General features: G+C 65.3%; 53 protein-coding genes (2 of these 53 running past the window's edge). 19 read left to right on the forward strand and 34 right to left on the reverse strand.

The window, feature by feature from the left end:
• Positions 1–744 carry the 3' portion of a S8 family serine peptidase gene (locus HOP03_04190; protein NOT87363.1) on the forward strand. 924 nt of this gene lie to the left of the window's left edge, so only the last 744 of its 1668 coding nucleotides appear in the window; its start codon lies beyond the left edge, outside the window; its stop codon occupies positions 742–744.
• 117 nt (positions 745–861) lie between these two features.
• On the opposite strand, the gene dinB is transcribed toward HOP03_04190, so the two are convergent.
• The 4 genes from dinB to glmS all read right to left on the reverse strand — a co-directional run bounded on the left by dinB (position 862) and on the right by glmS (position 6241).
• Positions 862–1953 (reverse strand): DNA polymerase IV, encoded by a 1092-nt coding sequence (dinB, locus tag HOP03_04195; protein ID NOT87364.1) that lies wholly within the window; start codon positions 1951–1953, stop codon positions 862–864.
• A 64-nt stretch (positions 1954–2017) separates the two neighbouring features.
• Entirely contained in the window at positions 2018–3124 is a 1107-nt protein-coding gene (locus tag HOP03_04200; GenBank protein ID NOT87365.1) for a PLP-dependent cysteine synthase family protein, read from the reverse strand.
• 129 nt (positions 3125–3253) lie between these two features.
• Positions 3254–4291 (reverse strand): DUF3365 domain-containing protein, encoded by a 1038-nt coding sequence (locus HOP03_04205; GenBank protein ID NOT87366.1) that lies wholly within the window; start codon positions 4289–4291, stop codon positions 3254–3256.
• A gap of 105 nt (positions 4292–4396) precedes the next feature.
• The gene (gene glmS, locus HOP03_04210; GenBank protein NOT87367.1) at positions 4397–6241 is read right to left on the reverse strand and encodes a glutamine--fructose-6-phosphate transaminase (isomerizing); all 1845 of its coding nucleotides are present in this window, start codon (positions 6239–6241) and stop codon (positions 4397–4399) included.
• 239 nt (positions 6242–6480) lie between these two features.
• Here glmS and HOP03_04215 point away from each other — a divergent pair, with 239 nt between their 5' ends.
• From HOP03_04215 to HOP03_04245, 7 genes are all read left to right on the forward strand, one after another.
• Complete coding sequence (locus HOP03_04215) at positions 6481–7758, forward strand: HlyD family efflux transporter periplasmic adaptor subunit (protein ID NOT87368.1); 1278 nt, start codon at positions 6481–6483, stop codon at positions 7756–7758.
• Between the two features lie 2 nt (positions 7759–7760).
• Positions 7761–8003 carry a hypothetical protein gene (locus HOP03_04220; protein NOT87369.1) on the forward strand — a complete coding sequence of 81 codons (243 nt, stop codon included), beginning with the start codon at positions 7761–7763 and terminating at the stop codon, positions 8001–8003.
• An 85-nt stretch (positions 8004–8088) separates the two neighbouring features.
• Entirely contained in the window at positions 8089–8811 is a 723-nt protein-coding gene (locus HOP03_04225; GenBank protein ID NOT87370.1) for an ABC transporter ATP-binding protein, read from the forward strand.
• A gap of 70 nt (positions 8812–8881) precedes the next feature.
• A complete protein-coding gene (locus HOP03_04230) occupies positions 8882–10201 on the forward strand; it encodes an FtsX-like permease family protein (protein NOT87371.1) in 1320 nt (439 codons plus the stop codon).
• Positions 10202–10286: 85 nt separating this feature from the next.
• The gene (locus HOP03_04235) at positions 10287–11498 is read left to right on the forward strand and encodes an FtsX-like permease family protein (protein ID NOT87372.1); all 1212 of its coding nucleotides are present in this window, start codon (positions 10287–10289) and stop codon (positions 11496–11498) included.
• Between the two features lie 265 nt (positions 11499–11763).
• Positions 11764–13107 (forward strand): sigma-54-dependent Fis family transcriptional regulator, encoded by a 1344-nt coding sequence (locus HOP03_04240; GenBank protein ID NOT87373.1) that lies wholly within the window; start codon positions 11764–11766, stop codon positions 13105–13107.
• A 4-nt stretch (positions 13108–13111) separates the two neighbouring features.
• Positions 13112–14425, forward strand: coding sequence for an ATP-binding protein (locus HOP03_04245; protein NOT87374.1), 1314 nt, complete (start codon positions 13112–13114; stop codon positions 14423–14425).
• A 299-nt stretch (positions 14426–14724) separates the two neighbouring features.
• Here the strand turns inward: HOP03_04245 and glmU are convergent, their stop codons facing one another.
• Positions 14725–16095 (reverse strand): bifunctional UDP-N-acetylglucosamine diphosphorylase/glucosamine-1-phosphate N-acetyltransferase GlmU, encoded by a 1371-nt coding sequence (glmU, locus tag HOP03_04250; protein ID NOT87375.1) that lies wholly within the window; start codon positions 16093–16095, stop codon positions 14725–14727.
• 92 nt (positions 16096–16187) lie between these two features.
• Here glmU and HOP03_04255 point away from each other — a divergent pair, with 92 nt between their 5' ends.
• Both HOP03_04255 and HOP03_04260 read left to right on the forward strand, forming a co-directional pair.
• Complete coding sequence (locus HOP03_04255; protein ID NOT87376.1) at positions 16188–18206, forward strand: hypothetical protein; 2019 nt, start codon at positions 16188–16190, stop codon at positions 18204–18206.
• Positions 18203–18586, forward strand: a complete 384-nt coding sequence (locus HOP03_04260; protein ID NOT87377.1) for a GtrA family protein — start codon at positions 18203–18205, stop codon at positions 18584–18586. Before HOP03_04255 ends, HOP03_04260 begins: the two co-directional genes overlap by 4 nt.
• A 139-nt stretch (positions 18587–18725) precedes the next feature.
• Here HOP03_04260 and HOP03_04265 read toward each other — a convergent pair whose 3' ends face one another.
• The 15 genes from HOP03_04265 to HOP03_04335 all read right to left on the reverse strand — a co-directional run bounded on the left by HOP03_04265 (position 18726) and on the right by HOP03_04335 (position 33605).
• Entirely contained in the window at positions 18726–19148 is a 423-nt protein-coding gene (locus HOP03_04265) for a F0F1 ATP synthase subunit epsilon (GenBank protein NOT87378.1), read from the reverse strand.
• A gap of 117 nt (positions 19149–19265) precedes the next feature.
• Positions 19266–20672, reverse strand: a complete 1407-nt coding sequence (atpD, locus tag HOP03_04270) for a F0F1 ATP synthase subunit beta (GenBank protein ID NOT87379.1) — start codon at positions 20670–20672, stop codon at positions 19266–19268.
• Positions 20673–20778: 106 nt separating this feature from the next.
• Complete coding sequence (atpG, locus tag HOP03_04275) at positions 20779–21642, reverse strand: F0F1 ATP synthase subunit gamma (protein ID NOT87380.1); 864 nt, start codon at positions 21640–21642, stop codon at positions 20779–20781.
• A gap of 103 nt (positions 21643–21745) precedes the next feature.
• A complete protein-coding gene (gene atpA, locus HOP03_04280; GenBank protein ID NOT87381.1) occupies positions 21746–23296 on the reverse strand; it encodes a F0F1 ATP synthase subunit alpha in 1551 nt (516 codons plus the stop codon).
• A gap of 64 nt (positions 23297–23360) precedes the next feature.
• Positions 23361–23918, reverse strand: a complete 558-nt coding sequence (locus HOP03_04285; GenBank protein NOT87382.1) for a F0F1 ATP synthase subunit delta — start codon at positions 23916–23918, stop codon at positions 23361–23363.
• A 16-nt stretch (positions 23919–23934) separates the two neighbouring features.
• On the reverse strand, positions 23935–24405 hold the full coding sequence (locus tag HOP03_04290; protein ID NOT87383.1) for a F0F1 ATP synthase subunit B: 471 nt from the start codon (positions 24403–24405) through the stop codon (positions 23935–23937).
• Between the two features lie 109 nt (positions 24406–24514).
• Positions 24515–24790, reverse strand: a complete 276-nt coding sequence (atpE, locus tag HOP03_04295) for a F0F1 ATP synthase subunit C (GenBank protein NOT87384.1) — start codon at positions 24788–24790, stop codon at positions 24515–24517.
• 55 nt (positions 24791–24845) lie between these two features.
• Positions 24846–25670, reverse strand: a complete 825-nt coding sequence (atpB, locus tag HOP03_04300) for a F0F1 ATP synthase subunit A (protein NOT87385.1) — start codon at positions 25668–25670, stop codon at positions 24846–24848.
• 80 nt (positions 25671–25750) lie between these two features.
• Positions 25751–26128, reverse strand: coding sequence for a hypothetical protein (locus tag HOP03_04305; protein ID NOT87386.1), 378 nt, complete (start codon positions 26126–26128; stop codon positions 25751–25753).
• Between the two features lie 394 nt (positions 26129–26522).
• Positions 26523–27215 carry an aspartate/glutamate racemase family protein gene (locus tag HOP03_04310; GenBank protein NOT87387.1) on the reverse strand — a complete coding sequence of 231 codons (693 nt, stop codon included), beginning with the start codon at positions 27213–27215 and terminating at the stop codon, positions 26523–26525.
• A gap of 29 nt (positions 27216–27244) precedes the next feature.
• Positions 27245–29020, reverse strand: coding sequence for a dihydrolipoyl dehydrogenase (lpdA, locus tag HOP03_04315; protein NOT87388.1), 1776 nt, complete (start codon positions 29018–29020; stop codon positions 27245–27247).
• A gap of 124 nt (positions 29021–29144) precedes the next feature.
• Positions 29145–30488 (reverse strand): dihydrolipoyllysine-residue acetyltransferase, encoded by a 1344-nt coding sequence (gene aceF / locus HOP03_04320; GenBank protein ID NOT87389.1) that lies wholly within the window; start codon positions 30486–30488, stop codon positions 29145–29147.
• A gap of 336 nt (positions 30489–30824) precedes the next feature.
• Positions 30825–31688 (reverse strand): hypothetical protein, encoded by an 864-nt coding sequence (locus HOP03_04325; GenBank protein ID NOT87390.1) that lies wholly within the window; start codon positions 31686–31688, stop codon positions 30825–30827.
• A gap of 109 nt (positions 31689–31797) precedes the next feature.
• On the reverse strand, positions 31798–32679 hold the full coding sequence (locus tag HOP03_04330) for a hypothetical protein (GenBank protein ID NOT87391.1): 882 nt from the start codon (positions 32677–32679) through the stop codon (positions 31798–31800).
• Between the two features lie 83 nt (positions 32680–32762).
• Positions 32763–33605, reverse strand: coding sequence for a DMT family transporter (locus HOP03_04335; protein ID NOT87392.1), 843 nt, complete (start codon positions 33603–33605; stop codon positions 32763–32765).
• 196 nt (positions 33606–33801) lie between these two features.
• Here HOP03_04335 and HOP03_04340 point away from each other — a divergent pair, with 196 nt between their 5' ends.
• The 4 genes from HOP03_04340 to HOP03_04355 all read left to right on the forward strand — a co-directional run bounded on the left by HOP03_04340 (position 33802) and on the right by HOP03_04355 (position 37234).
• Positions 33802–34881, forward strand: coding sequence for an OmpA family protein (locus HOP03_04340; protein NOT87393.1), 1080 nt, complete (start codon positions 33802–33804; stop codon positions 34879–34881).
• Positions 34882–35018: 137 nt separating this feature from the next.
• Positions 35019–36068: an OmpA family protein gene (locus HOP03_04345; GenBank protein NOT87394.1), complete on the forward strand. Its 1050-nt coding sequence runs from the start codon at positions 35019–35021 to the stop codon at positions 36066–36068.
• A gap of 76 nt (positions 36069–36144) precedes the next feature.
• Positions 36145–36627 (forward strand): YajQ family cyclic di-GMP-binding protein, encoded by a 483-nt coding sequence (locus HOP03_04350; GenBank protein ID NOT87395.1) that lies wholly within the window; start codon positions 36145–36147, stop codon positions 36625–36627.
• Between the two features lie 4 nt (positions 36628–36631).
• The gene (locus tag HOP03_04355; protein NOT87396.1) at positions 36632–37234 is read left to right on the forward strand and encodes a DUF1415 domain-containing protein; all 603 of its coding nucleotides are present in this window, start codon (positions 36632–36634) and stop codon (positions 37232–37234) included.
• 269 nt (positions 37235–37503) lie between these two features.
• Here the strand turns inward: HOP03_04355 and HOP03_04360 are convergent, their stop codons facing one another.
• From HOP03_04360 to HOP03_04380, 5 genes are all read right to left on the reverse strand, one after another.
• Positions 37504–37944 carry a DUF4189 domain-containing protein gene (locus HOP03_04360; protein NOT87397.1) on the reverse strand — a complete coding sequence of 147 codons (441 nt, stop codon included), beginning with the start codon at positions 37942–37944 and terminating at the stop codon, positions 37504–37506.
• A 49-nt stretch (positions 37945–37993) separates the two neighbouring features.
• A complete protein-coding gene (locus tag HOP03_04365; protein NOT87398.1) occupies positions 37994–38962 on the reverse strand; it encodes a type IV secretion system protein in 969 nt (322 codons plus the stop codon).
• Positions 38963–39259: 297 nt separating this feature from the next.
• Positions 39260–40177, reverse strand: a complete 918-nt coding sequence (locus HOP03_04370) for a hypothetical protein (protein ID NOT87399.1) — start codon at positions 40175–40177, stop codon at positions 39260–39262.
• A 121-nt stretch (positions 40178–40298) separates the two neighbouring features.
• Entirely contained in the window at positions 40299–41039 is a 741-nt protein-coding gene (locus tag HOP03_04375) for a pseudouridine synthase (protein ID NOT87400.1), read from the reverse strand.
• A complete protein-coding gene (locus tag HOP03_04380) occupies positions 41036–42199 on the reverse strand; it encodes a class I SAM-dependent methyltransferase (GenBank protein NOT87401.1) in 1164 nt (387 codons plus the stop codon). The genes HOP03_04375 and HOP03_04380 overlap by 4 nt, the downstream gene beginning before the upstream one ends.
• A gap of 136 nt (positions 42200–42335) precedes the next feature.
• Here HOP03_04380 and HOP03_04385 point away from each other — a divergent pair, with 136 nt between their 5' ends.
• Together HOP03_04385 and HOP03_04390 are read left to right on the forward strand one after the other, a co-directional pair.
• Positions 42336–42854 carry an RNA polymerase sigma factor gene (locus tag HOP03_04385; GenBank protein NOT87402.1) on the forward strand — a complete coding sequence of 173 codons (519 nt, stop codon included), beginning with the start codon at positions 42336–42338 and terminating at the stop codon, positions 42852–42854.
• Positions 42855–42879: 25 nt separating this feature from the next.
• A complete protein-coding gene (locus HOP03_04390) occupies positions 42880–43569 on the forward strand; it encodes a hypothetical protein (protein ID NOT87403.1) in 690 nt (229 codons plus the stop codon).
• A 134-nt stretch (positions 43570–43703) separates the two neighbouring features.
• On the opposite strand, the gene HOP03_04395 is transcribed toward HOP03_04390, so the two are convergent.
• Entirely contained in the window at positions 43704–46211 is a 2508-nt protein-coding gene (locus HOP03_04395) for an FtsX-like permease family protein (protein NOT87404.1), read from the reverse strand.
• Positions 46212–46371: 160 nt separating this feature from the next.
• Positions 46372–47088, reverse strand: a complete 717-nt coding sequence (locus tag HOP03_04400) for an ABC transporter ATP-binding protein (GenBank protein ID NOT87405.1) — start codon at positions 47086–47088, stop codon at positions 46372–46374.
• Positions 47089–47391: 303 nt separating this feature from the next.
• Here HOP03_04400 and HOP03_04405 point away from each other — a divergent pair, with 303 nt between their 5' ends.
• A complete protein-coding gene (locus HOP03_04405) occupies positions 47392–48321 on the forward strand; it encodes a clan AA aspartic protease (protein NOT87406.1) in 930 nt (309 codons plus the stop codon).
• A gap of 112 nt (positions 48322–48433) precedes the next feature.
• Here HOP03_04405 and HOP03_04410 read toward each other — a convergent pair whose 3' ends face one another.
• The 7 genes from HOP03_04410 to HOP03_04440 all read right to left on the reverse strand — a co-directional run bounded on the left by HOP03_04410 (position 48434) and on the right by HOP03_04440 (position 54676).
• A complete protein-coding gene (locus HOP03_04410) occupies positions 48434–48661 on the reverse strand; it encodes a hypothetical protein (protein NOT87407.1) in 228 nt (75 codons plus the stop codon).
• A 12-nt stretch (positions 48662–48673) separates the two neighbouring features.
• Positions 48674–48895, reverse strand: a complete 222-nt coding sequence (locus HOP03_04415; protein NOT87408.1) for a hypothetical protein — start codon at positions 48893–48895, stop codon at positions 48674–48676.
• Between the two features lie 213 nt (positions 48896–49108).
• Positions 49109–50947, reverse strand: coding sequence for an amidohydrolase family protein (locus HOP03_04420; protein ID NOT87409.1), 1839 nt, complete (start codon positions 50945–50947; stop codon positions 49109–49111).
• Positions 50948–51084: 137 nt separating this feature from the next.
• Positions 51085–51687: a response regulator transcription factor gene (locus HOP03_04425; GenBank protein NOT87410.1), complete on the reverse strand. Its 603-nt coding sequence runs from the start codon at positions 51685–51687 to the stop codon at positions 51085–51087.
• The gene (locus HOP03_04430) at positions 51684–52838 is read right to left on the reverse strand and encodes a sensor histidine kinase (GenBank protein NOT87411.1); all 1155 of its coding nucleotides are present in this window, start codon (positions 52836–52838) and stop codon (positions 51684–51686) included. Before HOP03_04430 ends, HOP03_04425 begins: the two co-directional genes overlap by 4 nt.
• 132 nt (positions 52839–52970) lie before the next feature.
• The gene (locus HOP03_04435; protein ID NOT87412.1) at positions 52971–53732 is read right to left on the reverse strand and encodes an ABC transporter permease; all 762 of its coding nucleotides are present in this window, start codon (positions 53730–53732) and stop codon (positions 52971–52973) included.
• Positions 53732–54676 carry an ABC transporter ATP-binding protein gene (locus HOP03_04440; protein ID NOT87413.1) on the reverse strand — a complete coding sequence of 315 codons (945 nt, stop codon included), beginning with the start codon at positions 54674–54676 and terminating at the stop codon, positions 53732–53734. Before HOP03_04440 ends, HOP03_04435 begins: the two co-directional genes overlap by 1 nt.
• Before the next feature lie 392 nt (positions 54677–55068).
• Here HOP03_04440 and HOP03_04445 point away from each other — a divergent pair, with 392 nt between their 5' ends.
• Together HOP03_04445 and HOP03_04450 are read left to right on the forward strand one after the other, a co-directional pair.
• On the forward strand, positions 55069–56337 hold the full coding sequence (locus tag HOP03_04445) for an efflux RND transporter periplasmic adaptor subunit (GenBank protein ID NOT87414.1): 1269 nt from the start codon (positions 55069–55071) through the stop codon (positions 56335–56337).
• 77 nt (positions 56338–56414) lie between these two features.
• Positions 56415–57013, forward strand: the 5' portion of a protein-coding gene (locus HOP03_04450; GenBank protein NOT87415.1) for an ABC transporter ATP-binding protein. The gene runs 103 nt beyond the window's last position; only the first 599 of its 702 coding nucleotides appear in the window; it begins with the start codon at positions 56415–56417; its stop codon lies off the right edge, out of view.

Genomic DNA, 57013 nt, shown 5'->3' on the forward strand with positions numbered 1-57013 from the left:
GTGGGCCGCGGTCCGCGCGCTTATGGCATCGCGCCGAATTGCCGGTTGCTGCCGGTGAAGATCTTCCACGCCGACGATCTGGCCAGCGAAAGCCAGGTCGCCGATGCGATCCGCTACGCCGCTGCGTTCGCCGATGTGATCTCGTGCTCGTGGGGCGGCGCGAAGAGTCCCGATATCGAATTCGCGCTGCAGGACGCGCGTCGCTTCGGCCGCAAAGGGCGCGGCGCGGTGGTCGTGTGCGCGACCGGCAACGAAGCGCGCAGCCGCATCGACTATCCCGCATCCGATCCGAATGCCATCGCAGTCGGCGCGTCGACCGATGCCGACGAACTGGCCGACTATTCCAACCGCGGCCCGCAGGTCTGCGTGGTCGCGCCGTCGAACGGCGGCACGCGCGCGATCTTCACCACAGATGTGTCCACGCCCGGACGCGGCTTCAACATCGGCGACACCGCTGCAGGCGGCGCCGACGGCCTGTTCACCAACGACTTCGGTGGCACCTCGGCAGCGACGCCATTGGTCGCCGGCCTCTGCGGACTGATGCTGTCGCTGAAACCGGAGATGACCGCCGAGGACGTGCGCGCGGCGCTGATCGCAGGCACCAAGAAGATCGGTCCGGCGTCCGCGTACAAAGCCAACGGCCATTCCAACAAATTCGGCTACGGCCGGATCGATGCCGCGAAAGCGGTGGCGCAACTCAAAGCATCGAAGGCGAAACCGAAGAAACCTGAGCCGAACAAATAGCGGGCCTGGTCTTTTATCCTGTCATCCCGAGCGCCAGCGAGGGACCTGCTTCGGTTCTATCGCCCACATCATCAACAACAGGTCCCTCGCGCTCGGGAGGACAGCGCTTGACGATCATCACGCTCCGAACAGCTCCGGCTGCGGTGGCAGTCCATCGGGATCGCGAAACCCGCCGAGCCCCACGCCGACCAGACGATAGCGCGTGTGCGAAGGCAGATCGACACGTGCGCGCAGCATCACCGCGATGTCGACGAATTCCTCCAGCGATGCCGGCGGCGCCTCCGGCGTATGGCTGCGGGTAAGGATGCGGAACTGCGCGGTCTTCAGCTTCAGCACCACGGTGCGGCCGACGCGCTCGACCTTGCGCGATGCTTCCCAGGTTTTCTCCGCAAGCCGTCGGATCGCGGGTTCCAATTCGTCGATCAATACATCGCGCTCGAACGTATCCTCCGAGGAAATCGACTGCACCGGCTGATCGGATTCGACCGGCCGTTCGTCGATGCCCTGCGCGCGCTCGTGCAGACGTACGCCGAAGCTGCCGAACGCATGCTGCAATCGTCCGATCTCGATCGCGCGCAGATCGTCGACCGTGGCGACGCCCAGGGCCTCAAGCTTCTGCAGCGCGACCTTGCCCACGCCCGGAATGCAGCCCACCGGCAGCGGGGTGAGGAAGTCGTAGACCTGATGCGGACGGATCACGAACTGTCCGTCGGGCTTGCGCCAATCGGACGCGATCTTGGCGAGGAACTTGTTCGGTGCGATGCCGGCAGATGCGGTGAGCCGGGTTTCCTCGCGAATCTGCGCGCGGATGGTTTCGGCGATCGCGGTCGCGCTCAGCGGCTCTCCGCTGTCGAGGCGGGTTTTCGGATCGGTGACATCCAGATACGCCTCGTCCAGCGACAGCGGTTCGATCATGTCCGTATGCCGCGCGAAGATCTCGCGCACCTGCCGCGACACCGCCTTGTAACGCACGAAATCCGGCGGCACGAATACCGCCTGCGGGCACAAGCGTTCGGCGCGCACCGCCGGCATCGCCGACCTCACCCCGAACGTGCGCGCCTCGTACGACGCCGCGCACACCACCGACCGCGCCCCGCGCCACGCCACCACCACCGGCTGGCCGCGCAACGAGGGATCGTCGCGCTGCTCCACCGACGCATAGAACGCGTCCATGTCGATGTGGATGATCTTGCGCGGAGGGGACGGCATGCGCCGATTGTCGTCGTTCGGCGCATCGGCGCAAGCCGTACCCCGCCGGAACGTGTCGGCAGCTTCAGCCTTCGCGTTCGAGCAAGGCGATCTGCGGCACACCCCGCCCCGACACAGCGCGCGCAATGACCGCATCCGACTCGACCGTGTCGATGCCCTGCTCGATGTACCAGGCAGGATTGTAGTAGCTGTGCGAGTAGCGCTCGCCACCGTCGCAGAGGATGGTGACGATGGATCCGCTGCGGCCTTCGCGGCGCATGCGTTCGGCGACGGTCAGCACGCCGACGAAATTGGTGCCGGTGGAACCGCCGACGCGCCGACCCAGGGCTTCGCTGACGTGACGCATCGCGGCGAGACTCAGTGCGTCCGGTACTTTCATCATCGCGTCGATGCAGGCGGCGATGAAGCTGCGTTCGACCTTCGGCCGACCGATGCCCTCGATGCCGGAACCGCAGGAGTGGGTGAGATCGTCGCGCGCAGCGCCTTTCAACGCCCCGGCGAAATGATCGAAGAACACCGAATGCTCGGGATCGACGCAGAGCACGCGGGTGTCGTGGCGGCGATAGCGCACGTAACGCCCCAGCGTGGCGGCGGTGCCGCCGGTCCCGGGGCAGCAGACGATCCACTCCGGCACCGGATGCGGCTCCTGCGCCATCTGCGCGAAGATCGATTCGGCGATGTTGTTGTTCGCACGCCAGTCGGTGGCGCGTTCGGCATAGGTGAACTGGTCGAGGAAGTGACCGCCGGTTTCGCGCGCGAGACGCGCGGACTCGTCATTGATCGCCGCCGGATCGTCGACCAGATGGCAGCGCCCGCCGTGGAATTCGATCGCGCGGATCTTGTCCGGCGAGGTGCAGCCCGGCATCACCGCGATGAACGGCAAACCGAGCAGGCGCGCGAAATAAGCTTCCGACACCGCCGTGGACCCGCTCGACGCCTCGATCACCGGCCCGTCCTCGCACAGCCAGCCGTTCGCCAGCGAATACAGGAACAGCGAGCGCGCAAGCCGGTGCTTCAGACTGCCGGTCGGGTGACTGGATTCATCCTTGAAATACAGATCGATGCCGGGATAGCCCGGCAGCGCCATCGGAATCAGATGGGTGTCGGCCGACCGGTTGAAATCGGCTTCGATCTTGCGGATGGCGGAGGCCGTCCAGATGCGCTGCGGCATGGGCATTCAACGAAGTGACGGCGACGCGAAGGGGATGCTGCCAGCAGCGGTCGCCGCGCTGATGGCATCCGACATCAATGCCGGATGGAGCCGGCATTATAGTTCCGGGCTTCGGTTCGACAGCGCGCGTTACTGCTTGATCGCGGGCACGTCCACGCCGCGCTCGTCGATGCGATACAGCGCATGGCAGCCGGTGCACTGCGCGGTGGCGGCTTCGAGCTTCTGCAGCGCCACCTCGACGCGCTTGCCGTTGCGTGCCTCGTCGGCGACTGCAGCGTATTCGAAATGCATCGGGCGGGCGAGATCGAACCATGCGGAAGGCAACTGCGCCCGAAATCCCTTGCCGGCACCGCCGCCCTGACCGGGGCCGCGCGCTGCGGCCAGCGATTCGACCGCTTTCCAATCCCCGGCCGCGAGCGCGCCGATGATGCCCTGAACGGTCATGAGCTGCCCACGCATCTCTTCGCGGAGTTCGGCGGCGTGCTTGGGGGAAAGCGCGATGCCAATGCGCTGATCGGCCGGCGCGGGTGTTTGCGCCGATGCAGACGCCATCATCGGCACCTCCACCCAGAACGCGCCGCGCAGTGCGCCTTCCTCGAAGCCCGTGGCCGCATCCTGCGGGTAACGCGCGAGAATCGCCGCGCGCACAGGCTCCGCGACAGCCGGCCCATGACACAGCAGACAGGCCGGTTCAGTGCGAATGCCGCGAGCATAGTGCAGCGTGTCCTGTCCGGCCTCGTACTGCGTCGCCTGCAACGTCTGCGGTGCTTCGCCTTTCGCTGCGCGGCGCGCAAAATCGTCCAGCGCCGCGCGCTGCCAACCATCGGCGGCATTGCCGGGATTGCGAACGCGCACGCCTACGCGACCGATCTTCACGCCATGACGTGTCGCCACCGCTTCGGCGATGCCCGGGGCCTTGTCGTGGCAGAAATCGACCGCACCGACAGGGCCGCTGGCCGCCATCTGCACCATCAGCGCTTCGCGCAGCGTGCGTCCGAGATCCGCCGTCGCCGCTTCGGCACGCTTGACGGCCTGTGCGGCGGCGTCACTGGTCGGCTCCGACGCTTGAACCGGCACAGGCAGATCGCTTGCAGGCACCGTTGCAGCGGCGAAGGCGGCCGTTGCGAGACAGGCGAGGAGAGCGGAAGAAAGAACCGAGGTACGCATCGAAGAGCTCCGTTTAGACACTGGATCGAGAACGGTGGCGATTGAATGCAAGAACGTCGACTCGGAGTGCCATGTACTCCTTGACGTCCGTTCTTCGGGGCAGGCTTACTCCACCGTCACCGACTTCGCCAAGTTGCGCGGCTTGTCGACATCGGTGCCGCGCGCCAGCGCCGCGTGGTACGCGAGCAGTTGCACCGGGATCGCATGCACGATCGGCGAGAGCAGGCCGACGTGGCGCGGGGTGCGGATGACGTGGACGCCTTCGGATTCGGTGAAGTGGCTGTCGGCGTCGGCGAAAACGTACATCTCGCCGCCGCGCGCACGCACTTCCTGGATGTTGGATTTCACCTTTTCCAGCAGCGTGTCGTTCGGTGCGATCACCACCACCGGCATGTCCGCATCCACCAGCGCGAGCGGGCCGTGTTTCAGTTCGCCGGCCGGATAGGCTTCGGCGTGGATGTAGGAGATTTCCTTGAGCTTCAACGCACCTTCCAGCGCGATCGGGTAATGGATGCCGCGACCGAGGAACAGCGCGTGCTGCTTGGGCGCGAAGCGGTCCGACCACACCGCGATCTGCGGTTCGAGATTCAAGGCGTGCTGCACGCTGCCCGGCAGGTGGCGCAGCGCTTCGATCAGCTCGGCTTCCTGTTCCGCCGACAGCTTGCCCTGCGCTTTCGCCACCGTGGCGGTGAGCACGAACAGCGCGACCAGTTGGGTGGTGAACGCTTTGGTCGACGCCACGCCGATCTCCGCGCCGGCACGGGTGTAGAACACCAGTTTGCTGGCGCGCGGGATCGCGCTTTCGGGGACGTTGCAGATCGACAGGGTCTTGTCGTGACCGAGCGATTTCGCGTATTTCAACGCTTCCATAGTGTCGAGGGTTTCGCCCGACTGCGAGATGGTGACGATCAGCTGGCGTGGATTGGCGACGACCTTGCGGTAGCGGTATTCGCTGGCGATCTCGACATTGCACGGCAGGCCGGTGATGGCTTCGAACCAGTAGCGCGCGGTCAGGCCGGCGTAGTAGCTGGTGCCGCAGGCGAGGATCTGCAGGCCGTCGATGCCGCGCAGGATCGCGTCGGCGTCTTTGCCGAACAGCTCGGGCGTGAAGCTGCCGTGGTCGATGATCGCCTCGATGGTGTCGGCGATCGCGCGCGGCTGCTCGTGGATTTCCTTCTGCATGAAGTGGCGATACGGGCCCAGCTCCAGCGATGCCAGCGACACGTCCGAGACATGCACGTCGCGCTGTACTTCGGCATCGGTCGCATCGAAGACCCGCACGCCGGTGCGCGCGACTTCGGCGGTATCGCCTTCTTCGAGGAAGATCACCCGGCGCGTGGCCTGGATGATCGCCGAGACATCGGAGGCGATGAAATTCTCGCCCTCGCCTAGACCGATCAGCAGCGGGCAACCCATGCGCGCGCAGACCATGCGCTCGGGTTCCTTGCGGCTGATCACCGCCAGCGCATAGGCGCCTTCGAGTTCCTTGACCACGCGCTGCAGCGCGTGCAGCAGGTCGTCGCCCTGGGTCAGATAGTGATGGATGAGATGGGCGATGACTTCGGTATCGGTCTGCGATTCGAAGGCGTAACCGAGCGCGCGCAGGCGTTCTCGCTGCTGTTCGTGGTTTTCGATGATGCCGTTGTGCACCAGCGCCACGCCATGGCTGATATGCGGATGGGCGTTGGATTCGGTGACGCCGCCGTGGGTGGCCCAGCGGGTATGGCCGATGCCAAGACCGGCGCTGAACGCATCGGACCCCGCCGCGGATTCCATCTCGGCGACGCGGCCGGTACGGCGCACGCGGCGCACGTCGCTGCCGTTGGCCCCGTTGCGATCGACGATGGCGATGCCCGCCGAGTCGTAGCCGCGATATTCGAGCCGCTTCAGCCCTTCGATCAACACCGGTACCACATCGCGATCCGCAATCGCGCCGACAATGCCGCACATATCGTTTGGAGTCCCCTGGAAGCTGGTGCTGTGGTTCGGAGCGACGCCTTCCGGGTGGCGGTGTCGCGAGGTCGCTAGTGTAACGGCGAAAGCGGACGACACCGTCCGCGCGGACGCGTCCGGACAGCCTGCGGACACCTTCCGCCATCGATAAAACACTTGCAAAACAATCGCTTGGCGTTGGCACGCCGTTTGCGTTGATCGGCGTGTCCAACCCACGCATCGGCATCGGCCCACCCATGACCATCCGCGACACCTCCGGCCAGGATCACACCCTCGACGTCTCGCCATCGGCCGCGAAACGACGCCGCTGGCTGGTGGTCGGCGGCATCGCGGTCGCGCTGGCGGTCGCCATCGGCGGCGTGGCCTCTTCGTGGCGCGGCGGTGGGCGCTCGGTCGATACCGCCCGGGTACGCATCGCGACGGTGCAACGCGGCGATCTGGTCCGCGATCTCTCCGCCGAGGGCCGCGTGATCTCCGCGAACAGCCCGACGCTCTACACCATCGCCGCCGGCACCGTGACCCTGCGCGTGGTCGCGGGCGACGTGGTGAAACAGGGGCAGACGCTCGCCGAGATCGACAGCCCCGAGCTGCGCAGCCGACTGGCGCAGGAAGCCGCCACCCTCGCGAGTCTGGAAGCGGAAGCCAGTCGCGCGGGCCTGGATGGCGAACTGATCCGCGCCAATGCCCGCAAGCTGCTGGATCAGGCGACGATCGACCAGGTCGCCGCGCAGCGCGACCTGGAGCGCAACCGCCGCGCGTTCGAGGGCGGCGCGGTCGCGCAGATCGATGTCGCCCGGGCCCAGGACTCGCTGAAGAAGGCCGACCTGAGTCTTGCCGCTGCGCGCCAGGAATCCACGCTGCAGGGGCGGGGCGCCGGGCTCGACACCCGCAACAAGCATCTGCAGGCCGACCGCCAGCGCTCGGCGGTGACCGAACTGCAGCGCCAGGTCGATGCCTTGACCCTGCGTGCGCCGTTCGACGGCCAGGTCGGCCAGCTGATGATCGCCCAGCGCGCCAACGTCGCCGCGAATGCCGCTGTGCTGAGTCTGGTCGACCTGTCGGTGTTCGAAGTCGAGATCAAGGTGCCGGAAAGTTTCGCGCGCGACCTGGGGATCGGCATTCCGGCTGAAGTGACCAGCACCAGCAGCACCTTCGCAGCGGCGATCTCGGCGGTGTCGCCGGAAGTGGTGAACGGCGAAGTGGCCGCGCGCCTGCGCTTCACCGACAAGCAGCCACCGGGCCTGCGCCAGAACCAGCGGCTCAGCGCACGGATCGTATTGGACACGCGCCGCAACGTGCTGAATGTGGAGCGCGGCGCGTTCCTGGAGCAGGGCGGCGGACGATTCGCCTACGTCATGGACGGCAACATCGCCGTGAAGCGCGCCTTGCGCACCGGCGTCAGCAGCCTCGGCGCCGTGGAAATCCTCGACGGCGCGAACGTCGGCGACCGCATCGTGGTCTCCGGCAGCGACCAGTTCGGCGATGCCGAACGCATCCGGATCTCAGGAGAATGAGCATGAAACCGTCTCTCGAAAAAAACCCCGTCGACACTGCGCTGGATGTCGTACCCGACCCCTTCCTGTTCGACCTGAACTGGTCCGCGCAGGAATTGACCGACGCCATGTGCCGTTCACTCGCCTCCCTGCATCACTTCACCTTCGCGCCGTCCGCCAACGATGCAGCGATGCACCGGCCGCGTCGTCGCGCGAGCTACGTCGCGATTCCGCCGCTGCCCGCGCGATTCCGTATCGGCGGCTGAAATCACCAGGGCGACGTTTTCGCGGCTTCCGCCGCTCCTACATTCCCGGCTTCCGCCGCTCCCACAAACGTTCCTGGAGTTTCCCATGCTGCACATGCAAGGCGTCACCAAGGTCTATCGCACCGAACTGGTCGAAACCCATGCGCTGCGTGCGCTCGACCTGCATGTGCGCGATGGCGAGTTCGTCGCGGTCACCGGACCGTCGGGTTCGGGCAAGACCACGTTCCTCAATATCGCCGGCCTGCTCGAAGAATTCACCAGCGGCACGTATCTGCTCGATGGCGAAGACGTGAGCAAGCTCGGCGACGACGCCCGCTCGAAGCTGCGCAACCGCAAGATCGGTTTCATCTTCCAGAGTTTCAATCTGATTCCCGATCTGAATCTGTTCGACAACGTCGACGCGCCGCTGCGCTATCGCGGGATGTCGGCGGCCGATCGCCGCAAGCGCATCGAGGAATCGCTGGCGCGGGTCGGGCTGGGTTCGCGCATGAAGCATTATCCGTCCGAACTCTCCGGCGGCCAGCAACAGCGCGCGGCGATCGCGCGCGCGCTGGCCGGCAGCCCGCGCCTGCTGCTCGCCGACGAACCCACCGGCAATCTCGATTCGCAGATGGCGCGCAGCGTGATGGAACTGCTGGAAGAGATCAACGGCCAGGGCACCACCATCATCATGGTCACCCACGACCCGGAACTCGCCGCGCGCGCGCAGCGCAACGTGCATATCGTCGACGGCATGGTCACCGACCTGCGCAGCGATGGCAGCCTGCTCCGCGCGCCGGGCACGCAGACTTCCACCACTGCCGACTGAGGGCATCGTCATGGCATCCAATACGACGCCCACGAACGGCATGATTTCCAACGGCGTGCTTTCGAACGGCATGCTCGCCTACTACGTTTCGCTGGCGATCCGCAGCTTCAAGCGCAACAAGGTCCTGACCGCGCTGATGGTGCTGGCGATCGCGCTGGGCATCGGCGCCAGCATGACCACGCTGACGGTGTTCCACGTGCTGTCCGGCAATCCGATTCCGCAGAAGAGCGAACGACTCTTCTATCCGCGCATCGATCCGGAAAGCAAACGCGGTTACCAGCCGGGCAACGATCCGCAATCGCAGATGACGCGTTTCGACGCCGAAGCGTTGCTGCGGGAAAAGCGCGGCGACCGTCAGGCGATCATGACCGCTGGCGCGGTGGCGATCGAGCCCGACCGCAACGACCTGGCTCCGTTCATCGCGAATGCGCGATTCACCGGCGCGGACTTCTTTCCGATGTTCGATGTGCCCCTGGCCTACGGACAAGCCTGGACGCGTGGAGACGATGAGGCGCGGGCGCGGGTCGCGGTGATTTCCTCGGAGCTCAACGAAAAGCTGTTCGGCGGCGGCAACAGCGTCGGCAAGACGATCCGCCTGGAACAGAACGCGTTCAAGATCATCGGCGTGTTGAAGCCATGGCGCCTGAAGCCGAAGTTCTACGATCTGACCCAGAGCCGGTTCGGCAGCGAAGAACAGGTCTTCATTCCGTTCTGGACCTCGCGCGCGTTGGACATGTCGCCGAACGGCAATATGAACTGCTGGGGCGGCTCCGACGACCAGGACCAAGACAAGGAAGGCCAATACGGCCTCAATGCGAAGTGCGCCTGGCTGCAGTATTGGGTCGAACTGGATTCGCCCGCCAAGGCCACGGCCTATCTTCAGTACCTGAAGAATTATTCCGACCAGCAGCGCGCGGCCGGCCGATTCGAGCGCCCGACCAATGTGCGTCTCGACGACGTGATGGGATGGATGGACGAGAACGGCGTGGTGCCGCAGGACGTGCGCCTGCAGGGCTGGCTGGCTTTCGGATTCCTGTTCGTCTGCCTGGTCAATACGATCGGTCTGTTGCTGGCGAAATTCCTGCGGCGTTCGTCCGAGATCGGCGTGCGGCGCGCGCTCGGCGCGACCAAGCGCGCGATCTTCGTGCAGTACCTGATCGAAGCGGGCGTGATCGGTCTGGCCGGCGGCGCGCTCGGCCTGTGCTTCGCGCTGCTCGGTCTGTGGGCGGTACGCCAGCAGCCGACCGACTACGCCGAACTCGCGCATCTCAACAGCACGATGCTGCTGACTGCCGTGGGGCTGAGCCTGGTGGCAAGCCTGGTCGCAGGGTTGTTGCCGGCCTGGCGCGCGTGCCAGATCGCGCCGGCGATCCAGCTCAAATCGCAGTAACCGCCGCCCTTTCACGAAAGGGGCGATACCCCGCTCTCTCTCCGTATCGTCCCTTTCCTTTTTCTTGCAGTTCCGGAGCCCGCCCATGGACATCCGCCCCATCCTTTCCACGCTGCGCCGGCACAAGACCGCATCGGCATTGATCGTGATCGAAATCGCGCTCAGCTGCGCCATCGTCTGCAACGCACTGTTCCTGATCGGCACCCGCCTCGACCGCATGGCCCGCGACACCGGCATGGCCAACGACGAAATCGTGAGGATCAACACCGCCGGCATCGGCACCGACGACAATGCCGATGCGGCGGTGAAGACCGATCTGGCCGCGCTGCGCGCAGTGCCCGGGGTCAAATACGCGACCAGTACCAATCATGTCCCGTTCGACTCGTCGTCGTGGAACTCGTCGGTCAGCATCAAACCCGACCAGCAGATTCCCAGCATGAATGCCGGCGTCTACCTCGGCGACGAACAAATGCTGGAAACCTTCGGCCTGAAGATCATCGCCGGTCGCGACTTCCTGCCGGAAGAGTACGTCGACATGGGCAAGATCAAAATCGGCACGTCGATCCCGTCCGCCATCCTCACCCGCGCGATGGCGGAGAAACTCTTTCCCGGCGAAAGCGCGCTCGGAAAGCTGCTGCACGACAGCTGGGGCGAAAAGCCGATCAAGATCGTCGGCGTGGTCGAGTCGCTCATCCGTCCGAACGACAATGGCGGTCCCGCCGAAGCGCAATACTCCATGTTGCTGCCGATCCGCCCCACCGCAGGTCGCTTCGCGATCCGCACCAGCCCGGAACGCCGCGAGGAAGTGCTGAAGGCCGCAGTTGCCGCGCTGGAGAAGGTCAACCGCAGCCGCATCATCATGGACCAGGGGACGTTCACGGATGTGATCGGGGAATATTATCGACAGGACAAGGCGATGGCCTGGCTGCTGAGCGCGGTGTGCATCGCGCTGATGGTGGTCACCGCACTGGGCATCGTCGGTCTCGCCAGCTTCTGGGTGCAGCAGCGCACCAAGCAGATCGGCGTGCGGCGCGCGCTGGGCGCCACCCGCAGCCAGATCCTGCGCTATTTCCAGACCGAGAATTTCCTGCTGGCATCCATCGGCATCGTGCTGGGCATGCTCGGCGCCTTCGGCCTGAACCAGTTGCTGATGACGTATTACGAATTGCCGCGACTGCCGGCGATGTATCTGCCGGTGGGCGCGGTCGCACTGTGGATGCTGGGTCAGATCGCGGTCTACGGCCCGGCCAAGCGCGCGGCAGCGGTACCGCCGGCTGTCGCAACGCGCAGCGTGTGAGAGCGAACGATCAACTAAACGGGCTGTCCGTGTCTCCTCCCCTTGCGCGTAGCGCAGGGGGAGGCTGGGAGGGGGTGTTCTTTGCATGAAGCGCACCCCTCCCCGACCCTCCCCTCAACCTGCGGTTGAAGGGAGGGAGGCAATCACGCTTGCGTTGGGATTCGTGACAGCAAGCGTTCCGCTCATTGCTCGGCGCATCGCAGCTTCCATCGCCACAGACAATCCATCGCTACGTACTCCATCCACTCTGGGTTACGCTTCTCCCATGCCCACCATTCTCGTCATCGACGACAACCCCGCAGTCGCCACCGCGCTCGAGACCCTGTTCTCGCTGCACGATATCGACACCCGCATCGCCAGCGGTCCGGAAGAAGGACTGACGGCGCTCGCGCAGTCGCCGGTGGATCTGGTGGTGCAGGACATGAACTTCGATACCGACACCACCTCGGGTGAAGAAGGCGAAGCGCTGTTCCGCGAGATCCGCGCGCGGCACCCGGATCTGCCGGTGATTCTGCTGACCGCGTGGACGCATCTGGAATCGGCGGTGGAACTGGTCAAGGCCGGGGCCGCCGATTATCTCGCCAAGCCGTGGGACGATCGCAAGCTGATGGTGACGGTCAACAATCTGCTGGAGCTGTCGCAGACGCGACAGCAGCTGGCGCGACGCGATGCGGGCGAGCGCCGACGCCGCGCGGCGCTCGACGGATACGAGCTTCGCGGGTTCGTGCACGCCGATGCGCTGACCGAATCCGCGCTCGGCCTCGCCTGCCAGGTCGCGCGTTCGGATCTGCCGGTGCTGATCACCGGGCCGAACGGCGCAGGCAAGGAAAAACTCGCCGAGATCGTGCATGCGAATTCGAATGTGCGCAGCGGACCTTTCGTGGCGTTGAACTGCGGCGCGCTGCCGGCGGATCTGATCGAGGCCGAACTGTTCGGCGCCGATGCCGGCGCCTACACCGGCGCGAATCGCGCGCGCGAGGGGAAATTCGAGGCCGCCGATGGCGGGACATTGTTCCTCGACGAAATCGGCACGCTGCCACTGGCTGGCCAGATCAAGCTGCTGCGCGTGCTCGAAACCGGCCAGTTCCAGAGACTCGGCAGCAATCGCGAGCGCACGGTGAAAGTGCGCGTGCTCAGCGCGACCAATGCCGACCTGCCGACGCTGATCGCCGCCGGCCAGTTCCGCGAGGATCTGTTCTATCGCTTGAACGCGATCGAAGTGCGGCTGCCGGCGCTCGCACAGCGGCCGGACGATATCCTGCCGCTGGCGCGGCATTTCATGCCAGCGGACAAATCGCTGGACCCGGCCGCCGAACAGGCGCTGCTCGCGCACCGCTGGCCCGGCAACGTGCGCGAATTGCGCAACACCATCCAGCGTGCCGCCCTGCTCGCGCGCGGCGCACGCATCGGCGTGCATGACCTGGGCTTGCCCGCAGCGGTCGCGCAGACAACGGCGCAGACCGGCGACACCATCGAACCGGATCGCGCTGCGATCGAAACCGCGCTCGTGCGCGCGGGCGGCGTACTGGCGCAGGCTGCGCAGGAACTGGGCATGTCGCGACAGGCGCTGTACCGCCGGCTCGAACGCCTCGGCATCAAGCGCGACTGAGCGTATGCAACTGCTCCGCATCCTGCCGCTGGCGATACGCTTGATCGTGCTGGCGACGCTGTGCGTCGTGCTGGCGGCGGCATCGACCGCGCTGTTGACGCAATGGCTGCCCGCATGGGCCGCGGGCGCGATCGCTGCGGTGGTCGTCGGCACGCTGGTGGCCACGCTGATCTGGCGCACCGTCACGCCGATGCGCGCGCTGTTCCGCGCACTGGCCGGCACGGTGGCGAGTTATCGCGACGGCGATTTCAGTTTCGGCATCACCTGGGACAAATACAGCGATCTGATCGAGCTGGTGAATGCCCACAATGCGCTCGGCGACGCATTGCGCGAACAGCGGCTGTCGCTGGTGCAGCGCGAGCTGCTGCTCGACACCATGGTGCAGAACACGCCCGTGGCGATGGTGCTGGTGGACGAATCGCAGCACATCGTGCTGGGCAACCTCGCGGCGCGCAAACTGCTCGGCGAAGGCCGGCGGCTGGAAGGCCGCAGCTTCGATTCGATTCTCGAAGCCACGCCGCAGGCGCTGCGCGACGCGTTCGAGCGCGGCGGCGACGGCATCTTCGCGGTCGGCGACGAAGACAACGAGGACATCTTCCATCTCTCGCGCCGCGGCTTCCGGCTCAACGGCCGCCGCCACGAACTGGTGCTGCTGCGCCTGCTCACCGCCGAACTGCGGCGGCAGGAAGTGCAGACCTGGAAGAAAGTGATCCGCGTGATCAGCCACGAATTGAACAATTCGCTGGCGCCGATCGCCTCGCTGGCGCATTCCAGCGCGGAGCTGCTGAAACGCGGGCAATTGGAAAGACTGCCGATCGCACTGGCGACCATCGAGGAGCGCGCGCGCCACCTGGAAGGATTCATCCGCGACTATGCGCGCTTCGCGAAACTGCCGGCGCCGCGTCTTGAACCTCATGCATGGGGACGTTTCCTGGAACAGTTGCGCAGCCAGGTCGAATTCGCCTGGAACGGGCAACACGACGACGGCGTGGTGTCGATCGATGCGGCGCAGATGGAGCAGTCGCTGCTGAATCTGATCAAGAACGCGCACGAATCCGGCTCGCCGGCCAATGAAGTGCAGCTGATCCTGCGCAAACTTCCGGAGGCATGGCGGATCGACATCCTCGATCGCGGCAGCGGCATGAGCGAAGCGGTGCTGGCGCAGGCGCTGCTGCCGTTCTATTCGACCAAACGCCACGGTACCGGGCTGGGATTGGCGCTGACCCGCGACATCATCGAAGCCCACGGCGGTCGTATCGCGCTGCAGAACCGCGATGGTGGCGGGCTTTGGGTGAGTCTCACATTGCCCGCGCGCTGATGTTTCGCGGTTTTTTGTGTGGGAGGGGCTTCAACCTGAAGTATCCCCACCTTTTCGAGTGTTTCAAGAAAGCATCGTCATCCCCGCGAAAGCGGGGATCCAGTGACTTTCAAGCTTCTGCGCAACGCAAAAACACTGGATTCCCGCTTTCGCGGGAATGACGGGGAAATGACGGTCTCCGCCAATCCATCGATCCGTTTGATTTTCTCGAGGGAAAAGTGGGGATGCCTCGGGCTTCAGCCCCGGATGTTCTGACGAAGCTCCAGGTGTCCGGGTGAAGCCCCTCCCACATCATCCGATCACTTCGATTTCTTCACCGGCCGCTTCCAGCCGTCGAGCGTCACCTGTTTCGCGCGCGCAACGGTCAGTTTGTCGTCGGGCGCCTCTTGGTTGATCACTGATCCGGCGCCGATCGTGGCGCCCTTGCCGATGCGCACCGGCGCGACCAGTGCGGCGTTCGAGCCGATGAAGGCGCCGTCCTCGATCGTGGTGGTGAACTTGTTGGCGCCGTCGTAGTTGCAGGTGATGGTGCCGGCGCCGATGTTGACGCCCGCGCCGATCACCGCATCGCCAAGATACGTCAGATGGTTCGCCTTGCTGCCGAGGCCGATCTTCGCGTTCTTGGTTTCGACGAAATTGCCGATGTGCACGCCGTCGGCCAGCACCGTGCCCGGACGCAGGCGTGCGAACGGGCCGATCGTCACCGCGCCTTCGGTGTTCGCGCCTTCGAGGTCGCAGTGCGCGCGCACTTCGGTGCCGGCGGCGAGTTCGACATTCTTCAATCGGCAGAACGGGCCGACGCGTACGCCATCGCCGAGCACGACGCGACCTTCGAGGATCACGTTGGCATCGATCTCGACATCGCGGCCGACGAGCACCTCGCCGCGCACATCGACGCGATGCACATCGGCGAAACGCGCGCCGGCCACGCACAGCGCGCGCACCGCGCGCAGCTGGAACGCGCGTTCGAGCTGCGCCAGTTGCCACGGATCGTTGGCGCCTTCGGTTTCGACCGGATCTTCGACAGTCACTATTTCCGCAGGCACGAATTCATCCGCCGCCATCGCGAACACATCGGTGAGGTAGTACTCGCCCTGCGCGTTGTCGCTGGACAGGCGCTGCAGCCACGGCACCAGCGCGTTGGCATCGGCGGCGATGATCCCGGAATTGACGATGCGGATGCGACGCGTGTCGGTGTCGGCGTCCTTGTGCTCGACGATCGCGGCGACGCGGCCCTGCGCATCGCGCACGATGCGGCCGTAGCCGGTGGGGTCGACCAGTTCGGCGGCAAGCACCGCAAGCCGGCCCGGCGCATCGAGCAGGCGCTGCAGCGTTTCGCTGCGGATCAGCGGCACATCGCCGTACAGCACCAGCACGCGCGCATCCTCGGGCACGCCGGGGATCGCCTGCTGCACTGCATGTCCGGTGCCGAGCTGCTGCGCCTGCTCGGACCAGTGCAGATCGGACTGATCGGCGAACGCGGCCCGCACCTGATCGCCGCCATGACCGTAGACGACATGGATGCCGGCCGGTCCCAGCGCACGCGCGCTGGCGATGACGTGGCCCAGCATCGGCACGCCCGCGATCGCCTGCAGCACTTTCGGCAGTGCGGACTTCATCCGCTTGCCTTCGCCTGCGGCCAGGACGATGACGTGAAGGGGTGCGCTCATGGGAACTCCGGGGCCGGGGGTCGGGGCATTTTAGCGGCACCGGCTGCTACGATGCCGGCCGGCTTTCCATCCATTCCCGCCATCGGCCTCGCATGTCCGTCGCTCCGCCTTCCGCCACGCCTGCGCCATGGCCACGACTGCTGGTCGCCGCTGGCGTGCTGGCGACGTTCGCGGGCCTGATCGCCCATGAGACATGGCGCGCGCTGCCGATCGAACGCTTCGCGCTCTCGCTCGCATTGGCGTTGATCGCATGGATGCTGGCGTGGCCACTGAAGCGATGGCTTCGCGTCTCGTGGGCGACGGCGCTTGTCGCTGTCTGGTGTGCCGCCCTCGCGCTCTATGCCGGCCCACTGCAGGTGCTTGCGACCGCTGTGCTCGGCCTCGGCGCACTGTCGATCGGGCTGCGGCTGACGCCCGATGCGCTGCCTGCACGCATGGCCGTGGCCGCCACGGTCGGGCTGATGGTCGTCGCCGGGCTGGCCGGCTGGGTGATCACGCTGCCGATCCACAGCGTGTGGCTGTGGTCGCTTGTACTGCTGATGTCGATCGCATGGCAGCGGCATGCGCTGCTGCACGCCACGCGAATCACGACGACTGGCTGGAATCAGGCGGTCGCAACGTCGCCCCGCGCGGCGGCGCTGTGCGTGATGCTGTTCGGCCTGACCTCGACCGCCTGCTGGTTGCCCGCGCTGCAGATGGACGATCTGACCTATCACCTCGGCCTGCCCACGCAGCTGATGCAGCACGCGCGTTACGCGCCGGCAGCGGAGTACCAGGTGTGGTCGTTCGCGCCGTGGGCCGGCGATGTGTTGCACGGCATCGCATCGGTGCTGTCGCGCCGTGAAGCGCATGGCGCAGTGAACGCACTGTGGCTGGCCATGGCTGCAGGCGCGGCATGGTCGATCGCATCGAGCCTGCGCGCGAGCACGAGCGAACGCTGGGCATCGCTTGCGCTGTTCGCGAGCCTGCCGCCGTTGGCGTGGATCGCTGCGGGCATGCAGACCGAGCTCGCCGCCACCGCCGTCACGCTGGCGCTGGTGGCGGTGATCGTGGCCGACACGCCCGGACGGCTGTGGGCGGGCGCTGTGCTGTTCGCCGGGCTGTTCGCGCTGAAACCCGTCCACGGGATGGCCGCGCTGCCGCTGTTGCTGTACGCCGGCTGGACACGCTGGCCACTGTGGCCATGGCGTCGACTGGCGACTGCATCGCTTCTGTTCGCAGCGCTGGCGCTGTCGAGCTACGCGCAATCGTGGCTGGCGACCGGCAATCCGGTGTTGCCGGTCTTCAATTCGGTCTTCCAGTCGCCCTATTTTCCGTCGGAGCAGTTCAACGATCCGCGTTGGCATGCCGGCTTCAGGCCCGATCTGCCGTGGCGGATCACCTTCGATACCGCGCGTTACGTCGAGGGCTGGGACGGCGGATTCGGCTTCGTGTTGACCGCACTTTCGGGGCTGTGGCTGCTGCAGCTGTTTCGCCCCGGAAAACGCATATTGATGCTCGCCGTCACCGCAACCGTGCTGTTGCCGCTGATGCCGATGCAGTACGCGCGCTATGCATTTCCAGGCGTTGCGCTGCTGGCGGTGCTGCTGCCGATCGGCGGCGAGATAGCACTCGGCCGCCGAATGTTGTCCTGGCTCGTCGTTGGCGTGTGCGTGCTCAACCTCGCGTATCAGGCCAACGCCAGTTGGCTGCATCACTCGGCCGCACTGAAACGCACCATCCGCAGTCCCTTCGACGACACCGCGACACTGCAGGCGTATCTGCCCGAGCGTGTGCTGCTGCGCCGACTGCCCCGGGACGACACCGGTCTGGTGCTCGCCACCGATCCCGCGCGCGGTTTCATCGCCGAACTCGGCGGACGCGGACGCGCGCTGTCGTCGCATGATCCTTCGCTGGCGGCAGCGGCGCTGCGCGCGAATGGCGACCTTTCCGGCGCCGCCTGGACCGGGCTGTTTGCGCGGGAACGTATCCGCTGGGTGCTGTTGAATACGGATACCGCGACTCCAGCATTGCGCGCTGGGCTTGCGCGCGCTGGCGCGAAACGCGATGCGACGCTCGAATCCTTCGAGCTGTGGCGTCGACCGGCGGCAACGGGCGAAGTCTCGCCATGAGCCTGCATCGGCAAGGCCGGCATTACCTGCTGATCGGCGGCGTGCAGTGGCTGCTCGACTGGGGCGTGATGGTGATGCTGAGCCATCTCGGCATGGCGGTCGAAGCGGCGAACATCTGCGGGCGCATCAGCGGCGCGGTGTTGGGATTCTGGCTCAACGGCAAATTCACCTTCGCCGGCGACGATACCCGGATCGGCGGTACGCAGCTGCGCCGGTTCGTCCTGATGTGGCTCTGCACCACCGCCGCCAGCACCTGGGCGATGGGCCAGATCGACGATGTCTTCGGCCTGCAGTGGGCGTGGCTGGCGAAGCCCGCCGTGGAAATGGTGCTCGGCGTGTTCGGCTTCGTGCTGTCGCGGCATTGGGTCTACAAGGCCTGAAGGCATTTGCAGGAGCGACGGAAGTCGCGACCGGCAGCGGAAACGCTTCGGAAAGCGGTCGCGACTTCCGTCGCTCCTACAGAAGCACGAACGAAAACGCCGGCTTGCGCCGGCGTTTCGGTATCGCGGATGCGTCGAATCAGTGCTTGAGATTCTTGCGCAGGCGCTCCAGCGCGCTCAGCTGGGCGAGACTCATCGCCAGCTGGGTCTGCGCTTCTTCGGCGCTCATCTTCGGATCCTTGTGCTGCAGCGCGCGTTGCGCTTCTTCCATCGCCGCGCGGACTGCCGCTTCGTCGATGTCCTGCGCACGTACCACGGTGTCGGCCAGCACGGTCACGACCTGCGGCTGCACTTCGAGGATGCCACCGGAGATCGCGAAGTCCAGCACTTCGCCGTTCGCCTGGGTAACGACGACCTTGCCCGGCTTCAACCGGGTGATCAGCGGGGCGTGGCGCGGCGCGATGCCGAGTTCGCCCTGCTCGCCGGTGGCGACGACGAGCGTGGCCTCGCCGTGGAAGATCTCGGCTTCGGCGCTGACGATGTCGCAACGGATGGTGGCCATGAGTAAATGCCTTTCTTCTTTGTCCCCCTCTCCCGCATGCGGGAGAGGGCTGGGGTGAGGGTGCGGGCGCGGCGCCCCCACCCTAACCCTCCCCCGCACGCGGGGGAGGGGACACGATTACGCGGCCAATTTCTTGGCTTTTTCCACGGCTTCTTCGATGCCGCCGACCATGTAGAAGGCCTGTTCCGGCATGTGGTCGCATTCGCCGTCGCAGATCATCTTGAAGCCGCGGATGGTGTCCTTCAGCGACACGTACTTGCCCTTGGAACCGGTGAACACTTCGGCCACCGTGAACGGCTGCGAGAAGAAGCGTTCGATCTTGCGCGCGCGGGCCACGGCCAGTTTGTCGTCTTCCGACAGTTCGTCCATGCCCAGGATCGCGATGATGTCCTTCAGTTCCTTGTACTTCTGCAGCGTGGACTGCACGCGGCGCGCGGTGTCGTAGTGCTCGTTGCCGATCACGTTCGGGTCGAGCTGGCGCGAGGTGGAGTCGAGCGGATCCACGGCCGGATAGATACCCAGCGACGCGATGTTGCGGCTCAGCACGACGGTCGCGTCCAAGTGGGCGAACGTGGTGGCCGGCGACGGGTCGGTCAGGTCGTCCGCAGGCACGTACACGGCCTGGATCGAGGTGATCGAACCGGACTTGGTCGAAGTGATGCGCTCCTGCAGCACGCCCATTTCCTCGGCCAGCGTGGGCTGGTAACCCACGGCCGACGGCATGCGGCCGAGCAGCGCCGACACTTCGGTACCGGCCAGCGTGTAGCGGTAGATGTTGTCGACGAACAGCAGCACGTCGCGGCCTTCGTCGCGGAAGTACTCGGCCATGGTCAGACCGGTCAGCGCGACGCGCAGACGGTTGCCCGGCGGCTCGTTCATCTGGCCGTAGACCATCGCCACTTTCGACTTGGCATGCTCTTCGACGTTGACGACGCCCGACTCCTGCATCTCATGATAGAAGTCGTTGCCTTCGCGGGTGCGCTCACCGACGCCGGCGAACACCGACAGACCCGAATGCTCGGTCGCGATGTTGTTGATCAATTCCATCATGTTCACGGTCTTGCCCACGCCGGCTCCGCCGAACAGGCCGACCTTGCCGCCCTTCGCGAACGGACACATCAGGTCGATCACCTTGATGCCGGTTTCCAGCAGTTCGGTGGTCGAAGCCTGGTCTTCGTACGAAGGCGCTGCGCGGTGGATTTCCCACGTGGTGTCGCACTTCACCGGACCGGCTTCGTCGATCGGACGACCCAGCACGTCCATGATCCGGCCCAGCGTGCCGATGCCGACCGGCACCGAGATGCCGCGGCCGGTGTTGTCGGCGATCAGGTTGCGCTTCAGGCCGTCGGTGGAACCGAGGGCGATCGTGCGCACCACGCCGTCACCGAGCTGCTGCTGCACTTCCAGCGTGATTTCGGTGTTCTGCACCTTCAGCGCGTCGTACACCTTCGGCACGCTCTCGCGCGGGAATTCGACGTCGACGACGGCGCCGATGATCTGAACGATCTTGCCCTGGTTGCTCATCACTGTGTCCTCTGGAACTTCGATTGCTGTTTTTGTAGGAGCGACGGAAGTCGCGACCGGTTCGCGGAGTGCGTCGCGACTTCCGTCGCTCCTACAGGAATATGGGTCAGACCGCCGCGGCGCCGCCGACGATTTCGGAAATTTCCTGGGTGATCGCCGCCTGACGCGCCTTGTTGTAGATCAGGTTCAGGCTGTCGATCATCTTGGTCGCGTTGTCGCTGGCGGCCTTCATCGCCACCATGCGCGCCGCGTGTTCGGACGCCACGTTCTCCATCACCGCCTGGTACACCAGCGACTCGATGTAGCGCGTGAGCACGTGCTCCAGCACGGCCTGCGCATCGGGTTCGTAGATGTAGTCCCAGTCGTGATGGGCGACGGCGGTGTCGGACGGCGGCAGCGGCAGCAGCTGATCGAACGCCGCGCGCTGGGTCATGGTGTTGACGAAGTCGTTGTAGACCATGAACACGCGGTCGACCTTGCCGCTGCTGTACGCATCCAGCATCACCTTGATCACGCCGACCAGCTGGTCCACGTGCGGGGTGTCGCCCAGATGCGTCACCGAGGCGAGCATGTCGACCTTGATGCGACGGAAGAACACCGTGGCCTTCTGGCCGATGGTGACCACGTCGACTTCGACGCCCTGCTGCTGCCAGTTGCGGATTTCGCCGAGCAACTTGCGGAACAGGTTGTTGTTGAGGCCGCCGGCGAGACCGCGGTCGGAGGACACGATGACGTAACCGACGCGCTTGATGTCCTTGCGCTCCACCAGATACGGATGGTGGAACTCGGAGTTCGCCTGCGCGAGGTGGCCGATGACCTGTTTCATGGCGCGCGCGTACGGGCGCGAGGCCTTCATGCGGTCCTGCGCCTTGCGGATCTTGGAAGCCGAGACCATTTCCAGTGCGCGCGTCACCTTGCGGGTGTTCTGCACCGACTTGATCTTGGTTTTGATTTCTCTGCCGCCTGCCATCTCTTTCTTCCCGTAGGGTGGGCCCTGGCCCACCATCGTGACTTCGCCGTTTCGACCTCTCGGTCCGCCGCAGCGGTGGGCCAGGGGCCCACCCTACGAACGCTTACCAGGAACCGGTCTTCACGAACTCTTCGATGCCGGCCTTGAACGCCGCTTCGAGTTCGTCGTTCCAGTCGCCCGCTTCGTTGATCTTGGCCAGCACATCGCCCTTGGTGTTGAGGAAATGGGCGTGCAGGGCGTCCTCGAACGCGCCGATCTTGTTCACCGGCACTTCGTCCATGTAGCCCTTGTCCACGGCGTAGATCGACAGCGACTGCTCGGCGACCGACATCGGGGCGTACTGCTTCTGCTTCATCAGCTCGGTGACGCGCTGACCGCGTTCCAGCTGCTTGCGGGTGGCTTCGTCGAGGTCCGAGGCGAACTGCGCGAACGCAGCCAACTCGCGGTACTGGGCGAGCGCGATACGGATGCCGCCCGACAGCTTCTTCATGATCTTGGTCTGCGCAGCGCCACCGACGCGCGAGACCGAGATGCCGGCGTTCACGGCCGGACGGATACCGGCGTTGAACAGATCGGTTTCGAGGAAGATCTGGCCGTCGGTGATCGAGATCACGTTGGTCGGCACGAACGCAGACACGTCGCCGGCCTGGGTTTCGATGATCGGCAGCGCGGTCAGCGAACCGGTCTTGCCCTTCACCGCGCCATTGGTGAACTTCTCGACGTAGTCCTCGGACACGCGCGCGGCGCGTTCGAGCAGGCGGCTGTGCAGATAGAACACGTCGCCGGGATACGCTTCGCGGCCCGGCGGGCGGCGCAGCAAGAGCGAGATCTGGCGGTAGGCCACGGCCTGCTTGGACAGATCGTCGTAGATGATCAGCGCGTCTTCGCCGCGATCGCGGAAGTATTCGCCCATGGTGCAGCCGGAGTAGGCGGCGATGTACTGCATCGCGGCCGATTCGGACGCGGAAGCGGCGACGACCGTGGTGTAGGCCATCGCGCCGTTGGATTCGAGCTTGCGCACGATGTTGGAGATGGTCGAGTTCTTCTGGCCGATCGCCACGTAGATGCATTTGATGCCGGAATGCTTCTGGTTGATGATCGCGTCGATCGCGAGCGCGGTCTTGCCGGTCTGGCGGTCGCCGATGATCAGTTCGCGCTGGCCGCGGCCGATCGGGATCATCGCGTCGACCGACTTGTAGCCGGTCTGCACCGGCTGCGACACCGACTTGCGCCAGATGACGCCCGGGGCGATGGCTTCCACCGGCGAGGAGGTCTTGGCTTCGATCGGGCCCTTGCCGTCGATGGCTTCGCCCAGCGCGTTGACGACGCGACCCAGCAATTCCGGGCCGGTCGGCACTTCGAGGATGCGGCCGGTGGTCTTGGCGGTATCGCCTTCGCGCAGGGTCTTGTAGTCGCCGAGGACCACGGCGCCGACCGAGTCGCGCTCGAGGTTCAGCGCCAGCGCGGTCGTATTGTTGGGCAGTTCGATCATTTCGCCCTGCATGACGTCGGCCAGGCCGTGGATGCGCACGATGCCGTCGGACACCGAGGTGACGGTACCTTCGTTGCGCGATTCAGCGGAGAGCTTGACCTTCTCGATGCGGGTCTTGATCAGTTCGCTGATTTCGGACGGGTTGAGCTGGGTGGTAGCCATGGTGGTTCCCTTGTGCCGGCGTGACCGCCAGCGTGAAATGAATGCGTGTGGTTAGGCAGGCACGTCAGTTGGCGAGCGCGGACTGCAGACGCGAAAGCTTGCTCTTCAGCGAACCGTCGATGACCACGTCGCCGGCGTCGATCACCGCGCCGCCGATCAGGCTCTCGTCGACCGCCGTCGTGAGTTCGACATCGCGGCCGAAGCGACGCTTCAGCGCGATCCTGATGCTCTCGAGTTCGGCGGCCGGCAGCGTGGTCGCGGACGTGATCCGGGCCTTGACGATGCGTTCGGCGTCGGCGCGCAGCTCTTCGAACAGTCCGGCGATCTCCGGCAGCAGCGGCAGGCGACGGTTGTCAGCCAGCAGCGCGAGGAAATTGCCGAACAGATCGTTGCCGAACAGATCCGGCGCGGCCGTGTTGCCTGCGACCGGCGGCGACAGCAGCGCGACCGCGTCGCCGCGACCGAGCTGCGGATGGCCGAGCAGCGACTGCACGCGCGGATCGGCGGCGACGCGCGCGGCGAAACCGAGCGCATCGGACCACTGCGACGCGGCGCCGTTGTCGCGCGCGATCGCATAAGCGGCGCGGGCGTAAGGGCGTGCGAGGGTAAGAGCCTGGCTCATCGGTCGATTCGTCCGGTCAGAGCTGGGCGGCGAGTTCGTCGATCAGCGCCTTGTGGGCGTTGGCATCGATTTCGCGCTTCAGCAGCTTTTCGGCACCGCTCACGGCCAGCGCGGACACCTGCTTGCGCAGATCTTCCTTGGCGCGATTGGCGGCGGCGGCGATGTCGGCCTCGGCCAGCGCTTTCTGCCGGTTGGCTTCGGCGACGGCGTCGTTCTTGGCCTGATCGACGATCTGGTTCGCGCGCTGGTGGGCCTGATCGATGATCTCGTTGGCCTTGGTGCGGGCGAGCTTCAGCTCTTCGTTGACCTTTTCCTCGGCCTGGGCGAGGTTTTTCTGCGCGTTGTCGGCTGCGGCGAGGCCTTCAGCGATCTTCTGCTGACGCTCTTCGATCGCCTTCATCAACGGCGGCCAGATGAACTTGACGGTGAACCAGATGAGGATCGCGAACGAGATCATCTGGCCCAGCAAGGTGATATTCGGATTCATGACGTGCCCTGAGGAAGCGTGTCCTGCGAATCGGCGCAAGCCTCGGCGTCGAGCCGGGGCATGCGCGAACGATGGTGCGGGCCGCTCTTGCGGGCCGCACCCATGCCGATCAGCCGGCGACCTGCTGCAGCGCGGCGAGCAGCGGGTTCGCGAACGCGAACATCATGGCCACGCCGACGCCGATCAGGAACGCCGCGTCGATCAGGCCGGCGAGCAGGAACATGCGGCCGGACAGCATCGGCACGAGCTCCGGCTGACGGGCGGCGGATTCGAGGAACTTCGAACCCATGATGCCGATGCCGAGCGCGGCGCCGAGCGCGCCGAGACCGACGATGAGGCCGATGGCGATGGCGGTGAAGCCCTGGACGTTGGCGATGAATTCCATGATGAACTCCGGATTGCTGGATGAAAGGATGAGTCGGAAAGGATGAAACGGAAACTCAGTGGTGCTCGTGCGCCATCGCCAGATAGACGACGGTGAGCACCATGAAGATGAAGGCCTGCAGCAGGATGATCAGGATGTGGAAGATCGCCCAGCCGGCGTGGACGAACACGCCCGGCACGAAGGTGGCCCACGACGCGAACAGACCTGCGATCAGCATGAACAGCAGCTCGCCCGCGTACATGTTGCCGAACAGTCGCATGCCGAGGCTGACCGGCTTGGACAGGTACTCGACGAGATTGAGGAAGAGATTGAACGGGGCCAGGATGATGGCCATCACACCGTGGCCGTGGAACGGCGCGGTGAACAGTTCCTTGGTGAAACCCCAGCCGCCCTTCGCCTTGATCGAGTAGTAGATGATCATCAGGAACACGGTGATCGACATGCCGAAGGTGGTGTTGACGTCGGCGGTCGGGACCACGCGGAGGAAGGTGTGGTGGGCGGTTTCCTCGCCGGCGACCTTGGCGATGATCCAGCCCGGCAGGTCCAGCGGCAGCAGGTCCATCGTGTTCATGAACACGACCCAGACGAAGATGGTCAGCGCCAGCGGCGCAATGAAACGGCGGTCGCCGTGGAACGCATCCTTGACCTGGCCGTCGACGAATTCGACCAGCAGCTCGACGAAAGCCTGGCCCTTGGACGGGACGCCGGAAGTGGCCTTGCGCGCCTGCGACCACAGCAGGGCGCAGGCGAGCAGGCCGAGCGCCAGCGAAATCACCCAGGAATCGAGATGGAAGCCGTAACCGGCCACATCGATCTTGTTATGACTCAAGTGATGGACGATGTATTCAGTCAGTCCGCCACTGCTTTTTTCGGCACTCACGCTGTCGCCCTCAAATCCACGGTTCCGTCGCGAGGATGTTCGCGACGATCAATCCAACGACCCGGTCGACCCGGACACGCCTACCCTCGGCGCAGTCCATCTCTCGCGGTGAACAACAACGCCGCCGCGGCCATGGCCGCTCCGGCGAGCACCGGCGGCGCCGGCAGTTTCCAGACGGCGATCGCGAGCAACAGCCCCGCGATCACCACGATCCATTTCGCCGCCAACCCCAGCAGCAGTCGGCCGAACGCGGCTTCCGCGCCGACCACGCCCCCCGAGAACGCACCCCAGGCGGCCAGACCGCTGCCCAGGGTCATCGCGGCGCCTCCGACCAGCCCACCGAGCGCGGCTTGCGCTCCGAACGACAGGCAGAGCAGTGCGGCGAGCAGCGTGGCGACGGCCTGCATCAGCACCGTACGTCGCGCCAGCCGACGGCCCGCAGCGACAGAATTCAGCACGCGGCATCCGGAGGTAGTGGCAGAAGCGTCGGGGCGGCCGGTCCCAAGACATGCTTGTGATCGAAAACCGCCCCGCGAAGCCGCAAAAGTATAGCAGTCCGCAGTTTTCCGGAGCAACCTCGACGATGGTCGGCCCTTGGCCTTGGCTGTTGGGGCCAACCAATTGTTTTTCAAGTCTTTTCCCGCCTGAAAACGCGCTTTCCGCGGCAAAGAAGTGGTTGTCCGGTGCATTGCGGGGCGATGCTGCCGGCAACGCCCGCAGGAACTTCCGTCGCCGGCTGCAGTCTGTCATCCCGTCCTGCACGACTCTCCTTCGTCGACCCTCGGCGGCTGTAGTGCAGGCAACCGGAGCCCCGGCCCCAAGCCGGGGCTTCGTCTTGTCCGTGCGACAGGGTCAGCCCGCCAGCGCCCACTCCGCAGCGGCTTGGGCATGGATACGGGTGGTATCGAACAACGGCACATCCGCATCCCCCGCGCCCACCAACAACCCGATCTCGGTGCAGCCGAGGATCACGCCCTGCGCGCCGCGCGCGACCAGATCCGACATGATCGCGCGGTATTCGTGGCGAGACGCATCGAGCGTGCGACCGAGACACAATTCGTCGTAGATCACCCGATGCACGCGCTCGCGCTGCTCGGGATCGGGCGTCAGCACCGCGATCCCGGCGGCTTCGATACGTTCGCGGTAGAAACCCTGTTCCATCGTGAAGCGGGTGCCGAGCAAGGCCACGCACGCGAGCCCTGCGGCATGGATTCGCTTTGCCGTGGCATCGGCAATGTGCAACAGAGGAATGTCGACCGCAGCCTCGATGGCAGGCGCGACGAGATGCATGGTGTTGGTGCAGACCACGATCGCCTCGGCGCCCGCCATGCGCAGCCCAAGCGCGGCCCCGGCCAACAACGTCCCGGCGGCGTGCCAATCGCCGGCATGCTGCAGCGCTTCGATTTCGGCGAAGTCGACGCTGTGCAACACCAGCTTCGCCGAGTGCAGGCCGCCGAGCTCGTCGCGCACGCGCTCGTTGATGATGCGGTAGTAGGGAATGGTCGATTCCCAACTCATGCCGCCGATCAGGCCCAGCGTGCGCATCACTTCTCCTTCGGAATGTACGACTCCGCCTACTTGGCCTTCTTGGGCAGGTAAAGATCGGTAATCGTGCCTTCGAACACTTCCGCCGCCATGCCCACCGATTCGCTGAGCGTGGGATGCGGATGGATGGTGTGGCCGATATCGGCGACTTCGCAGCCCATTTCGATCGCGAGGCCGACTTCGGCGATCAGATCGCCCGCATGCACGCCGACGATGCCGGCGCCGACGATGCGATGGCTCGCCTCGTCGAAGATCAGCTTCGTGAAGCCTTCGGTACGGCCGATGCCGATGGCGCGGCCCGACGCGGCCCATGGGAATTTGCCGACACCGATCTTCAATCCCTTGGCTTTCGCTTCGGTTTCGGTAATGCCGACCCAGGCGATTTCCGGATCGGTATAGGCCACCGAGGGAATCACCCGCGCCACCCACTCTTTCTTTTCGCCGGCCGCGACTTCCGCTGCGAGCTTGCCTTCGTGCGTGGCTTTGTGCGCGAGCATCGGCTGGCCGATGATGTCGCCGATCGCGAAGATGTGCGGCACGTTGGTGCGCATCTGCCGGTCGACGTTGATGAAGCCGCGCTCGGTCACCGCGACGCCCGCCTTGCCGGCGTCGAGCTTGTTGCCGTTCGGTACGCGACCGACAGCGACGAGTACGCGATCGTAGGTATCGCTCGCCGGAAGACTGGCGCCATCGAAGCCGCAGACGATGCCGGCCTTGGTCGCCTTGGCCTCGGTCACTTTCGTTTTCAGATGGATCGCGACGCCCTGCTTCTTCAGGCGATCGGCGAGCGGCTTGATCAGGTCGGTGTCGGCGCCGGGCATGATCTGGTCCATGAATTCGACCACGGTCACGGCGCTGCCGAGCGCACGATAGACCGTCGCCATTTCCAGTCCGATGATGCCGCCGCCGACGACCAGCAGCGTCTTCGGAATGTCTTTCAATTCGAGCGCGTCGGTCGAATCCATCACCCGCGGGTCGCCCCACGGGAACGCGGGCAATTTCACCGGCTGCGAACCGGCGGCGATGATGCACTGCTCGAAGCGGATCAACTGCGTGCCTGCGTCGCCCTGCACTTCGATCTCGTTCGGCGATACGAACCGCCCCGTGCCCTGCACCACCCGCACCTTGCGCTGCTTGGACATGCCGGCGAGCCCCTTGGTGAGCTGGCCGACGACTTTTTCCTTGTAGCCGCGCAGCGCATCGAGGCCGATCTTCGGCGCGCCGAAGTCGATCCCGTAATCCTTCGCGTGCGCGGCTTCGTCGATCACGTTGGCCGCATGCAGCAGCGCCTTCGACGGAATGCAGCCCACGTTGAGGCAGACGCCGCCGAGCGCGGCGTAGCGTTCGACCAGCACGGTGTCGAGGCCGAGATCGGCGCTGCGGAACGCAGCGGTGTAGCCGCCGGGGCCGGCGCCGAGCACGAGCATGCGGCATTCGATGTCGGCTTTTTCGCTCCCTCTCCCGCCCGCGGGAGAGGGTTGGGGTGAGGGGCTTTTGGCCGAAGCGCCCTCACCCGCCGCGCTGTGCGCGACGACCTCTCCCGCAAGCGGGAGAGGCGATACGGCGGCGGTTTCGACGATGGCGATCACGCTGCCCTCGGACACGCCATCGCCCAGTTTCACCTTGATTTCTTTCACCACGCCCGCTGCGGACGACGGCACTTCCATCGTCGCCTTGTCGGATTCCAGCGTGACCAGGCCCTGGTCCTTCACCACGGTATCGCCGACGGCGACCAGGATCTCGATCACCGGGATCTTGTCGAAGTCGCCGATGTCGGGGACTTTCACTTCAATGCTGTTCGTCATCGAAAAGTTTTCCGTAGGGTGGGCCCTGGCCCACCATTTGAGTGAGCCCTTGGCTCACCCTGTGAGTGAGCCTTTGGCCCACGGATCTTGTTCGGATCAAAGGACGGTGGGCCAGGGGCCCACCCTACAGCAGCACGCGGCGCATATCGGCCAACACCTGACCGAGATATGCGGTGAAGCGCGCAGCGGAGGCGCCGTCGATCACGCGATGATCGTAGGACAGCGACAGCGGCAGGATCAGGCGCGGCGCGAACTGCTTGCCGTCCCACACCGGTTTGATCGCCGATTTCGACACGCCGAGGATCGCGACTTCCGGCGCATTCACGATCGGCGTGAAGCCGGTACCGCCGATGCCGCCGAGCGAGCTGATCGAGAAGCAGCCGCCGCTCATCTCCGCCGGCCCGAGTTTGCCGTCGCGGGCCTTCTTCGCGAGCTCGCCGGTTTCCTGCGCGATCTGGATCACGCCCTTCCTGTCGACGTCGCGCACCACCGGCACCACGAGGCCGTTCGGCGTGTCGGCGGCGAAGCCGATGTGGAAATATTTCTTCAGCACCAGCGTGCCGCCATCGGCGTCGAGCGATGCGTTGAAGTCGGGATACTTCTGCATCGCCGAGACGACCGCTTTCATCAGGAACGCGAGCATCGTCAACTTGATGCCCGCCTTTTCGTTCTCTTTGTTCAGGGCGACGCGCAGGTCTTCCAGATCGGTGATGTCGGCATCGTCGTGCTGGGTGACGTGCGGGATCATCGCCCAGTTGCGGGCGAGGTTGGCGCCGGAGATTTTCTTGATCCGCGACAGCTCGCGGGTTTCGATCTCGCCGAATTTCGCGAAGTCGACTTTCGGCCAGGGAAGCAGGTTCAATCCTCCGCCCATCGCCGCTGAAGCCCCGCCCGAAACAGCGCCGCCCTGCAGCGCGGATTTGACGAACTGCTGCACGTCTTCCCTGCTGATGCGGCCGGCGCGGGCGCTGCCGGCGACGCGGGCCAGATCGACGCCGAGCTCGCGCGCGAACAGGCGAACGGCGGGACTGGCGTACGGCACTTTGTCGGGCAGAACGGCATCGGCCTCGAAGCGCACCGGCGGCAGGCCCGCGCCCATCGGGGCGCTCGGGGCGGCTGCAGCAGCAGGTGCGGGGGCAGGCGGCGCTGCGGCAGGCGGTGCGGCGGCGGCAGGAGACGGCGCAGCAGGTGCCGGTGCGGGTGTCGCTGCGACGGGAGCTGCAGCATCGGCAGCTTCGATGATCGCGACCACGCTGCCTTCGGACACGTTGTCGCCGAGTTTGACCTTGAGTTCGCGGACCGTGCCGGCGAACGGCGCGGGCACTTCCATCGTCGCCTTGTCCGACTCCAGCGTCACCAGCCCCTGATCCTTGGCGACGGTGTCGCCCACGGCGACCAGAATCTCGATCACCGGGATACCGGTGAAATCGCCGATGTCGGGAACGAGGGCTTCCTTCATATCTGTCATGTGCGGGCCTTGGTGGTCGCGCCTGCGCCGGGCGGCGGAGGCATCGGGCTATTGTGGCCGGGGATGGCCCGCGCGCCAACCACGCAAGTACGCGCTGACGCGTCTCCCGGCTGCGGGTGGTGGGGAAAACGTATTCAAGCGCGCGGCACCCGCGCCATACGCCTGCGGACGGCGATGCTGGCGCACCGAATCGCTTCGGCACGGCAGCCTGTCCGGGAACAACGACGAAGCCCGGCATCTGGCCGGGCTTCGCGACTGTTCTCTCATGGGCGGGGCCGGGTCGGCCTCGCAGGGTTCGCTTGGCAGGGTTTGCTCAGCAGGGCTTGCTTGGCAGGATCAGCGCTCGTCGCCCACCACGCGCAGGCCGAAGACCATCGATGCGAAACCGACGTTCTGTGCCGAACCCGATACGTTGAGGCGGATCGTCGTCGGCTGTTTGAAGAATTCCTTGGCCTGCGCATTGGTCAAGCCGTAGCTTTCGATCAACGCCCGCTTCGACACGAAGCCCGCCATGCACACGGCGGAGTCGCGGGTGCGCTCGGTGAAGTTGGTACCCGGGTTCAACGGCACCACGAAGCTCTCGCTCGCGGTCATGCTGGTCAGGAACTGGCCGCCGAATGGTGCGCCGGTGGTCGGGTCGATCAGCGCCGGATCGTCGAGCACCGGGTTCTCGATGGTCAGCGTCGGGGTGTAACGCAGGCGGCCGTAGGTGGGCGTGGCGCCGAAGTTGGCGTAGTTGACGTTCAACACCGGCGAGAACCAATAGCACAGCAGCGAATTCGCGGACTTGCCGGGCAGGGTGATGTGCGCGGCGTCCTCGAAATTGAAGCTGGTGAAGGCCGGCGCAGGCGCCAGCACCTGGCACAGTTCGTCCGGATTGGTCGGATCGGTGGGGCAGGTGTCGCTGAGATTGATGAACGCGCTGGCCAGACCCAGCCAGATCACGTTGCGCTTGAAGGAGTCGACGTCGTAGACGTCCTCTTCGCTCGGCGCTGCAGCCGCCTTGGCGACGCCCGCGCTGGGGGTCGTCGCCATGGATTTCCGCTGCGCGGCGGCCTGCCTGGATTGGGCGGCGGGCAGATCCGGCGACACCGCTTCGATGATGTCGTGCTTCGATGTGCCGCCTTTCTGGGCGAAGACCGCGACCGAGGCCAGTGCGGCGGCGGCGAGACTCAATGCGAGGACGTGCTTGCGATGCATGGCGTTGCGCTCCGGGAGGTTGGCGGGTACCCGATCACAACGCGGTCGGCCGCATGGACAGGACAGCCCCGGCCGCGTCGGCGACCGGGGGCGTCGCTGCGGCGACGGATCAATCGCCGACGATACGCAGGCCGAAGACCATCGAAGCGTTGCCGACGTACTGGGTGCTGCCGCTGATGTTCATGCGCACCGTGGTCGGGCTGGCGAAGAAGTCGTCCGCCTGGGACGGAGTCAGGCCGTAGTTCAGGATCAGCGATTTGTGGCTGATGAAACCGGCCATGCAGACGGTGGAATCGCGGGTCCGTTCGTTGAGGGTGACGCCGGGCTCGAGCGACTCCTCGAAACGTTCCGAAGACGTCATCGATGTCAGCAGCTGGCCGCCGAACGGCGCACCGGTCGTCGGATCGATCAGCGATGGATCGGACAACACCGGATTTTCGATGGTCAAGGTCGGGGTGTACCGGAAACGGCCGATCACGCGGGCGGCGGTCGGGTTGCTGTAATTCACGGTGAGCACCGGCGAGAACCAGTAGCACAGGATCGAATTCGAAGCGCCCTTCGGCAGCTTGATGCGCGCGGCGTCGTTGAACGTGAACGAGGTGTAGGCGCCCGGGGTCGTGTTCAATTCCTGGCAGTACTCGTCCGGTGTGGTCGGCTTGGGGCAGCCGGACTGCACGTTGATGAAGGCGCTGGTCAATCCCAGCCACTTCACGTAGCGGCCGAAGCTGTCGACGTCATAGACCTCGTCCTCGGTCACCGGATAGATCGGGTCGGCGAGCTTCGCCGTGATCGGTGCGCGCTTGGCGGTCGTCTGTGCGCCGGGCTGGCTCGCGCGCTGGCTCGGCACGCGCTGTTGGGCGGTCACCGGGAGATCGGCGGACACGCCGCGGATCGCGTCGTCGCGCAGGAAGATGCTCTTCTGCGCATAGGCGGCGACCGATGCGAGGGCGGCGACCGCCAGACTCAAACCGAGGATGTGCTTGCGTTGCATGGGGCGGGGCTCCGTGAGGGTGGGGTGACAACCCGAGCAGAACGCAGGACCTGCGCCCCAGAGGACAACGGCAGCGTGGCGGATCAGGGGTGCTCGGCCTCCAGATGGACCCGCTCGCGCCGCAGCAGATACAGGCCGCTGAGCACGATGATGGCCGCGCCGACCCAGGTCATGCCATCGGGCAACACGCCCCAGAGGCTGAAATCCAGCAGCACGCCCCAGAGCAGGGCGCTGTATTCCAGCGGCGCGATCAACGACGCCTCGCCCTGGCGGAACGCCTCGGTGATGGTGTATTGCCCGAGCGCACCGGCGATGCCCACGCCCGCGATCAGCCACAGATCCGCGCTGCGGATCGGCACCCACTGCGGCAATGCCAGCAGACCGGCGCCCAGCGCCATCGATACCAGCAGCCAAACCACGATCGCCTGACTGCTGTCGGTCCGGGCCAGCACCCGCACCGTGATCGCGGAAACCGCATAGCCGAACGCCGCCAGCAGCACCGCCAGCCCGGCCAGACTGCCGATGCCTTCGCCGGTGGGGCGCAGCACCACCATGACGCCGAGGAAACCGACCGCGATCGCGGTCCAGCGTCGCGGGCCGACCCGTTCGCCCAGGATCGGCACCGACAGCGCGGTGATCAGCAACGGCGCGATGAAGAAAATGGTGTAGGCGGTGGACAGCGGCAAGGTGCGCAGGGCGTAGACGAAGGGCGCCATCATCAGGATGCCGAGCACGGCGCGCAGCAGATGCAGCCGCCAACGCACCCGGAACAGACTGCGCGCGCCCACCGTCGCCAATACCCAGGTCAGGACGAACGGCAGCGAGGCACCGCCGCGAAGCGCCGCCACCTGCATCGGCGGATAGTGCCCGGACAGCAATTTCAAGCCGGCATCCATCATTGCGAACAGACCGACCGCAGCAAGCATGAACAGGGCTGCGCGCCAGCGATGCGCGCCAGCGGGCCCGTTGGGATGAGGGGAAGTCATGCCTGCAGGATGAAGGCAGTCGGCATTCAGCGCCAGCATCCCGGTGCGACACGATGTTTCACCGGAGTGACCTGCGGGCGCCGTTTTTCGCGTATCTGATGTCACTTTCCTCCGTCACCACCATTGGGTATCCGCCATGTCGCCGAACGCCAGCCGCACCCTGCGCCTGCTCTGCCTGATGCTCGGCGCGTTGTCCATGACCGCCTGCGATCGTGGCGGCAGCGATGCCCGGACCGCCGCCGCTCCAGCGGAATCCCCGCAGGTCGTCGAAGCCGCGCCCGTAGCGCCGCCTGCCGCGCCCGCCGGAACCGTCGAAACCGCCCCGCCTGCAGCGGCCGTATTCGACCCCGCCAGCGTGCCGGAAAGCACCGCGACCTTGCCGCCGTTCCCGTTCTTCAAGACCCCCGACGGCCTGATCACCACATTCTCGGACAAGGACCGCAACATCAATTTCGATCGCGCGCACATGATCGCCGGCGACAGGATCGTCGCCATCGAAGGCAGGATCGCCCGCGACCAGTTCCCGCTCGCCAATCCGGAACAGCGTCAATACAGTGCGATCGAATTCCATCGCAACTACGAGAACGCGATCCGCGACCTCGGCGGCGTGCGCATCAGCCAGACCCAGTACACCAATCCGGTCGTCGAGGCGTTCGGTGGATACGACAAGGTCCGCAAGCATTTCTACGGCATCTGCCCCGGCGACTACGACTGCGAAAACCATACTTACCTGATCCGCCAGGGCGGCAAGGAATACTGGGTGCAGGTGAGCACCGGCGCTGGCCCACTGCACGGTTACGTCACCGTGCTTGAACGCGAAGGCATGAAACAGTCGCTCGGCTTCCTCGACGCCTCGGCGATGAAAAAGGCGATCGACGCCGATGGCCGGGTCGCGCTGTACATCAATTTCGATGTGGACAAAGCGACCCTGCGCGCCGACGCGCAGCCGGTGGTCGCCGAGATCCAGAAGCTGCTGAGCGGCGACCCGGCATTGAAGCTGTCGATCGAAGGCCACACCGACAACACCGGCACGGCCGCTCACAACCAGGAGCTGTCGACCGCGCGCGCGCGCAGCGTGCTCGGCGCATTGGTCGGCTTGGGCATCGATCCCGCACGGCTTCAATCCAAGGGGTTCGGCCAGGACAAACCGCTGGCCGACAACACCAGCGATGACGGCCGGGCCAAGAACCGCCGCGTGGAGCTGGTGAAGCTGTGATGCGTGACGGATGGGGAACCCTTCGACCAGCGTTGCCGGGGCCCGGCACCCGCTGACAGCGTGCGGCCCGCATCGCTGCGGGATGTCGATTTCGACGTTTTAGTGCAAGCTTGCATCCCTCTGCACGAGGAATCGCCATGTCGCCGAACGCCACCCGCACCCTCCTGCGCCTGCTCTGCCTGTCCTCGCTGGTCGCGCTGTGCCTGGCCGCCTGCGACCGCAGCGGCTCCGCCACCAAAGGCGCGGGATCGGGATCGGCCACCGAAACCCCCGCCCCCGGGCCGGCGGATGTCCCGCCGCCGAAACAACCCGATTTCGATCCCGCCACCGTGCCGGAAAGCACCGCCACGCTGCCGCCTTTCCCGTTCTTCAAGGCACCCGATGGCCAGGTGAGCGTCCTCGGCGAACAGGACCGCAATGTCGGCTTCGATCGCGAACACATGATCGCGGGCAACAAGATCGTCGCGGTCGAAGGCAAGGTCGCGCGCAGCATGTATTCGCTGGACGCCACCGACCTGCGGCGCTACACCGCGATCGCGTTCCAACGCAACTACGAGAATGCGATCCTCGCGCTCGGCGGCGTGAAGGTCAGCAAGACCGCATACACCGATGAGGTCGTCGATGCCTTCGGCGGGCGCGAACTCCTGGACAGGCATTACCACGGCACCTGCGCGGGCATCGACTGCGACAACAACACCTATCTGCTCCGCCAGGGCAACAAGGAATACTGGGTGCAGGTCAGCACCGGCGCGATTCCGCTGCACGGCTACATCGTGGTGCTGCAACGCGAAGGCATGAAGCAATCGGTCGGTTTCCTCGACGCTTCTGCGATGAAAAAAGCCATCGACGCCCACGGGCGGGTCGCGCTGCACATCAACTTCGATGTCGACAAGGCGACCTTGCGCCCGGACGCCCAGCCCCTGCTCGAAGAGATCAACAAACTGCTCAACGCCGATCCGGCGCTGAAGCTGTCGATCGAAGGCCACACCGACAACAACGGCATGGCCGCGCACAACCAGGAGCTGTCGACTGCACGCGCGCGCAGCGTGCTGGGCGCGCTGATCGGTCTCGGCATCGATCCTTCACGCCTGCAGTCCAAGGGCTTCGGGCAGGGCCAGCCGGTGGCCGACAACGGCACCGAAGCCGGCCGCGCCAAGAACCGGCGCGTGGAGTTGGTGAAGCAATGACATCCCGCGCACGACGCAGGCGGCATCGGTTAACCTGCGCACCCCGCCGCCAACCACGCCACTGAACCCTGCCGCCATGCCCTCTTTCGATATCGTCTCCGAAGTCGACCTGCATGAACTGACCAACGCGGTCGATCAGGCCAGTCGCGAACTGACCACACGCTTCGATTTCAAGGGCGTGGATGCGACATTCGCCCTCGAAGACGGCACCGTCGCCCTCACCGCGCCCAGCGAATTCCAGCTGCAGCAGATGCAGGACATCCTGAGGCTGCGGATGATCGCGCGGAAGATCGACGCCCGCTGCCTCGACGCTGGCGACATCGACACCAATCTCGCCGGCGTACGCCAGAAGATCAAGGTGCAACAGGGCATCGAACGCGAACTGGCGAAGAAAATCCAGGCTGCGCTCAAGGATGCGAAGCTGAAGGTCGATACCCAGATCAACGGCGACAAACTTCGCGTCAACGGCAAGAAGCGCGACGATCTGCAGGCCGCCATGGCGCTGCTGCGCGGCATGGAATTCGAACGTCCGCTGCAGTTCGACAATTTCCGCGACTGAGTCGATGAACGACCGGCTCGAACCCGGCGAAAGCGAGCCTGTCGAGCTCGCCGCCACCCGCCGCTGGCTGGAGCGCGCGGTGATCGGCCTGAATCTCTGCCCGTTCGCCAAGGCCGTGTACGTCAAACATCAGGTGCGCTTCGTGCTGAGCGACGCCGAACTGGCGGAAGACCTGCTCGAAGAGCTCGCCGAAGAACTGCTGCGCCTGCGAGACACGCCTGCCGACCAGACCGACACCACGCTGCTCGTGCATCCGCAGGTGCTGACCGATTTCCTCGACTACAACGATTTCCTCGACCGCGTCGATGCGCTGGTCGAAGCGCTGGAACTCGACGGCACGCTGCAGGTCGCCAGTTTCCACCCCGATTACCGGTTCGCGGACACCGACGCCGACGACCCGGGCAACTGCACCAATCGTGCGCCCTACCCCACGCTGCATCTGCTGCGCGAAGCGAGCCTCGACAAGGCCATCGCCGCGTATCCGGAAGCCGACGTCATCGTGGAGCGCAATCTCGATACGATGGCCGGACTGGGTATCGAAGGGTTCCGCAAGCTTCTGCAATCAAACAGCGATTTCGACACAATGCATCGAATCGAAGCACAGTAGCGACGCGTCTTTCACTTGGACGTGATGCCATCTGCCTTCACGGCATGGCAACAGTGCAGCATTGATTTCGTCGCAATCCAGCGCCGACCACGAATGACCCGGGGCGTTTCCGGAGAAGGGGCGTTCTTTCCAGCGACGGACTCGAATTCCGCGTGGACGGGACATGCATCAACCCTGGCGCAGACGCAGGAAATGGGTGATGCTGCGAGGTGTCTCAATGGTTTTTTTCAAAAAAGCGTCTCGTACGCACCCAAAATTGCCGCGTATCGTCAGCGAACCTGTACCGGCAAACTACAGGCCGAATAACGAACCCGACACTCCGCACTGGATTTTCCGCAGATTTCGAGCGCACGCGACTCCGCCTGCGAAATAGCCTCTGAACTGGCGATGCCGACATCGTAGGCTTCGCTCATCGCGTACACGACGCATTGGTTGCGATACACCATGGCGATCTTGCAATAGCGATCACCGCCATTTTCTTTGCAAGCCCGCAGGGCGGCCTTCTCGGCTTTCCGCTTTGTCTGCATCGACTGGGCCGTGCCGAAGACGCCATTCCCGTCAGCGATAGCCCCCCAGCTGTCGAGCCACTGCGGGCCGGCCCCCGGCTCGGGCGCCATCGTGTCGTAGACACAGGAAAAACCTTCGATGTGCATGCCTTGCGGGCAGCCTCCCGAGGGTGGCGCGAACTGCGCGTAGGCGGCGCCGGTCATGACCATGAGCCAGATCGCCACGCTTGTTGTCGGGGCCGCTCTTGCCATATCAGACATCCGCTCTCGTTCGCTTCGATTCGGATTTGATCTTTTCGGCGTTGGAAATGTCCGCCGGCGCATTGACATGCTTCAATTGCTGGGCTGGCATAGACTGCACAGGCATGTTCTTGTGGCCATTATCCGGCTGCGCGCCGGGGTTAGAAGGCGCAGCATGATGGCTTGTCTGACTCGATTGCTGCGAGTGCATCTGCTGGTGTCGTGTCGAAGAGCTCCCTCCGAACGCAGAATGATACGAGAAATTTCCCAGCGTTCCTTGGAAAAACGATGCCGCCATCGGCGGTACGGTCACGATCAGCATGGTCATCACCAAGCCCAGGCCGCCCTGCTGGAGGGCCATGCTGCTGATGCCCTCGGTGTTGGTGCCCAGGAAATTGCCGACCCAGAACGATGCCGCCACGGCCAGCACCACATCCAGCGCAAGACTGACCATCACGCTCAGAACGCCCAGCGAGAACATGGTCCCGATACCGAACAACAGCCATTTATTGAAAAGCGCCTTGGTCCCGTCGAACAGCAGGCAGAGAATGAAAATCGGCCCCAGCCCCACGAACAGCGCCATCGCGATCCGGTTCAACATCAGCAGCGTTCCGCCGACCAGCGCGGGTCCGGCGATGCCGACCCCGGTGAAAAGCTGGGCGCGGGATTTCGCCGCGGCGATGGTTTCGTCGCCGCTGACCTGCAGCGCATCGATGCTCAGCATCGCCAGTTGCATGTAGCCGAGGCTTTTGTCGATCGCGCCGTAGGGGTTGTCCGTGGGGTTCCCGGTGACGGTATGGTAGATGGCGTTCATCATGTCATCGGACATGACTTTGACGATCGAAGAACCGCCGGCCGCCATGGTGGTCGCCGCCGCCACGATCAAAGCTGCGCGCAGCGAGTCCATCACCAGGGCCATCATCGATTCCTGGCTCTTGCCGGACAGGATGCGAAAACCCTTGAAAAGTATCCACAACGTCATCAGAGACAAAGCGACCGCGCCGGCCAACGACATCGTGCGGCCCAGCAGCCCCTCCAGGAACCGATCGATCCGGTAATTGACGAACTCTTTTATCTCGTAGAAGAAGAAAAGATTTCCAAGATCGTCGATGGGGCCCGCCGCCAGCGCGCCGCGCATCGGGTCAAGCCACCCAAGCAGACCCACCAGCCACTGCATGCCATCAACGATCACCGCAGGCACGTTACTATCCATGGGTATTGGCCTAATGATGCAGCGCGTTTGAGCGGTGCGCCGATCGCCCGCTCCAGTCGACGACGATCAATTCGCGTTTTTCCGCTCGTCGAGCACTTTTTTCAGCACCAGGCCCTGAACCACTCCACTGAGCATATCCGGCTGCTTTCCGTTCAGTGCACGATTGGCCAGACGTTGCTGGTATTTGTTCAATTGAGCGATATAGCTGTCGTACGCCACGATCATCGCCTGCCAATTGTCCAGATCCATCTTGGTGTTCTGGTGGTACCGCTCGATGTCGTAACTCAAGGCCTGCAATTTCCCCTGCTCGCTGCCGACGCTGGCGCGACGATCGTCGAGCGTTTTCAGCTCGTCCTGCCGATCGCGCAGGTTCCTGAGGAAGCGCACTGTTTCGTTGTATTTGAGATTCTCGGCGCGAACGATGCGTTTGCAGATTTCCAACTGTTGATCCAGGATTTCCTGGTTGGAATCCGGCTTGAAAAGATTGGAGATGACTCCCAATGGGCCGTCGCCGCTTTTTTTGCGGCACGCATCCTCCAGACCGTATTCCGGATCGACATAGGGGAGGCTGTCTTTTTCCGAACTGAGCTTGGCGGGATTGAAGCTCAATCCGCCCAGGCTGATGAGCTGTTGCTTGTATTGCCTGGCGGTCGCTTCCCAGCGTTTCGCCTGTTCCGCGAATTCCGCGACCTGCTTGGCGATCGCGGTCGGATCGATCACGACGTCGCCGACTCCGAAAATGGCGGACGCATTGCCGGACGCCAATGCGCACATCAGCGCGCCGACGATCGCTGTTTTTTTCAGGAATGGCAGACGCTTCAGGGAATTGTCGGCGCGGGCGTGAGACGGTTTCCCTGAGTGCATGGGATACTTCCTTGCTGTGCGGTTCATGAAAAATTCGTCTGCCGACGATACATGCCAGCTACCGTCGTGGTCGAGACATCGCAATGGCCATAGAGAACGCCATCGATATTGCAAAGTCAAGTGAAAATGGCGTTATTTTCCACTGGCATCATTGTTCGAGGTTGTACAAGACCGGGCCGATAGCGCACCCCATCGCGATTGATTCTTACTATCGACTCTTGCTGTCGATCGCCTTTATCGATCATCCGGCGGACGCGGCATTCCAGACCGTCGCATCGAATAGACGATCGATGTCCTGCTTGCCCAGCGCACGCCACTCTCCGGAAGGAAGATCGCCCAGCGTCGCGCCGCCCACAGACACGCGATGCAGCGCCTCGATGTGGTTGCCGACGGCCGCGAACATCCGTCGCGCCTGGTGATAGCGGCCTTCGTGCAGGGTCAGGCGCGCGTGCTGCGGCGACAGCACTTCCAACTCGGCGGGCAGCAGCGGCTTCTGTTCGGATTCCAGCATCAGCGTACCGCTGGCGAACAGCGCGGCCTCGTCGCCGCGCAGCGGATGCGCGAGCGTGGCTTCGTAGACTTTCGGCAATGCCGACTTCGGCGAAATGATCCGGTGCAACAGCGCGCCGTCGTCTGTCATCAGCAGCAGGCCGCTGGTGTCGCGATCGAGCCGGCCGACGCTGGACAACACCGGATCGCGCAGACGGAAACGCGGCGGCAGCAGATCGTAGATCAGTCGGCCCTTGTCCTTGGTCGAACAGACATGGCCGGACGGCTTGTGCAGCATGAGCAGCAACCCCTGCGGCGGGTCCAGTGGCTCGCCGTCGACACGGATCGTCTCGTGCGTCGCATGCACGCCGAGTTCGTCGTCGGTGTACAGCACTTCGCCTTCGGCATTGGTGATGCGGCCTTCGCGGAACAGCACGGTCACCTGTTTGCGACTGCCATAGCCGAGATTCGCGATGAGCTTCAGCAGTTTCATGCGCCGCCGCGCCATGCGCGCGCTTCAGCGGCGCGACTGGGTGCGCGACGCTTGCGCGCGGATGCCGGCGTCGCGGGCTGCGGCGTCGCCGCGGCGCCCTTGATCGCTTCGATGATCTTGAACCCCTGCTGCTGGGTGACGATGCGCACGCTGCCGAAATTGGCGTCAAGCTCCAGTTCGTAGGGCAGGTTGCGGTTCGCGACCAGCCACAGGCGTCCGCCGGGCACCAGCGCCGCAGCCGCAGCCGCGATGAACGCGCGGCCGATATCGGGACGCGCGGCGCCCTGCTGGGCATGGAACGGCGGATTGGTGACGATCACGTCGTACTGCTCGGACAATCCAGACGCCACGTCCTGCCAGAGGAAACGCAGCGGCAGCCGCGCAGCCGCATCGGCAAGATTGCGCTTCGCCAGATCGAGCGCGCGCGCTTCGGCTTCGTACACATCCAGCGATACGATGCCCGGGCAGCGCTGCAGCAGTTCGGCGGACAGATAGCCGTAACCGGCGCCGAGGTCGGCGGCACGGCCGCGCAGATCCGCAGGCAGATGTTCGGCCAGCAGCTGCGATGCCGGATCGATGCGATCCCATGCGAACACGCCGGGCCGGCTCATGAAGTGTCCGCCGAGGATCGGGCGCGCCGCATCCAGCGTCGACCATTCGGCGAGCAGGGCCGCATCGATCCTCGCATCGTCGCGTCGCGACCAGAACACGCGGCAGTGGTGCTTCGAGAGATTGCCGTCGAGCCCGCACAGCCGCTTGAAATCGCCTTCGCCGGATTTGGCGCCTTCGTCGTTGGCGATGCAGGCCACGACGATGCCGTCCGGCGCGCAGCGCTGCAGTGCCTGCGCGAACAGCGCGCGGGCCTCGTCGCGCTGACGCGGCGGCAGGACCAGCACCAGGGGATAGCGGACGTCGGCATCCCCGTCTTCGACATCGCCGACCGTCCAGCCCGACCGCTGCAGCGCCTCGGCATCCGGCTTGAAACTCTGTTCGCAGATCAACCCCGGACGCGGCTGCTGGCGCAGCGGCCAGCCGTCGCGGGCACGCATGAACAAAACGTGCGGAGCCGGCGCACCGCCTGCTGCGGGCCATGCCAGCAGGCCGGTTTCGAAAGGCAGGAACAGGGTTTCGAGCGCGGGGTCGCGGCGGTCAGCAGTCATTGCGGCGGCCTCGGCGGCAAAGCGGGGAATATGTCATCCGGGCATTTTATGTCAGTGCTGTGATCTTTACCGCACCGCTGCGAATCATGTGAGCATCCTCCCGAGATTCCCGCCCGTGATCGCGACCGCCGACACCATGGATTCGCCGCAAACCCGCTTCGCCGCCCTGCTCGACCAGCATCGCGGGATCGTCTTCAAGGTGGCGGCCACTTATTGCCGTCACCCCGACGACCGCCAGGATCTGGCGCAGGAGATCGCGGCCCAACTATGGCGCGCGTTTCCCGGCTACGACGCCGCGCGGCCGTTTTCGACCTGGATGTACCGGATCGCGCTCAACGTCGCGATCTCGCAGGTGCGCAGCAACAGCGGTCGCGCGCCTGCGGTGCCGCTCGAAGACCATCAGGACACCCATCCCGGCTTCGCGGTCGACGACGGCAGCGCGCAGCACGAGACCGATCAACAGCTGCGGGCGCTGTACGCGGTGATCGATCGTCAATCGCCGATCGATCGCGCGCTGCTGCTGCTGTGGCTGGAAGACCGCAGCCAGCGCGAAATCGCCGAGGTCATCGGCATCAGCGAAAGCAATGTCGCGACCAAGCTCAACCGGCTCAAACAGCGCATCCGCCAGCAGTTGGCGGATCCCGCATTCGACTGAACTTACTCAAGAACACACACATACGATGGATACCACCATGGAACTCGACGAACTCAAGCAGGCCTGGCAGACCCTCGACAAGCGCCTGCAGCAGCAGAACGCCATGCAATTCCAACTGCTCCGCGACAAGCGCATCGACAAGATGAAGTCCAGCCTGCGACCGCTGCTCATCGGTCAGATCGTCCAGATCCTGTTCGGCGCGTGGATGGTGCTGATCGGCGTCGATGTGTGGGCCTCGCATCGCGACGTGCCGCATCTGCTGATCGCCGGCATCGTGATGCATGTCTACGGCGTCGCCACCATCATCGCGGGCGGCATCGTCTGCGGGGGAATCGCCGGCATCGATCACGCCGCGCCGGTGCTCGAGCTGCAGCGCAGGCTGGCGAAACTGCGCAAGCAGTATCTTCTCGGCGGCATGTGGGTGGGTCTGCCGTGGTGGGTGATGTGGGTACCTTTCATCATGACCTTGGCGATGTCGGCGACCGGCATCGACATCTACGCCGTCGCCCGCGCGTCGTCGCCGCTCGCGAACTGGTTGAACATCAGCCTCGGCGTGGGCGTGCTCGGTCTTTTCGCGACCTGGGTCTTCCATCGCTGGTCGCGGCATCCCAGCCGCGCCGCGTTTGGCCGGAAGCTCGAAGACGATGCTGCGGGCGGCAGTCTGCGCAAGGCGCAGGCCGAACTGGATGCGTTGAGGGCCTACCAAAACGAATAGAACCAGCAATCATTGAAGGCATGCTCGTGCAGGAGCGACGGAAGTCGCGACAGGCCGCCGATTCGAATGCCGCAGCCTGTCGCGACTTCCATCGCGCCTACGAAACGCAATAAATTCCGACCTCCAGCATCGGCTCACGCATCCAATTCCCGCAGCACCAGCGATGGCGGCGCATCCAGCACGCGGCGGGTCGCGAACAGGCCCGCCGCGAGCGCTGCGAACATGCCGAGGCCGGCGCCCGCGGAAGCCATGCCCCAGTTGATCCGCCAAGGCAGATCGAACACCTGGGTCGCGACCACACCGGAAAGGATCGATGCCGCAATCGCCGCGACTACGCCGGACAGCAGGCCGATCACCAGGAACTCCGAGGCCTGCGCCAACCGCAGTTGCCTGCGACTGCCGCCGAGCGCGCGCATCACGCCGCCTTCGCGCAGGCGCTCGTCCTGGCTTGCGCTGACCGCCGCCAGCAGCACCAGCACGCCGGCGGCGAGCGAGAACCAGAACACCACCTGCACCACCATCGACACCTGATCGCCGATGCTCTTCACCTGGGTGAGGATGGCATCGATGTCGAAGACCGAAAGATTCGGGAAGCGATCGATCAGGCCCGCAGTGAATCGCTCCTGCTCCGGCGTGACCTTCACGGCGGTGATGTAGCTGGCGGGATAGTCGTCCAGCGCGCCGGGCGACGCGATCACGAAGAAATTCGGCTTGAAGCTTTCCCACTCCACCGTGCGCAGGCTGGTCACCGTCGCTTCGAAGCGCTGGCCGGCGATATCGAACGCGATGCGGTCGCCGATCTTCCAGCCCAGCGATTCCGCGAACTCATGTTCCACCGACAACTCCGGCGTCTTCGCGCCGGTTTTCGGCCACAGTTTGCCGGCGATGATCTTGTTGTCGTCGCCGAAGCCGTCTGCCGATGACAGATTGAACTCGTCTTCGGTCATCCGCCGCGCGCGTTCGTCCTGCGCGCCATGGTCGTCGGCGCTCGTGGGCTTGCCGTTGCGGGCGAGCAGGCGCCCGCGGATCATCGGGTACAGTTTCGGCGCGGCCACGCCCTGTTCGGCGATGAACGCGCGCACGCCTTCGATCTGATCGGGCTGCACATTGATGATGAAACGATTCGGCGCATCGGCCGACAGCGACAGCCGCCAGCGATCGATCAGATCGGTACGCACGAACGTGAGCAGCAGCAACGCCATCAGCCCGAGCCCGAGCGCCGAGACCTGCGCGATGCTGGTGCCGGCGCGACGACTCACGTTGGCCAGGCCGTAGCGCAAACTGCCGCGCAGGCGCGAGCGCAGGCGCCGCACCAGCAGGATCAGCAGATACGCGATCAGCGCCAACGCCGCCAGCGTCGCGACGATGCCCAGCAGCATGATGCCGCCAAGCGCGGCCGAACCCGCCTGCCACCACAGCAAGGCACCGAGGCCGCCGAACCCCAGGAGCGCCACCAGCCATGCGCTGGGTTCGGCGGCATCCAGATCGCGACGCAGCACGCGCAGCGCCGGCACGCGACGCAGCGCAAGCACCGGCGGCGCGCCGAACGACATCAGCACCACGATGCCGACCGCGAACCCATGCAGCGCCGGCCATGGGCTCGCGGGCGGAATCGCGACCTGCAATTTTTCCGCCAGCCAAGCGCCGAGCGCCCACTGCATTGCGAACGCGATCACGATGCCGACCAGGCTCGCGACCACGCCGAGGATCAGCAATTCGCCGATGTGGATCGCGGCCAGCGTGCGCTGGCTCGCGCCGAGGCAGCGCATCACCGCCGCGCCGGACAGATGGCGCTCGCTGTGGCGACGCGCGGCCATCGCCACCGCAACCGCCGCCAGCACCACCGACACCAATGCCGCAAGACCGAGAAAACGCCCGGCGCGATCCAGCGCGGAGCGGACCTCCGGACGCGCGTCGCCGATGGTTTCCACGCGCTGGTCGCGACCGAGCGCCGCACGCGCGGTCTCCGCGAACGTTTCGACCGCAGCAGGTTCGCCCGCGATCACCAGTTTGTAGCCGACGCGGCTGCCGGGCTGGATCAATCCTGTCGCGGGCAAGTCGGCCATCGCGAGGAATACTTTCGGCGCGACGTTGAAATAATCGATGGCGCCGTCGGGCTCCTGCAGCACCACGGCAGCGAGTGCCAACTCGACATTGCCCACGCCGATGAGATCGCCGCGCTTCGCACCCAAGGCATCGGCGCCGCCGCGGCTCAGCCACAAGGTCCCGGGCGCGGGGCCGCCGTCGATGTTGCGCTCGCCTTTCGCATCGACGATCCGGAACTGCCCGCGCAACGGGAAACCTTCGCCCAATGCGCGCAGTTCGCCCAGGCGCAGGCGTGCGGTGTCGCCGCTGCCGACCCGGATCATGCTCGGCAGCTCGGCGATTTCGGCACGACGCAGACCGTTGTTTTTCGAGGCTTCGAGGATTTTCCCGACGATGGGCGCATCGCCGCGCACCACCGCGTCGCCACCGAGCAGGCGGTTCGCTTCGATGATCAGCGCGCGCGCGGCGCGATCGGTCACGAAGCCCACGGACGTCACCGCGATCACCGCGAGCACCAGCGCGGCGACGAGGATCCGGATGTCGCCGGCCGCGAGATCGCGCCGCAACTGGCGCCAGGCCAGCGAGAGCAGCTTCATGACGACCTCCGCTGCACCAGCGTTCGCCCGACATCCCCGCGCACGCGGGGATCCAGTGGCATCGCATGCAGTGACATTGCATGCAGTGAAGTCGCGTGCGCGGCGGCGAAGACGCTGGATTCCCGCGTACGCGGGAACGACGCGGAACGATGTGCCGCCATCATGCCGACACCAACCGGCCGCCATCCAGGCGCAGCATGCGATGGCAGCGCGACGCGAGATGCTCATCGTGGGTCACCAACACCAGCGTGGTGCCGGCATCGGCATTCAAGCCGAACAGCAGTTCGATGATCGCCTGTCCGGTGCGGGTATCGAGATTGCCGGTGGGCTCGTCCGCGAACAGCAGCGCCGGCCGGGTCACGAACGCGCGCGCCAGCGCCACGCGCTGCTGTTCGCCACCGGACAATTGCCGCGGGTAGTGGTCGAGACGTTCGCCCAGACCGACCTTCTGCAGGATCGCGCGCGCCGGTCCGTCGACATCGGCATCGCCGCGCAGCTCCAGCGGCAGCATCACGTTTTCCAATGCGGTCAACGATGGCAGCAACTGGAAATTCTGGAAGACGAAACCGACCTTCTCGCCGCGCACCTTCGCGCGCCCGTCCTCGTCCAGCGTCGACAGCGGCGCACCATCCAGCAGCACCCGCCCGTCGCTGGGCGTATCCAGCCCGGCCATCAGCGCCAGAAGCGTGCTCTTGCCGGACCCCGAAGCGCCGACGATCGCGACGCTGTCGCCGGTCGCGATCTCGAACCCGATGCCGTCGAGGATGGTCAGCTCACTGGTGGGCAGGCGGACGCGTTTGGCCAGGGATTCGATGGTGAGTGCGGGGGGCTTGGAGGCAACGACGACGGATGGCTGATCGGTCAGAGGCAAGGTCATGGGGCGTCGCTGTGGGGGAGACGAGGGGTCGATATTGGGGGAGCGGAGGGAGGATGCAAGCCCGGGGACGACCCAACTGATGGCATGCATGGGCGCCTGGCGTGGTCGGATGCGGCGATTCCGCATGGCATCGAGGAACTGCAGGGCGGAACCCGGGCAGCCGATTCCGCCGAAGACGGGAACGACATGATGCATGCGAGGTAGGATGGGCCGGACGCAGCGATGCCCATCCATGGCTTCGGGCAGAGCGATCGGCATCGCTGCGCTCGATCCATCCTGTGGAATATCGAGCGGGGTCTGGCCTTGAACATTTTCTTCCGCCTCATTCCTGTTGCCGTTGCGCTGTGCGCTGCGGGCATCACGGGTTGCGCTTCGACACGCGTGGCGATGTCCGCGCAAGGCAACGAGGCCGTGTCCATTCCGTTCACGCTCAGCAAACAGAACAATATCGTGGTCGAGGTACGGATCAACGATTCGCACATCGTGCATCTGATGCTGCACAGCGCGTCATCGGACGTCACGTTGACCGAGGAAGCGGTTCGCCGTCTCGGCGATATCGCGCTCGGAAACGATGCCAAGATCCAGAGCTGGGGCGGGACTTCGGATTCGCGCTACAGCACGGGCAACCGCATGCGGATCGGGCCGTTGACGCGGGACGGCGTCACGCTTTGGGAGAACAGGAATTCCGGCGAAGGCACGGACGGTAAGTTCGGATTGGATTTTTTCGGCGACGCGGTGGTCGAGATCGACTACGACAGCGGGCGCATCGTCGTCCACGACCGACTGCCGGACAAGGCGCGCGATTACCAGTCGCTCGCGATCGAGAACGAGGACGGCGAGCTCTACGTCGAGGGCCTCTGCCTGTTCGGCGACGAAACGCGCGCGAATCGATTCCTGATCCACTCCGGCTATGCGGGCGGCCTTCTGCTGGACGATGCGTTTGCGGCGTCGAGCGGCATCGACGGCAGGATCGCGATCACCGAAACCAGCCGTCTGACCGACTCTTACGGGCATGTCATCGAGGTCAAGAAAGGCGTGATGCCCGGTTTTTCGCTGGGCCGGCTCACGCTCTCCGATGTCCCCGTGGGATTCTTTTCCGGAAGGATCGGAAACCAGGACAAGAGCGTGCTGGGCGGCGCGATCCTGAAACGGTTCAATCTGATCTTCGATCTCGGCCGGAAAAAACTCTACCTTCGGCCTCGCGGTACGCAAGGGAGCCAAAGGCCTGCCTGACGACGCCGCTTGCGCTGTGCGCGCATGCACTGGACACGGTGGGGTTCGCTGCGCTCGCCCCACCGTGCGTCACGGGGCAGGCCGATGGACGGACCTGCCTGTATCCGGTCCATCAAGAAATGCAGGGACCGCCATTGACCGGGCAGGAACGGAGATACACCCACACCGGGGGCCTGCATATGTAGTAGTGGCGATAGCCACCGGACAGGATGAATACGGTACGGCCCGAGAGGCTTGCCGTACAGGCGATGTTCGGCCCGGATGCACTGGCGGTGCCGGCAATCGACATACCCGCCACAAGAACCGCGATCGCAATTCCCTTGATAATTCCTTGCTTCATAAATCCTCCTGATTAGATCAGCTGAAGTTGCTGGATGTGGATCATCCGGTTCGGCACTTCGCGTGATACGGGTGATGCGCGCACCAATCCCGGACGGGCAGTCAGCCTTTTCTGCCCGCATTTCGAGTATGCGGGCTTTGGCATGGCGCCGCAATCGAGCCTGTTCAGGCTCTTCGGTGCATGTTTATGCAACAGGACATTGCATGATGTTGATTCAACAACATGAATGATCATCGCCTCATTGGCATGCGTTGCACTGCTGCATCCAGCAGCAGTCGCTGAACCGCAGGGCGGAACCCGCGCAACGGATTCCGCCGAATTCATGCACGACGCGACCTCAGAACGACGGATTTTCAACCATGGCGCTGGTCACGGCCCCTGGCGGCTCTGCCCTACGCACGATCGATATCGTGCATCGATTCACCTGCGTCGGTTTCGAAGCGGCCATCATTTCAATTCGACGTCGTCGATCTGGAACGCGAACGCGCCGACCGGCTGGCCGGCGGTGAACGCGAAGCCGCGTACCCGGCCCAGGTCCGCGCCGTTGAAGCTGTCGAGCGGGATACGCACTTCGGTCCACTCAGAACCGGCGACGAAGGGTTTCATGCTCGGCATCGACTGCATCTGCACGCCGGAGAACAGCATGACGCTGTAGTCGCGACCATCGCCGCGCGCGCGGAACACCAGTTCCTTGCGTGCCGAGAGATCGGCAGGCTGCATCGGCGCGCTCGCCGGGAAATACATCGCGCCGGACCACGGGAAAGCGAAGCCGGTCTTGATTTCGCCGCTCACCGCCAGCGCGCCCTTGTCGCGCTTGAGCGTCGCGATCGACGCACCGCCGGCCAATTGATCGGTGGTCTGCATCCAGCCGGCGCCGAATTTCGCCGGCAGCATGCCCATCGGCGAGGTCGCGACATCGCCTTCGAAATCGTCGACCAGGCTGCCAGCGGGAATCGCTTCGCCGATGGGCGCAGTGGGCGCCTGCGGCTGCACGCGCGCGACGGCGTAACCGTTCTTCCACACATGCACGATCGCGCGGGTGGCGAGGATGTCGCGGGTCGGGTCGCCGTCGACCATCCACAGATCCGCGCGTTGGCCCGCCGCGATACGGCCGCGATCGCCAAGATTGAAGCGACGCGCGGGCACCGAGGTCGCGGCGGCAAGCGCTTCGCTCGGCGTGAGGCCGGCGCGCACCAGCAATTCGAGTTCGCCGTGCATGCTCGCGCCATGGGCGGTGCCGGGATTGCCGGCGTCGGTACCCGCCAGGATGTCGACACCGGCCGCATGCAGTGCGCGCACATTGGCGATGGCATTGGCGAGTATCCCGGGCTTCGGCGCAGCGGCGCCGAACGTCGCTTTCAGGCTGTCGGCCTGCGCAGCGGCGAGCCACGGCTTCAACCGCGCGTCTTCGCCGAGCGCGCGGCCTTCGCCGGTCTGCGCCATCGTCGCCAGCACCGAGAGCGTCGGTATGACGAAAGCCTTGCTCTTCTTCGCGGAATCAAGGAACGCCGCGTCGCCCGGCTCACCGAAGATATGCACGAGGCCATCGGCGCCGCCGGCGATCGCCGACCTGCCTTCGCTCAGGCGCGAGACGTGGACGACCGCGAGTTTGCGCGCCTTGTGCGCGGCGGCGATGGCGGACTTCACCTGCGCTTCGGCGATCGTCGGGATGCGCATCGTCGCGCTGTACGCGCTCATGTCTTCGATGATGAGCTTGATGTAATCCGAACCTTCGCCGACGCGCGCGGCGACGAACGCCGCAGCATCGCCATCGGCGGCGAGCGTCGGCACTTTCATGCCGTACTGGGTGCCGTGGCCGCCGGGTGCGGTGACGGCGGCACCTGCACTCCACAGATCGGCTTCGTCGCTGCGCGCCAGCGATTCGCGTTTTGTTTTCAGTGCGGGCAGGCGGCCGGGGTCGCCCATCATGTCCAATTCGGCGGTCACGCCGAAACGCAGCGCATCGCGCGGCGCATCGCCCCAGCTGTGGGTATGCGCGTCGATCAGCCCGGGCAACAGCGTCTTGCCGCTGCCATCGATGGTGGGAAAGTCCTTCGGCGCATCGAATTTGGCACCGACGGCGGCGATGCGTCCGTCGATCACCAGCACGCTGGTATTCGGCAGCACGCGCGTGCCGTCGAAGACGCGGACATTGCGGATGACGAAGTCGTTGTCGGCATCGTTGTCGCGGGCGGGCGTAGCGGCTTGCGATGCGCTGGAGAGCGACGCGGCGATCGCGATGGCGACCGCAACGCCGGTGCCGGAACGGCGAGTGCAGGGTTTCATGGCAGGACTCCTCATGGGACTGGGGATGGAACGGTTCTGGAAGGACAAGACGCTCCGGACCGCCGATGCGACATCGGCAGGACATCGTTGAAACGCAGCGCGTCGGCGTCAGGCGGGCGGTGGTGGGCGGGGCGTGTTCACAGCCAGCCCTTCTGCCGGGCAAGCCGATAGGCTTCGATGCGGTTGCCGACGCCGAGCTTGCCGATGGCTTCGGAGAGGTAATTGCGTACGGTGCCGTGGGAAAGATTCAACTGGATGGCGATTTCCCCGGCGGACAGGCCTTCGCCGGCAAGACGCAGCGCCTGGCGTTCGCGATCGTTGAGCGGATCGGCTTCGGACCAGGCTTCGAGAGCGAGCTGCGGGTCGATCGCTTTGCCGCCGCGATGCACCTTGCGCAGCGCTTCGGCGAGATCTTCGGCCGGCGCATCCTTCAGCAGATAGCCCGAGACGCCGGCATCCAGCGCGCGACGCAGGAAACCGGCGCGCGCGAAGGTGGTCACGATCACCACCTTCGTCGGCAGCGCATGACGCTGGATGCGCTGCGCCAGTTCCAGCCCGGTGATGCCGGGCATTTCGATATCGGTGACCAGCAGGTCGGGCTTGAGCCGCTGCAGTTCGCGCCACGCGGCCTCACCGTCGGCGGCGGCACCGAGCACTTCGATGTCGTTCTCCAGCGACAGCAGTGCGGTGAGCGCGCCGCGCACCATCGCCTGGTCTTCCGCCAGCAGCACGCGGATCATGCCTGCGCCGCCACATTGGACGCCGCCGCGACGGGGGCATCATCGTGCTCGAGATGCGCAGCGAGCGGCACATGCGCTTCGATGCGCGTGCCCTCGCCCTTGCGCGAGTCGATGCGCAGCCGTCCGCCGAGCGCTTCGATCCGCTGGCGCATGCCGTCGAGACCGTTGCCCGGCGCGACCGCGCCGCCGCGACCATCGTCGACGATCCGCAGCACCGCTTCGCCATCGACCATGTTGATCGCGATGCGCGTTTCGCGGGCGCGTGCGTGGCGCTGGATATTGGTGACCGCCTCGCGCAGGGTCATCGCCAGCGCGGTTTCGACGTTCGCGGGCAACATGCGCGGATCGCTGCTGTGCGGGTCGATGTCGGACACGAACGCGATGCCATCGCTGTCGAGCAGCAGTTTCGCGGAGACGAGTTCCGCGGCGAGTCCGGTGGCGCGGATGCCGGTGACCGCAGAGCGCACCTGCGACAGCGCATCGCGCGCGACCCGGCTGACTTCGACGATCTCGCGGTGCGCGGCCTCGCGCGCCTCCGGCGAATCTCCGCGCAGCAACAGTTTGCCGGCCAGCTCGCTTTTCAGCGCCACCAGCGACAGCGTGTGCCCGAGCAGGTCGTGCAGGTCGCGGCCGATGCGTTCGCGCTCGGCCAGCGCGGCGAGCCGGCGCACTTCGTCGTGCGAGAGCTTCAGCTCGGCGCGCTTGCGGTTGCTTTCGACGAAATGATGGTTGCCGAAGAACACCGCCACCGACACGATCAGGGTGATCAGGAAGATGAAAATGGGGTATTCCAGGACCATGACTTCGGCCAGGAAACCGCCGAGCATCGCCATCGCGAGTGTCAGCCGCTTCCACAGCGGACCGCCGATCATCGCGGCGAATCCGACCGCGTAGATCGTGTAGGCATTCGCGAACGGGTTGTACGGCAGCAGCGCGTAGCCGACGGCGGCGATCGCCAGCGCGCACAGCAGCGAGCGAACGCCGATTGCGCGGTATGCCGCGAAATACAGCGGCAGGAACACCGCGATCGACAGCAGGGTGGGTGCGAGCACGTACGACAGCGGTTGGCGCCAGCCATTGGATTCGTCGAACCACGACAGCAGCAGCGGCATGAACAGGAACACCAGATAGCCAAGCGTGTAGAACGGCATCCAGCCCAGCCCGTGCGACTCGGGGACCAGGCGTCCGCGCCAGCGCAGCAACAGCGACTTCAGCGATGGGCTCATGACAGGCCTCGTGCGCGGGAGGAGAGGATGGACACTGGCACTGTAACGGCCGCCGGCTCAGGCCGCGAGCCGACGACGCGCCAGCATGAAGAACAACACCGTGACACCGAGCAGCACGCCCAGGTGCAGGCCAAGACTGCCGCCGGCGTCCATGCCGATGACTTTCAGCGCGACCTGCGAATGATGGTAGGACGGCCACACCGGCGCGAATCCGGCGATCCACGCCGGCAGGAACTTCAGCGGTATCCACAGCCCCGACAGGAAGGCCATCGGCAGATACAGCAGATTGACCACCGCCGGCGCGCCCTGGCCGCCGACCAGCGTACCGACGAACAAGCCCAGCGCGGCGAACGGCAGCACGCCGATGACATTGACGACCCACAGCAGCAGCCATTGCGACGCGCGCAGCTCGACGCCGCCGACGGTGGCGGCCAGCGCCGCCAGCAGCAGCGAGATCATCATGGCGAACACCATCGCCATCGCCATCTTCGCGAACAGATACGCGCCGGGCGGCATCGGCAGCGCGCGCTTGTAGATCAGGAACCCCTGTTCACGCTCCAGCGCCACGCTCACGCCGAAGGCGAACATGCCGATGCCCATCACGCCGAACACACCGTACGTGGCGAGCAGATAACGCGCGGCGTCGCCGTTGCCCTTGTTCAGGAGCACGCCGAACAGCACGTAGAACAGGCACGGGAACAGCAGCGACGGCAGCGCGAACGACGGCGTGCGCAGGACGCGCAGGAACTCGTACCTGGCTTCGAGCACATAGCTGCGCAGCGGCGAATGCGCGGGCATCGGGAGGGTGGTGGCGTTCATCAGGCGGCTTCCTGTACGGGTGTCTGGCGGGTGATTTCGAGAAAGGCGTCGGCGAGACCGGCGCGCTGCACTTCGAGTTCGCTCAGGGCGGCGTCCTCGGCCAGCAGCCGGCGCACCACCGGCTCGGTGGCATCGGTCAGCACTTCGATCCGCGCAGGATTGCCGTCGCCACCGCGCAGCGCGCTGCGCACGCCCGGCCAGCTGGCGACGCGTGCGACATCGAGCGCCGACAGGCAGCGGATGCGCCGCTGGGACACCAGCGCGCGGATGTCGTGCATGCGCCCGGCCGCGACGACCTTGCCGCTGTTGAGCACCACCACCCGCTGCGCCAGCGCTTCGGCTTCCTCCAGATAGTGCGTGGTCAGCAGGATCCCGACACCGTCGGCCACCAGTTGCCGGATCGTCGCCCACATCCGCTGGCGCGCATCGATGTCCAGACCGGTGGTGGGTTCGTCGAGGAACAGCACTTCGGGGTTGCCGCAGATCGCCAGTGCGAACTGCACGCGCCGCTGCTGGCCGCCCGACAGCCGGCCGTAGCGCCGGTCCATCAGGCCTTCCAGTCCGGCGAGCGCGACGCAGTCGGCCACGCTGCGCGGCGACGGGTAATAGCTGCGCGTGAGATCGAGCAGTTCGCAGACCCGGCTGGTCTCGGGGATGCCCGCCGACTGCAGCATCACGCCCATGCGCCTGCGCACGGCCATGTCGCCCGGAGGCTGCCCGAACAGCTCGGCGCTGCCTTCGTCGGCCGCCAGCAACCCCAGCAGCAGCGCGATCGCGGTGCTTTTGCCGGCGCCGTTGGCGCCGAGCAGGGCCAGCACTTCGCCGCGCTGGAGGGACAGGTCGACCCCGTCCAGCGCCAGGGTGGCGCCGTAGCGCTTGCGGCTGCCGCGCAGTTGCGCGAGGGATCGGTCAGCAAGGAATCGGTCAGGAACGGTCGGGCTCATCGTCGGCACTCCGGTTACGATGTCGTCAGACTAGGCACCCGTCCGGCCGGTGGACAGTCGGAAGCGTCAGTCATCGACCATGACATTCGTCAGCTGACGACGGGGGGCCGAGGCATTACTCTTTGCCCTCGCTTGAGCCCGTCCCTCCCGGACAGGCCCAGTGGCCGGAAGCCCGGGCACGCCTGTGCTCCCGTCGGAACGCTCCCATCGGAACAGGCGCCCGCGCGCCTGCTTCGTGATCCCCAGACTGCATCGCGACGATGCCGACGGCTCCAGCAGGGCCTGCGGCAATGGCTGTCAGCGGGGCTGATGTTTCAGACTTGTGGGCTGTTCTGCGATTTTCGGTCACACTTTGCCTTTGCGACAACATTACGAATTCGTCTTGGAAGACCATGAATACCAACGCTGATCTGCTCAAGGAACTTCGCATCGACCGCAACGCCTCCGCCGAACCACCGTCCTCGCGGCGCGGTCTCTGGATCGGCCTGGTCGCGACCGCCGTGGTGGCGCTGCTCGGAATCGGCGGCTGGAAGCTGTTCGCCGGCAACGACAGTATCGAAGTCCGCATGGCCTCCGCCGCCCCGATCGCCGCCAGCAGCAGCGGGGCCGCCTCGGTGCTGGACGCCACCGGCTATGTCGTTCCGCGCCGCATCGCCACGGTTTCGGCGAAAGTCACCGGCAAGGTCCGCGAAATCCTGATCGAGGAAGGCATGCGGGTGGAAGCCGGCCAGATCCTGGCGACGCTCGATCCGATCGACGCCGACTCGTCGCGCGCATTGGCGCAATCGCAATTGGAAGCCTCGCGCAGTCAGGTCGACAGCGTTTCCGCGCAATTGAAGGAAGCGGAAGCCAACGCTTCGCGCCTGGGCCAACTGATCGGCCAGAAGCTGGTTTCGCGCCAACAGTATGAGCAGGCCGTCGCCGCGCGCGACTCGCTGCGCGCGCAGTTGATCACCGCGCAGCGCAACGCCCAGGTGTCCTCCGATTCGCTGCGCATCGCCGACAACGGCGTGGACAACACCATCGTTCGCGCGCCGTTCGCCGGCATCATCATCGCCAAATCCGCGCAGCCGGGCGAAATCATCTCGCCGGCCGCCGCGGGCGGCGGCTTCACCCGCACCGGTATCGGCACCATCGTCGATATGGATTCGCTGGAAATCGAAGTGGATGTCAACGAGGCCTACATCGGCAAAGTCCAGCCGAAGATGCCGGTGGAGGCGACCCTCAACGCCTACCCGGACTGGAAGATTCCGGCCGAAGTCATCGCGATCATTCCCACCGCCGACCGCAGCAAGGCCACGGTGAAGGTCCGCATCGCACTGCTGCAGCGCGACGGACGCATCGTCCCGGACATGGGCGTGCGGGTGAGCTTCCTCGACAAGAAGACCGCTACCGACCCGGCGGCGCCCGTGGCGCCCAAACCGGTCGGCGTACTGGTCCCCAACGATGCCATCACCCAGCGCAAGATCGAGGGCAAGGACACCGATATCGTCTTCATCGTCGAGGAGGGCAAGGCGATCGCCACGCCCGTCCAGACGGCGGAGGTCCGCGGCGAGCAGCGCGTGGTGCTGTCCGGCCTGTCGCCCGGCGACACCGTGGTCTCCGCACCGCCCGTCGAGCTGCAGGACGGGGCCGAAGTGTCCGAAAAGGCCGCCAAGTAACCTCCCCCGCGAGCGTCCATTACGCGCCCCAGACGGCGCTTCCCACATCCACCATCAGCCCCTGTGAGAGATCGCCCATGTCCGCATTGATCAGCATCCGCGACGTCACCAAGACCTACAGCCGCGGCAAACAGCAGGTCGAAGTCCTGCACGGCATCAACCTGGAAATCCCCAAGGGCGATTTCGTCGCACTGATGGGCCCGTCCGGCTCCGGCAAAACCACGCTGCTGAACCTGATCGGTGGACTGGACCAGCCCACCGGCGGCGAGATCAGCATCGATGGCAAGCGCATCGACACCCTCAGCGCCGGCCAGCTCACCCAATGGCGGGCCAGCAACGTGGGCTTCGTCTTCCAGTTCTACAACCTGATGCCGGTGCTCACCGCCCAGGGCAACGTCGAGCTGCCGCTGCTGCTGACCAAACTCAATGCGGCGCAGCGCAAGCGCAACGCCGAAGTCGCGCTGCAGGTCGTTGGCCTGGGCGATCGCGGCAAGCACAAGCCGCGCGAACTCTCCGGCGGACAGGAACAGCGCGTCGCCATCGCCCGCGCCATCGTCTCCGACCCCAGCCTGCTGGTATGCGACGAGCCGACCGGCGATCTCGACCGCAAGACCGCCGACGAGATCCTGACCCTGCTGCAGACGCTCAACCGCGAACATGGCAAGACCATCGTGAT

The sequence above is a fragment of the Lysobacter sp. genome, assembly GCA_013141175.1.
In the GTDB taxonomy this organism is placed as follows: domain Bacteria; phylum Pseudomonadota; class Gammaproteobacteria; order Xanthomonadales; family Xanthomonadaceae; genus Lysobacter_I.

What these genes read in the sequence shown, in the direction of transcription:
- dinB (NOT87364.1), bottom strand. Translation starts at nt 1,953, where the DNA reads ATGCCGTCCCCTCCGCGCAAGATCATCCACATCGACATGGACGCGTTC.
- HOP03_04200 (NOT87365.1), bottom strand. Translation starts at nt 3,124, where the DNA reads ATGCCGCAGCGCATCTGGACGGCCTCCGCCATCCGCAAGATCGAAGCC.
- HOP03_04205 (NOT87366.1), bottom strand. Translation starts at nt 4,291, where the DNA reads ATGCGTACCTCGGTTCTTTCTTCCGCTCTCCTCGCCTGTCTCGCAACG.
- glmS (NOT87367.1), bottom strand. Translation starts at nt 6,241, where the DNA reads ATGTGCGGCATTGTCGGCGCGATTGCGGATCGCGATGTGGTACCGGTG.
- HOP03_04215 (NOT87368.1), top strand. Translation starts at nt 6,481, where the DNA reads ATGACCATCCGCGACACCTCCGGCCAGGATCACACCCTCGACGTCTCG.
- HOP03_04220 (NOT87369.1), top strand. Translation starts at nt 7,761, where the DNA reads ATGAAACCGTCTCTCGAAAAAAACCCCGTCGACACTGCGCTGGATGTC.
- HOP03_04225 (NOT87370.1), top strand. Translation starts at nt 8,089, where the DNA reads ATGCTGCACATGCAAGGCGTCACCAAGGTCTATCGCACCGAACTGGTC.
- HOP03_04230 (NOT87371.1), top strand. Translation starts at nt 8,882, where the DNA reads ATGCTCGCCTACTACGTTTCGCTGGCGATCCGCAGCTTCAAGCGCAAC.
- HOP03_04235 (NOT87372.1), top strand. Translation starts at nt 10,287, where the DNA reads ATGGACATCCGCCCCATCCTTTCCACGCTGCGCCGGCACAAGACCGCA.
- HOP03_04240 (NOT87373.1), top strand. Translation starts at nt 11,764, where the DNA reads ATGCCCACCATTCTCGTCATCGACGACAACCCCGCAGTCGCCACCGCG.
- HOP03_04245 (NOT87374.1), top strand. Translation starts at nt 13,112, where the DNA reads ATGCAACTGCTCCGCATCCTGCCGCTGGCGATACGCTTGATCGTGCTG.
- glmU (NOT87375.1), bottom strand. Translation starts at nt 16,095, where the DNA reads ATGAGCGCACCCCTTCACGTCATCGTCCTGGCCGCAGGCGAAGGCAAG.
- HOP03_04255 (NOT87376.1), top strand. Translation starts at nt 16,188, where the DNA reads ATGTCCGTCGCTCCGCCTTCCGCCACGCCTGCGCCATGGCCACGACTG.
- HOP03_04260 (NOT87377.1), top strand. Translation starts at nt 18,203, where the DNA reads ATGAGCCTGCATCGGCAAGGCCGGCATTACCTGCTGATCGGCGGCGTG.
- HOP03_04265 (NOT87378.1), bottom strand. Translation starts at nt 19,148, where the DNA reads ATGGCCACCATCCGTTGCGACATCGTCAGCGCCGAAGCCGAGATCTTC.
- atpD (NOT87379.1), bottom strand. Translation starts at nt 20,672, where the DNA reads ATGAGCAACCAGGGCAAGATCGTTCAGATCATCGGCGCCGTCGTCGAC.
- atpG (NOT87380.1), bottom strand. Translation starts at nt 21,642, where the DNA reads ATGGCAGGCGGCAGAGAAATCAAAACCAAGATCAAGTCGGTGCAGAAC.
- atpA (NOT87381.1), bottom strand. Translation starts at nt 23,296, where the DNA reads ATGGCTACCACCCAGCTCAACCCGTCCGAAATCAGCGAACTGATCAAG.
- HOP03_04285 (NOT87382.1), bottom strand. Translation starts at nt 23,918, where the DNA reads ATGAGCCAGGCTCTTACCCTCGCACGCCCTTACGCCCGCGCCGCTTAT.
- HOP03_04290 (NOT87383.1), bottom strand. Translation starts at nt 24,405, where the DNA reads ATGAATCCGAATATCACCTTGCTGGGCCAGATGATCTCGTTCGCGATC.
- atpE (NOT87384.1), bottom strand. Translation starts at nt 24,790, where the DNA reads ATGGAATTCATCGCCAACGTCCAGGGCTTCACCGCCATCGCCATCGGC.
- HOP03_04310 (NOT87387.1), bottom strand. Translation starts at nt 27,215, where the DNA reads ATGCGCACGCTGGGCCTGATCGGCGGCATGAGTTGGGAATCGACCATT.
- lpdA (NOT87388.1), bottom strand. Translation starts at nt 29,020, where the DNA reads ATGACGAACAGCATTGAAGTGAAAGTCCCCGACATCGGCGACTTCGAC.
- aceF (NOT87389.1), bottom strand. Translation starts at nt 30,488, where the DNA reads ATGACAGATATGAAGGAAGCCCTCGTTCCCGACATCGGCGATTTCACC.
- HOP03_04325 (NOT87390.1), bottom strand. Translation starts at nt 31,688, where the DNA reads ATGCATCGCAAGCACGTCCTCGCATTGAGTCTCGCCGCCGCCGCACTG.
- HOP03_04330 (NOT87391.1), bottom strand. Translation starts at nt 32,679, where the DNA reads ATGCAACGCAAGCACATCCTCGGTTTGAGTCTGGCGGTCGCCGCCCTC.
- HOP03_04335 (NOT87392.1), bottom strand. Translation starts at nt 33,605, where the DNA reads ATGCTTGCTGCGGTCGGTCTGTTCGCAATGATGGATGCCGGCTTGAAA.
- HOP03_04340 (NOT87393.1), top strand. Translation starts at nt 33,802, where the DNA reads ATGTCGCCGAACGCCAGCCGCACCCTGCGCCTGCTCTGCCTGATGCTC.
- HOP03_04345 (NOT87394.1), top strand. Translation starts at nt 35,019, where the DNA reads ATGTCGCCGAACGCCACCCGCACCCTCCTGCGCCTGCTCTGCCTGTCC.
- HOP03_04350 (NOT87395.1), top strand. Translation starts at nt 36,145, where the DNA reads ATGCCCTCTTTCGATATCGTCTCCGAAGTCGACCTGCATGAACTGACC.
- HOP03_04355 (NOT87396.1), top strand. Translation starts at nt 36,632, where the DNA reads ATGAACGACCGGCTCGAACCCGGCGAAAGCGAGCCTGTCGAGCTCGCC.
- HOP03_04360 (NOT87397.1), bottom strand. Translation starts at nt 37,944, where the DNA reads ATGACCGGCGCCGCCTACGCGCAGTTCGCGCCACCCTCGGGAGGCTGC.
- HOP03_04365 (NOT87398.1), bottom strand. Translation starts at nt 38,962, where the DNA reads ATGACGTTGTGGATACTTTTCAAGGGTTTTCGCATCCTGTCCGGCAAG.
- HOP03_04375 (NOT87400.1), bottom strand. Translation starts at nt 41,039, where the DNA reads ATGAAACTGCTGAAGCTCATCGCGAATCTCGGCTATGGCAGTCGCAAA.
- HOP03_04380 (NOT87401.1), bottom strand. Translation starts at nt 42,199, where the DNA reads ATGACTGCTGACCGCCGCGACCCCGCGCTCGAAACCCTGTTCCTGCCT.
- HOP03_04385 (NOT87402.1), top strand. Translation starts at nt 42,336, where the DNA reads ATGGATTCGCCGCAAACCCGCTTCGCCGCCCTGCTCGACCAGCATCGC.
- HOP03_04390 (NOT87403.1), top strand. Translation starts at nt 42,880, where the DNA reads ATGGATACCACCATGGAACTCGACGAACTCAAGCAGGCCTGGCAGACC.
- HOP03_04395 (NOT87404.1), bottom strand. Translation starts at nt 46,211, where the DNA reads ATGAAGCTGCTCTCGCTGGCCTGGCGCCAGTTGCGGCGCGATCTCGCG.
- HOP03_04400 (NOT87405.1), bottom strand. Translation starts at nt 47,088, where the DNA reads ATGACCTTGCCTCTGACCGATCAGCCATCCGTCGTCGTTGCCTCCAAG.
- HOP03_04410 (NOT87407.1), bottom strand. Translation starts at nt 48,661, where the DNA reads ATGAAGCAAGGAATTATCAAGGGAATTGCGATCGCGGTTCTTGTGGCG.
- HOP03_04415 (NOT87408.1), bottom strand. Translation starts at nt 48,895, where the DNA reads ATGATCATTCATGTTGTTGAATCAACATCATGCAATGTCCTGTTGCAT.
- HOP03_04420 (NOT87409.1), bottom strand. Translation starts at nt 50,947, where the DNA reads ATGAAACCCTGCACTCGCCGTTCCGGCACCGGCGTTGCGGTCGCCATC.
- HOP03_04425 (NOT87410.1), bottom strand. Translation starts at nt 51,687, where the DNA reads ATGATCCGCGTGCTGCTGGCGGAAGACCAGGCGATGGTGCGCGGCGCG.
- HOP03_04430 (NOT87411.1), bottom strand. Translation starts at nt 52,838, where the DNA reads ATGCCGTTCTACACGCTTGGCTATCTGGTGTTCCTGTTCATGCCGCTG.
- HOP03_04435 (NOT87412.1), bottom strand. Translation starts at nt 53,732, where the DNA reads ATGAACGCCACCACCCTCCCGATGCCCGCGCATTCGCCGCTGCGCAGC.
- HOP03_04440 (NOT87413.1), bottom strand. Translation starts at nt 54,676, where the DNA reads ATGAGCCCGACCGTTCCTGACCGATTCCTTGCTGACCGATCCCTCGCG.
- HOP03_04445 (NOT87414.1), top strand. Translation starts at nt 55,069, where the DNA reads ATGAATACCAACGCTGATCTGCTCAAGGAACTTCGCATCGACCGCAAC.